The 43,721-nt window shown below is 65.4% G+C and carries 36 protein-coding genes, 2 tRNA genes and 1 pseudogene; 12 read left to right on the forward strand and 27 right to left on the reverse strand.

What is annotated here, in order from left to right:
- Window positions 1-320: 320 nt before the first annotated feature.
- From ACX80X_RS17655 to ACX80X_RS17665, 3 genes are read right to left on the reverse strand one after another with little or no spacing between them, the layout of a single operon-like run.
- Window positions 321-4,028 (reverse strand): 1,4-alpha-glucan branching enzyme, encoded by a 3,708-nt coding sequence (locus tag ACX80X_RS17655; RefSeq protein ID WP_252599703.1) that lies wholly within the window; start codon window positions 4,026-4,028, stop codon window positions 321-323.
- Between the two features lies 1 nt (window position 4,029).
- The gene (gene treS, locus ACX80X_RS17660; RefSeq protein WP_252567160.1) at window positions 4,030-5,826 is read right to left on the reverse strand and encodes a maltose alpha-D-glucosyltransferase; all 1,797 of its coding nucleotides are present in this window, start codon (window positions 5,824-5,826) and stop codon (window positions 4,030-4,032) included.
- Window positions 5,823-7,904 (reverse strand): alpha-1,4-glucan--maltose-1-phosphate maltosyltransferase, encoded by a 2,082-nt coding sequence (locus tag ACX80X_RS17665; protein WP_308293042.1) that lies wholly within the window; start codon window positions 7,902-7,904, stop codon window positions 5,823-5,825. Before ACX80X_RS17665 ends, treS begins: the two co-directional genes overlap by 4 nt.
- Window positions 7,905-8,056: 152 nt before the next feature.
- Between ACX80X_RS17665 and glgP the strand changes: the two genes are divergently transcribed.
- Complete coding sequence (glgP, locus tag ACX80X_RS17670; protein ID WP_252599704.1) at window positions 8,057-10,675, forward strand: alpha-glucan family phosphorylase; 2,619 nt, start codon at window positions 8,057-8,059, stop codon at window positions 10,673-10,675.
- 60 nt (window positions 10,676-10,735) lie between these two features.
- Here glgP and ACX80X_RS17675 read toward each other — a convergent pair whose 3' ends face one another.
- From ACX80X_RS17675 to ACX80X_RS17715, 9 genes are all read right to left on the reverse strand, one after another.
- Window positions 10,736-11,092 (reverse strand): barstar family protein, encoded by a 357-nt coding sequence (locus ACX80X_RS17675; RefSeq protein ID WP_252599705.1) that lies wholly within the window; start codon window positions 11,090-11,092, stop codon window positions 10,736-10,738.
- A gap of 8 nt (window positions 11,093-11,100) precedes the next feature.
- Window positions 11,101-11,586, reverse strand: a complete 486-nt coding sequence (locus tag ACX80X_RS17680; protein ID WP_459312888.1) for a guanyl-specific ribonuclease — start codon at window positions 11,584-11,586, stop codon at window positions 11,101-11,103.
- A gap of 18 nt (window positions 11,587-11,604) precedes the next feature.
- Window positions 11,605-13,716, reverse strand: a complete 2,112-nt coding sequence (glgX, locus tag ACX80X_RS17685) for a glycogen debranching protein GlgX (RefSeq protein ID WP_459312890.1) — start codon at window positions 13,714-13,716, stop codon at window positions 11,605-11,607.
- 254 nt (window positions 13,717-13,970) lie between these two features.
- Window positions 13,971-15,332 (reverse strand): integrase core domain-containing protein, encoded by a 1,362-nt coding sequence (locus ACX80X_RS17690; RefSeq protein ID WP_459312892.1) that lies wholly within the window; start codon window positions 15,330-15,332, stop codon window positions 13,971-13,973.
- A 334-nt stretch (window positions 15,333-15,666) separates the two neighbouring features.
- Complete coding sequence (rlmB, locus tag ACX80X_RS17695) at window positions 15,667-16,656, reverse strand: 23S rRNA (guanosine(2251)-2'-O)-methyltransferase RlmB (protein ID WP_252599708.1); 990 nt, start codon at window positions 16,654-16,656, stop codon at window positions 15,667-15,669.
- 68 nt (window positions 16,657-16,724) lie between these two features.
- A complete protein-coding gene (cysS, locus tag ACX80X_RS17700; RefSeq protein ID WP_459312894.1) occupies window positions 16,725-18,182 on the reverse strand; it encodes a cysteine--tRNA ligase in 1,458 nt (485 codons plus the stop codon).
- Window positions 18,183-18,226: 44 nt separating this feature from the next.
- Entirely contained in the window at window positions 18,227-18,751 is a 525-nt protein-coding gene (gene ispF / locus ACX80X_RS17705; protein WP_252599710.1) for a 2-C-methyl-D-erythritol 2,4-cyclodiphosphate synthase, read from the reverse strand.
- Between the two features lie 2 nt (window positions 18,752-18,753).
- A complete protein-coding gene (gene ispD / locus ACX80X_RS17710) occupies window positions 18,754-19,560 on the reverse strand; it encodes a 2-C-methyl-D-erythritol 4-phosphate cytidylyltransferase (protein ID WP_104063333.1) in 807 nt (268 codons plus the stop codon).
- A gap of 133 nt (window positions 19,561-19,693) precedes the next feature.
- A complete protein-coding gene (locus ACX80X_RS17715) occupies window positions 19,694-20,176 on the reverse strand; it encodes a CarD family transcriptional regulator (protein ID WP_026266570.1) in 483 nt (160 codons plus the stop codon).
- A gap of 269 nt (window positions 20,177-20,445) precedes the next feature.
- Here ACX80X_RS17715 and ACX80X_RS17720 point away from each other — a divergent pair, with 269 nt between their 5' ends.
- Window positions 20,446-20,991: a hypothetical protein gene (locus ACX80X_RS17720; protein ID WP_252599826.1), complete on the forward strand. Its 546-nt coding sequence runs from the start codon at window positions 20,446-20,448 to the stop codon at window positions 20,989-20,991.
- Between the two features lie 105 nt (window positions 20,992-21,096).
- Here the strand turns inward: ACX80X_RS17720 and ACX80X_RS17725 are convergent, their stop codons facing one another.
- Both ACX80X_RS17725 and ACX80X_RS17730 read right to left on the reverse strand, forming a co-directional pair.
- Window positions 21,097-21,777 carry a response regulator transcription factor gene (locus ACX80X_RS17725; RefSeq protein ID WP_056342479.1) on the reverse strand — a complete coding sequence of 227 codons (681 nt, stop codon included), beginning with the start codon at window positions 21,775-21,777 and terminating at the stop codon, window positions 21,097-21,099.
- Entirely contained in the window at window positions 21,774-22,982 is a 1,209-nt protein-coding gene (locus ACX80X_RS17730) for a sensor histidine kinase (protein WP_252599827.1), read from the reverse strand. Before ACX80X_RS17730 ends, ACX80X_RS17725 begins: the two co-directional genes overlap by 4 nt.
- Window positions 22,983-23,184: 202 nt before the next feature.
- Here ACX80X_RS17730 and phoU point away from each other — a divergent pair, with 202 nt between their 5' ends.
- Complete coding sequence (phoU, locus tag ACX80X_RS17735; protein WP_252599712.1) at window positions 23,185-23,838, forward strand: phosphate signaling complex protein PhoU; 654 nt, start codon at window positions 23,185-23,187, stop codon at window positions 23,836-23,838.
- Between the two features lie 76 nt (window positions 23,839-23,914).
- Here the strand turns inward: phoU and ACX80X_RS17740 are convergent, their stop codons facing one another.
- Complete coding sequence (locus tag ACX80X_RS17740; protein ID WP_252599713.1) at window positions 23,915-24,661, reverse strand: phosphoglyceromutase; 747 nt, start codon at window positions 24,659-24,661, stop codon at window positions 23,915-23,917.
- 78 nt (window positions 24,662-24,739) lie between these two features.
- Here ACX80X_RS17740 and ACX80X_RS17745 point away from each other — a divergent pair, with 78 nt between their 5' ends.
- Entirely contained in the window at window positions 24,740-25,564 is an 825-nt protein-coding gene (locus ACX80X_RS17745) for a class I SAM-dependent methyltransferase (RefSeq protein WP_252610855.1), read from the forward strand.
- Between the two features lie 6 nt (window positions 25,565-25,570).
- Here ACX80X_RS17745 and ACX80X_RS17750 read toward each other — a convergent pair whose 3' ends face one another.
- Window positions 25,571-25,921, reverse strand: a complete 351-nt coding sequence (locus ACX80X_RS17750; RefSeq protein ID WP_056342490.1) for a DUF2516 family protein — start codon at window positions 25,919-25,921, stop codon at window positions 25,571-25,573.
- Between the two features lie 9 nt (window positions 25,922-25,930).
- Complete coding sequence (locus ACX80X_RS17755; protein ID WP_459312897.1) at window positions 25,931-27,121, reverse strand: trans-sulfuration enzyme family protein; 1,191 nt, start codon at window positions 27,119-27,121, stop codon at window positions 25,931-25,933.
- Window positions 27,122-27,174: 53 nt separating this feature from the next.
- Here ACX80X_RS17755 and tmk point away from each other — a divergent pair, with 53 nt between their 5' ends.
- The 5 genes from tmk (at window position 27,175) to ACX80X_RS17780 (ending at window position 31,797) form a co-directional block, all read left to right on the forward strand.
- Window positions 27,175-27,831 (forward strand): dTMP kinase, encoded by a 657-nt coding sequence (gene tmk / locus ACX80X_RS17760; protein WP_141139516.1) that lies wholly within the window; start codon window positions 27,175-27,177, stop codon window positions 27,829-27,831.
- Window positions 27,828-28,970, forward strand: a complete 1,143-nt coding sequence (locus tag ACX80X_RS17765; RefSeq protein WP_459312899.1) for a DNA polymerase III subunit delta' — start codon at window positions 27,828-27,830, stop codon at window positions 28,968-28,970. The genes tmk and ACX80X_RS17765 overlap by 4 nt, the downstream gene beginning before the upstream one ends.
- A 21-nt stretch (window positions 28,971-28,991) precedes the next feature.
- Window positions 28,992-30,557, forward strand: coding sequence for an alpha/beta hydrolase (locus ACX80X_RS17770; protein WP_459312901.1), 1,566 nt, complete (start codon window positions 28,992-28,994; stop codon window positions 30,555-30,557).
- Window positions 30,558-30,665: 108 nt separating this feature from the next.
- Window positions 30,666-30,738: transfer RNA gene (locus ACX80X_RS17775), tRNA-Thr, on the forward strand.
- Window positions 30,739-30,897: 159 nt separating this feature from the next.
- On the forward strand, window positions 30,898-31,797 hold the full coding sequence (locus ACX80X_RS17780; RefSeq protein WP_459312903.1) for a DNA/RNA non-specific endonuclease: 900 nt from the start codon (window positions 30,898-30,900) through the stop codon (window positions 31,795-31,797).
- Here the strand turns inward: ACX80X_RS17780 and ACX80X_RS17785 are convergent.
- On the reverse strand, window positions 31,794-32,294 hold the full coding sequence (locus ACX80X_RS17785; RefSeq protein ID WP_459312905.1) for a hypothetical protein: 501 nt from the start codon (window positions 32,292-32,294) through the stop codon (window positions 31,794-31,796). The genes ACX80X_RS17780 and ACX80X_RS17785 overlap by 4 nt on opposite strands.
- Before the next feature lie 63 nt (window positions 32,295-32,357).
- Here ACX80X_RS17785 and ACX80X_RS17790 point away from each other — a divergent pair, with 63 nt between their 5' ends.
- Together ACX80X_RS17790 and ACX80X_RS17795 are read left to right on the forward strand one after the other, a co-directional pair.
- Window positions 32,358-33,347 carry a hypothetical protein gene (locus ACX80X_RS17790; RefSeq protein WP_459312907.1) on the forward strand — a complete coding sequence of 330 codons (990 nt, stop codon included), beginning with the start codon at window positions 32,358-32,360 and terminating at the stop codon, window positions 33,345-33,347.
- A 39-nt stretch (window positions 33,348-33,386) separates the two neighbouring features.
- Window positions 33,387-33,572, forward strand: coding sequence for a hypothetical protein (locus ACX80X_RS17795; RefSeq protein ID WP_252610841.1), 186 nt, complete (start codon window positions 33,387-33,389; stop codon window positions 33,570-33,572).
- 19 nt (window positions 33,573-33,591) lie between these two features.
- Here ACX80X_RS17795 and ACX80X_RS17800 read toward each other — a convergent pair whose 3' ends face one another.
- The 9 genes and pseudogenes from ACX80X_RS17800 to ACX80X_RS17840 all read right to left on the reverse strand — a co-directional run bounded on the left by ACX80X_RS17800 (window position 33,592) and on the right by ACX80X_RS17840 (window position 43,322).
- Window positions 33,592-34,071: a hypothetical protein gene (locus ACX80X_RS17800; protein ID WP_252614967.1), complete on the reverse strand. Its 480-nt coding sequence runs from the start codon at window positions 34,069-34,071 to the stop codon at window positions 33,592-33,594.
- An 8-nt stretch (window positions 34,072-34,079) separates the two neighbouring features.
- A complete protein-coding gene (locus ACX80X_RS17805; RefSeq protein ID WP_252599728.1) occupies window positions 34,080-34,766 on the reverse strand; it encodes a bacterial proteasome activator family protein in 687 nt (228 codons plus the stop codon).
- An 82-nt stretch (window positions 34,767-34,848) separates the two neighbouring features.
- Entirely contained in the window at window positions 34,849-35,052 is a 204-nt protein-coding gene (locus ACX80X_RS17810) for a YbdD/YjiX family protein (protein WP_252599729.1), read from the reverse strand.
- A complete protein-coding gene (locus tag ACX80X_RS17815) occupies window positions 35,049-37,352 on the reverse strand; it encodes a carbon starvation CstA family protein (RefSeq protein WP_252599731.1) in 2,304 nt (767 codons plus the stop codon). Before ACX80X_RS17815 ends, ACX80X_RS17810 begins: the two co-directional genes overlap by 4 nt.
- A 200-nt stretch (window positions 37,353-37,552) precedes the next feature.
- Complete coding sequence (locus ACX80X_RS17820; protein WP_252599732.1) at window positions 37,553-37,837, reverse strand: DUF1540 domain-containing protein; 285 nt, start codon at window positions 37,835-37,837, stop codon at window positions 37,553-37,555.
- Between the two features lie 138 nt (window positions 37,838-37,975).
- The gene (locus tag ACX80X_RS17825; RefSeq protein ID WP_459312909.1) at window positions 37,976-40,870 is read right to left on the reverse strand and encodes an FtsX-like permease family protein; all 2,895 of its coding nucleotides are present in this window, start codon (window positions 40,868-40,870) and stop codon (window positions 37,976-37,978) included.
- Between the two features lies 1 nt (window position 40,871).
- A pseudogene (locus tag ACX80X_RS17830) lies at window positions 40,872-41,609 on the reverse strand (ABC transporter ATP-binding protein).
- Window positions 41,606-42,217, reverse strand: a complete 612-nt coding sequence (locus ACX80X_RS17835) for a PadR family transcriptional regulator (protein ID WP_252599828.1) — start codon at window positions 42,215-42,217, stop codon at window positions 41,606-41,608. Before ACX80X_RS17835 ends, ACX80X_RS17830 begins: the two are co-directional and overlap by 4 nt.
- A gap of 121 nt (window positions 42,218-42,338) precedes the next feature.
- Window positions 42,339-43,322, reverse strand: coding sequence for an NAD(P)H-quinone oxidoreductase (locus ACX80X_RS17840; RefSeq protein WP_141139438.1), 984 nt, complete (start codon window positions 43,320-43,322; stop codon window positions 42,339-42,341).
- Between the two features lie 109 nt (window positions 43,323-43,431).
- Here ACX80X_RS17840 and ACX80X_RS17845 point away from each other — a divergent pair.
- A tRNA-Ser gene (locus ACX80X_RS17845) sits at window positions 43,432-43,519 on the forward strand.
- The last annotated feature ends 202 nt before the right edge of the window (window positions 43,520-43,721 follow it).

Genomic DNA, 43,721 nt, shown 5'->3' on the forward strand with positions numbered 1-43,721 from the left:
ACTTGGCACACTATTGAGTTCTCAAACAACAGACACACCCGGCACCACCACAACCAACATATCGGCCGTGGATCGCTCCGGAGCAACTTTTCAAACTTACCCGCTGGTCTCACTCTTGTCAAACCGGCATCCGCGACGTTCTCAGCCTGAGGCTTTCGTGTCGGTTTTTTCGGTCTGACTCCGTGGAGCAGCGCGGAAATAAACTCTACCACCACTTTGCCGGGATGGCCAACCAAGCCCCGAACAGCCCCCTGAACCCCCACCCTGAGGGCGGCAAAAAGCCCGGAATCTCAAGGAATTCCGGGCTCTTCGCCGCGCACTTAAGAGAGCGGGTTCACACTTTTCGGTCCGCCGGCCGCCAAGGGAACGGGTTTGAAGTACGCCGCACCCAGGGGCGGCAGCGTCACGGTCAACGATGCCGGCTGGCCATCAAGCCCTTCGTCCAGGGCAATCAGCTCGCCGCCATTCAAAACACCTGAACCGCCGTAGGCCGCAGCATCAGTGTTGAGCACTTCGGTCCAGGCCCCGGCAGCGGGAACGCCGAGGACATAGCCCACATGCGGCCCGCCGGAGAAGTTAACGGCGCACACCAACGGATTGCCGTCCTTGTCCCAGCGGACAAACGTCAGGACATTGCGGTCGGCGTCCCCACCGTTGATCCACTGGAAACCACCGGGCTCGTTGTCCCGAGCGTAGAGGGCCGGCGTCGAGCTGTAGAGCTCGTTGAGGTCCTTGGTGAGGAGCTGCAATCCGCGGTGCGCCGGAATGTCGGCCAGGTACCAGTCCAGTCCATGCTGCTCGGACCATTCAGCCTCCTGGCCGAATTCGGTGCCCATAAAAATGAGCTGCTTGCCCGGGTGCGCCCACTGGTAGGCAAAGAAGGCGCGCAGGTTGGCCAGCTGCTGCCAGCGGTCCCCCGGCATCTTCCGGAGCATGGAGCCCTTGCCGTGCACTACTTCGTCGTGGCTGATGGGGAGCAGGAAGTTCTCGGTGAACGCGTAGACCATCGAGAACGTCAACGTACCGTGGTGCCACTTCCGGTTGATCGGGTCCTCGGAGGCGTACTTAAGGGAGTCGTGCATCCAGCCCATGTTCCACTTGAGCCCGAAGCCCAGGCCGCCGTGGCTTGTGGGGGCGGTGACACCGGGGAAAGCCGTGGACTCTTCGGCGATCATCACCGCGCCCGGGTGGGTCTTGTAGACGGTGGCGTTGACTTCCTGGAGGAAGGAAATGGCTTCCAGGTTCTCGCGTCCGCCAAAGCGGTTGGGCGACCACTGCCCGTCTTCGCGCGAATAGTCCAGGTACAGCATCGAGGCCACCGCATCAACCCGGAGTCCGTCGATGTGGAACTCATCAAGCCAGTACAGCGCGTTGGACACCAGGAAGTTCCGCACCTCGGTGCGGCCGAAGTCGAAGATCAGCGTTCCCCAGTCGGGGTGCTCGCCCAGGTTCGGGTCGGCGTGCTCGTACAGGGGTTCGCCGTCGAACTGAGCCAGCGCCCAGGCATCCTTGGGGAAGTGCGCCGGAACCCAGTCCAGCAGCACGCCGATTCCGGCCTGGTGCAGGGAATCCACCAGGTACCGGAATTCGTCCGGATGGCCAAAGCGCGACGTCGGCGCAAAGTAGGACGTCACCTGGTAGCCCCAGGAGCCGCCGAAGGGATGTTCGGCCACGGGCATGAACTCAACGTGCGTGAAGCCCAGCCACTTGACGTAGTCCACCAACTCTTTGGCGAGCTCGCGGTAGCCCAGGCCAAGGCGCCAGGATCCGAGGTGGACCTCGTAGGCGCTCATCGCCGAATTGTGCGGGTCACGCTGGGCGCGTGCCGCCATCCATTCGGCGTCCTTGAAAACGTAGGACGGTTCCACCACCCGGGACGCCGTCAGCGGCGGGACTTCGGTGCCGAAGGCCAAGGGGTCCGCCTTTTCGACCCAGTGCCCGCTCTTGGACTTGATCTCGAATTTGTAGCACGCCCCTGCTAAAACGCCGGGAAGGAAGACTTCCCACACGCCCGAGGATCCCAGCGAGCGGAGCGAATTTTCGCGGCCGTCCCAGGCGTTGAAGTCACCTTTGACGCGGACCGCCTGCGCGTTCGGTGCCCAGACGGCAAAGGAGACGCCGTCAACATCGCCGAGGGAGGACTTGTAGTGCTGGACGTGCGCGCCCAGGACTTCCCAGAGCTTCTCGTGCCTGCCCTCGCCGATCAGGTGCAGGTCCACTTCACCCACGGTGGGCAGGTAACGGTACGGCTCATCCACCGTCAGGGGCGCGGCACCGGCGTAGGTGACTTCCAGCCGGTAGTCGGGGACGTGGCCGGCCTGCAGCGGTTCGAGGACTGCCACCCATACCCCGTTGTTTTCGTGGGTCATGGGCACTGAGCCCACGGCAGTCACCACGCTGACTGCCTCCGCGAGGTGCTTAAGCGTTCGGACCGTCACATGGCCGTGGTCGTCCAGGTGGGCGCCGAGCACTGAGTGCGGCGCGTGGTGTTCGCCGTTCGCCACGCGGGCCAACGTGTCCGGGTCCACGTGAAGAGGCACCCGGGGCCGGTCTGTACGTGCTGAGCCTGTCATTTTCATACCTTCCGATGCTGCTCCGGCCTGATCGCCGGAGCCTTTAACGCTGAGGAGCCGCCTGGACGCATTCGTTGGAATGGCCAGCCAGTCAGGTCTGTTCCGCAATTCATATACGACTTCATAAAGGGCCTTGTCCAGCCACAATGCCACAAAGAGCGGTGAAGTCCGGTCGATGGTGCCGGGTGTGACTGCGGCATAGCCGGCAAGGAACGCGTCCGCGCAATCATCGACCCAGGACGCCGGAACGCGCGCACCCTGATATTCGCGTTCCGCCGCGCCTGCCGCATAGTCGAAGGAACGCAGCATTCCCACCACGTCCCGGAGCGGAACATCGGGGAAGTTGCGTTCGGCGATGGGCCGCAGTGGCTCACCTTCAAAATCAAGGATGGCCCACCGGCCGGGCTGGCCGCCGTGGCCGGGGACCTGCAGGATCTGGCCGAGGTGGAGATCGCCGTGGATCCGCTGCAGCGGCCCTGCGGGCACGCCGTCGAGCTCGCCAAGCAGAGCCCCTAGCGCGTCGTCGTAAGGCCCGACGGCGGCACTGGCTTCCGCCCATGCCTGCCGGACCCGCTGGGCTACTCCTGGCGCAATGAGCTGACCCGGGGCCGGTTCAACCGCTGTGCCGAGTGCTTCCGCCAGCCGCCGGTGGACTGTGGCTGTGGCAGCGCCCAGGGCATGCGCCTCGGCGGTGAAATCAGCACCGGTGCGCGCGGCATCCACGGCAAGGCGCCAGGCATCGCGGCCGCCGGCGAGGAATTCGTGGGCTACGGCAAGCTCGCCCTGCGATGGCTCCTGTGCCGGGAGCCCCGATGACGCCGGCGCTTGCCATTCCCCGCGGACCCACCCCAGCGTGGCCGGAACCTCGAAGGTGCCCTGGGCCGTCAGTGCCGCCCCTACCTCGACCTCAGGGTTGATCCCTTCGGAGAGGACACGGAAGAATTTCACGATCGCCGCGGACTCGCCGTCGTCAACAATGACAGAGCTGTTGGACTGCTCGCCGGACAGGACTTTGACCATTCCGTGGGCGGTAGGCAGTCGGTGCTCCGACCGGGTGCGGTGGCCCGTCGCCGAGCCCGTGTTCGAGCCCGCTTCGGACCGGATCAGCTCCAGCCAGGAGGACACAAAGGATGGATCGTGAACGGCGTCGTAGATCCAGGCCATGCCGGCCTCGGGAGCCTGGCCTACCAGTGCCCGCTCCGCTCCGGCAAGCGGACTTGCCCGGTAACTCAGCGGGACCTGGACCACGTCAGTCCGGAGACCGCCGTCGGCCGTCCGGGAGGAAACAGCCAGCAGGAAGATCTCCAGCCGGGCCTGCCCGGCGGCATCTTCAAGGCTCAGGCTGCCTGCCTGTTCCAGCGAAAAATCGGCTGTCTTCACGGGGAACCACCGCTGGCGCGGAAGCCATTCGCGGAGGACGGCGCTTAGTGGGGCTGTGAGGGTGGGCTGGGCCATGTCAGTTCTCGATGGACAGGATGGGCAGTGCCTGCGTGTACGGGGAGGCTGGATTGGACGTCGCCGAGCGGACCCGTAGCCAGAAGAAATCATGGCTTCCCAGGGTCAGCGTCAGTGATCCGTCGTCGTCGATCCCGGGGAACGGCTGACCCCCGAACACATCGCGCAGCCCGCGGCCGGCAAACTGCGGAATCCGCAGTTTTGCCGCGACGGGGTGCTGCGAAAGGTTGAAGGCGCACAGAATGGTTTCGCCGGGCAGCCCTGCAGTGTTGTCATCCGACAGTTCGCGAAGATACGCCACCACGGCGTCGTGGTCGGCTTCGACATGTTTGAACGCGCCCAGCCCGAAGGCAGGGTGGTTCTTGCGGACGCTGAGGATCTGCCGGGTCCAGCGGAGCAGGGAACCGGAGTGGGCGGCCTCGGCTTCCACATTGGCCATGCCGTAGCTGTACACCAGCGACTGGATGACCGGCAGGTAGAGCTTGCCGGGATCAGCGTTGGAGAATCCTGCGTTACGGTCCGGGTTCCACTGCATGGGGGTGCGCACAGCATCGCGGTCATCGAGCCAGATATTGTCCCCCATGCCGATCTCGTCCCCGTAGTACAGGAACGGGCTGCCAGGCAGTGACAGCAGCAGGGCATTGATCAGTTCGATCTCGGCCCGGGAATTATCCAGCAACGGTGCAAGCCGGCGCCGGATCCCGATGTTGGCGCGCATCCGGGGGTCCGGGGCATACCAGCCCAGCATCGCCGCACGCTCGTCGGCCGTGACCATCTCCAGCGTCAGTTCATCGTGGTTGCGCAGGAACGTTCCCCACTGCGCCCCTTCGGGGATCTCCGGGGTGTCATGCATGGTCTCGATGATCGGAGCGGCCTTCTGGTCCCGCAGGGCGTAGTAGAGGCGCGGCATGATGGGGAAATGGAAGGCCATATGGCATTCGGGCTCTTCCGCTGTTCCGAAGTACTCCACCACCTCGTTGGGCGGCTGGTTGGCCTCGGCGATGATGACGCGGCCCGGGTAGCCTTCATCCACCATGGCCCGCAGCTTGCGCAGGAAGTCATGGGTGGCCGGCAGGTTTTCGCAGTTGGTCCCCTCTTCCTCGAAGAGGTACGGGATGGCGTCCGCCCGGAAACCGTCGATGCCCTGGTCCAGCCAGAAACGGACCACGTCAAAGAGCGCTTCGATGACCTTGGGGTTCTCAAAGTTCAGGTCAGGCTGGTGGCTGAAGAAGCGGTGCCAGAAGAACTGCCGGCGGATGGGGTCGAAGGTCCAGTTGGACTCCTCCGTGTCCACGAAGATGATGCGGGCGTCCTGGTACTTCTCGTCAGTGTCGCTCCACACGTAAAAGTCGCCAAAGGGACCGTCCGGGTCCTTGCGCGATTCCTGGAACCAGGGGTGCTGGTCCGAGGTGTGGTTCAGCGGCAGGTCAATGATGACCCGGACGCCGCGGGCATGGGACTCGGCCACGAGCCGCTTGAAGTCGCTGATGGTCCCGAACTCATCCAGGACGGAGTTGTAGTCCGAAATGTCATAGCCGCCGTCACGCAGCGGCGACTGGAAGAACGGCGGCAGCCACAGGCAGTCCACGCCAAGCCACTGTAGGTAGTCCAGCCGGTCGATCAGGCCGGAGAAGTCGCCCGAACCGTCGCCGTTCGCATCCGCGAAGGCCCGCACCAGCACCTCATAGAACACAGCTTTCCGATACCAGAGCGGATCGTGGGCCAGGCCAGGGGCGTTCAGCTCAAAGGTGCTCTTGGGGGTGAAATGCTGGCTGGAACTCTGCGGGTTAAAGCTCACTGATGCAATCTCCTCACGCTCAGGATGTGGGCGGGTTCAACGTGCGCGTCCAGGCGAACGTAGTTGTATTCGCCCCATTCCCAGGATTCACCGGAAATGAGGTCATCCACCCGGAACCCGCCGTTGGGCGACAGATCCTCGGGGTCCAGTTCCAGCGCAGCCAGATCCAGTGAAATGGTGCTCTCCCTGATGGCGTGCGGATCAACGTTGACCACCACAATGATGGTGTCCTTGGTGCCGTCCGGCAGGGTCTTGTGCTTGGAGTACACCACCGTGGCGTCGTCGGTGCTGTGGTGGACCGTGAGATTCTGCAGGTCCAGCAGCGCCGGGTGGTTGTGCCTGATTGCGTTGAGCCTGGTCAAGTACGGCGCCAGGGTCCGGCCTGAGGCAGCGGCAGCGTCCCAGTCACGGGCTTTGTATTCGAATTTCTCGTTGTCGATGTACTCTTCCGCGCCGGGGCGGGCAACATGCTCATAAAGTTCGTAGCCGGCATAAACGCCCCACAGGGGGCTGGCGGTGGCGGCCAATGCGGCGCGGATCTTGAACGCCGCCGGACCGCCGAACTGCAGGTATTCCGTGAGGATGTCCGGCGTGTTGACAAAAAAGTTGGGCCGGAAGTACGCCGGCGACTCGTGGCTGACCTCCGTGAAGTAGGTTTCGATTTCCTTTTTGGTGTTCCGCCACGTGAAGTAGGTGTAGGACTGCTGGAAGCCCGCCCGGCCCAGGGCGTGCATCATGGCAGGGCGCGTGAACGCTTCCGCGAGGAACACTACGCCAGGGGTCTTCTTGTTGACCTGGCCAATGAGCCATTCCCAGAACCACACCGGTTTGGTGTGCGGATTATCCACCCGGAAGATCTTCACGCCATGGCTGACCCACAGCAACACGACCCGCAGGATTTCCTTCGCAAGCCCTTCCGGATCATTGTCGAAATTGAGCGGGAAAATGTCCTGGTATTTCTTGGGCGGGTTTTCCGCGTACGCGATGCTCCCGTCAACCCGGGTAGTGAACCATTCCGGGTTGGACTGCACCCAGGGGTGGTCCGGCGCGGCCTGCAGCGCCAGGTCCAGGGCGACTTCCAGGCCCAGTTCGTTGGCGCGGGCAACAAAGGCGTCGAAGTCCTCGAACGTGCCCAGTTCCGGGTGGATGGCGTCGTGGCCGCCCTCCTTGGCGCCGATGGCCCAGGGCGAGCCGGGATCATGCGGGCCGGCAATCAGGGTGTTGTTGGGGCCCTTTCGGTGCTGGATACCGATGGGGTGGATCGGCGGCATATAGAGAACGTCGAAGCCCATTTCCGCCACCGCGTCCAGCCGCTTCGCCGCGGTCCTGAAATTCCCGGACGTCCATGCCCCGGTGGTGGCGTCCCTGACGGCGCCTTCGGACCGGGGGAAGAATTCGTACCAGGCTCCACGGCCTGCGAGATCGCGCTCCACCAGCAGCGGGAACTGCTCGGAAACGGTGATCAGTTCGCGGATCGGCTGGCGGTCCACCACGGCGGCGACGTCCGCGCCGAAGCCGGCTGCCAGACGCTCCTCATCGGTGAGGGACCCGTTGCCCAGAATGGAAGACGCCATGCGCAGGGTACGCCGGTCCGACGCATTGCGGGAGGCGTCGGCGGCCGCCTCCGAGAGCAGCGCCGATCCTTCGGCGAGCATCAGCTCAACGTCGATGCCTGCCGCCACCTTGACTTCGGCGTTGTGGTGCCAGGTTCCGTAGCGGTCGTGCCAGGCCTCGATGAAAAACGTCCAGTTTCCAACGGCCGACGGCGTGAGGATGCCCTCCCAGCGGTCGGTACCGAGGCCGCGTTCCCCCCTGGGCGGCGCCAGCCTGACGCGCTGGCGTTCCTTCCCGCGGGGATCCAGGAGGACCGCGCTGACACCCAGTTGGTCATGCCCCTCCCGGAAGGCCGTGGCGCCCACCACAATTCCCTCCCCCGGCAGGGCCTTGGCAGGATACTTCCCACTCTCCACCACAGGCTGCACTGCAGTGATCGGAAAACGGCCAATTCTTAGCCCGTCGGTGATTTGGCCTTTCGGCTTTTTCTTTGAGGCGGCAGGGGTTACTGAGTTAGTCGTCACAGGCTCGACGTTAGCGAGAAATGGTCCAGATTGCTAAGCCTGCGCTGCTTTTTGTCGCGGCGATTCGACTTATCCGCCACGCCAACTGTCATTTACCTAAAAGAAAGCCAAAGCAGTTCCAGACGTTGATGTTGTCGGTTAGTGTGGCGCAGGTGAAGGCAATCCGCAGATTTACCGTCAGAACAGTCCTCCCGGAACCCATCAGGCCGCTGGCCCTGTTGGCCACCAACCTCCGCTGGTCCTGGCACCGGCCCACCCGTGAACTTTTCGCTGGCCTGAACCGCCGCATCTGGGAGGAATCCGGCCAGGATCCCGTCAGTTTCCTGGGCCGGGTCAGCCGCGAAGAGTTCCAGCGCCTCGCCGCCGACCCCTCGGTAGTGAACCAGGTCCGCGCCGCCGCCGAGGACCTTGACCGGTACCTTGAGCAGCCCCGCTGGTACCAGAGCCTGGGCGAGGATGCCCCGGCCGCCATCGCGTACTTCTCCCCCGAATTTGGCATCACCGAAGTCCTGCCGCAGTACTCCGGCGGCCTGGGCATCCTGGCCGGCGACCACCTCAAGGCCGCCTCGGACCTGGGTGTGCCCCTGATCGGCGTTGGCCTGCTGTACCAGGCTGGTTACTTCAAGCAGTCACTCTCCCGCGACGCCTGGCAGCAGGAAACGTACCCGGTACTCGACCCTGACGGCCTCCCCCTCACTCTGCTTCGTGAACCGTCCGCCGACGGCAACGGCCGGCCTTTGCAGATCTCACTCCCGCTCCCCAACGGGCGCCGGCTGCTGGCACACATCTGGCGTGCCGACGTCGGACGCGTTCCCCTCTTGCTGCTGGACTCCAACGTTCCCGGCAACGACGACGCCGCGCGCGGCATCACCGACCGCCTCTACGGCGGCGGCGGAGACCACCGGCTGCAGCAGGAGCTCCTGCTGGGCATGGGCGGAGTCAAGGCGCTGCGCGCGTACCAGCAGCTCACCGGAACCGCCGCGCCCGAGGTGTTCCACACCAACGAGGGCCATGCCGGCTTCCTGGGGATTGAGCGCATCCAGGAACTGATGGCCGGCGACGCCGCCCTCAGCTTCGACGAAGCCCTCGCCGCCGGCCGGGCGTCCACGGTCTTCACCACCCACACTCCCGTTCCGGCCGGCATCGACCGTTTCGAGATTTCCCAGATCCACCACTTCTTCCAGGCCGGGCTTGCGCCCGCGGTACCCGTGGACCGGATCCTGGAACTGGGCCGGGAAAACTACGCCGACGGCAACCCGTCAGTCTTCAACATGGCGGTGATGGGACTCCGGCTGGCACAGCGGGCCAACGGCGTCGCCAAGCTCCACGGCGAGGTATCCCGCGGGATGTTCTCGGCCCTGTGGCCCGGGTTCGACCACTCCGAGGTGCCCATCACGTCCGTCACCAACGGCGTGCACGTGCCCACGTGGGTCGACGGGCGCATCTCCCAGCTCGCGAGGGAACAGTTCGGCACCGAGGCCGAAGCCCTGGGCCGCTGGGACCTTGCCTACAACGTCAGCGATGCCGACGTCTGGGCGCTGCGCCGTGAAATGCGCACAGCGTTGGTGGAGGACGTACGCCGCCGGCTCCGGGCTGCGTGGAAGAAGCGCGGCGCCGCCGACGCCGAGCTGGGCTGGACCGACAACGTCCTGGACCCCGACGTGCTGACCATCGGCTTCGCCCGGCGCGTCCCCACCTACAAGCGCCTGACGCTGATGCTTCGCGAGCCGGACCGGCTCAAGGCGCTGCTGCTGCATCCGGAACACCCGATCCAACTGGTGATCGCCGGCAAGTCCCACCCGGCAGATGATGCCGGGAAGAAGATGATCCAGGACCTGGTCCGCTTCACGGACGACCCCGAGGTCCGCCACCGCATCGCCTTCCTGCCGAACTACGACATCGCAATGGCCAGGACGCTGTTCCCGGGCTGCGACGTGTGGCTCAACAACCCGCTCCGCCCCCTGGAGGCCTGCGGTACGTCGGGCATGAAGGCCGCCATCAACGGTTCGCTGAACCTTTCTGTGATGGACGGCTGGTGGGATGAAATGTACGACGGCGAGAACGGCTGGGCGATCCCCACCGCCAACAATGACGCGTCCCCCGAAGAGCGGGACGACATCGAGGCCGCGGCACTGTATGAACTCCTGGAAACCCAGGTGGCGCCACGCTTCTACGGGAACACGGTGTCTGACAGCGCCGGTGCTGCCGGACCGTCCACCACGGGCACCGAGAAAGTCCCGACGCACTGGGTGTCAATGATCAAGCACACGTTGTCCCATCTGGGACCGGCCGTTTCCGCGGAGCGCATGCTGCACGACTACGTCAACGTGCTCTACCGGCCCGCCGCCGAGGCCGGACGCAGGGCCGTTGCCAACTCCTACGCCCAGGCCCGTGTGCTGGCGGCATGGACTGCCAAGGTACGTTCGGCGTGGCCTCTGCTGCACGTCGAACATGTGGACTCCGTGGGCGTTTCCGAGGACCCGCAGATCGGGGACACCCTGCAGGTGAACGCCTACATCGCGCTGCACACCCTCTCACCGGAGGACGTGTCCGTGGAGGTGGCTTATGGCCGTGCCGAGGAAAGCGACACCCTGGCGGACGTCACCCTGATGGAGTTGAACTCGAAAGAGGACCTGGGCGAGGGGCGCCACCTGTTCAGCGGCTCGCTGGTCATCGACCGCTCCGGTCCCTTTGGCTACACCGTCCGCGTCCTGCCACGGCACGAGGCATTGGCTTCCAAGGCGGAGCTGGGGCTGATCGTCAACGCCTGATCCGTTTCCAGATATCCGGCGTTCGTTTTGTGGCAACTGCGCGGCGGTTGTCGACGTTAGTTACAGGAGGACGGCCGTGACCGCGAGGTCACGGCCGGCGTAGCTTTCGGCATCCTGGAGGACCTCGCAGATGATCCCGAAGGACCTGTCCCCCCGGAACGCCGCGGCCACCTGCCAAAGGATTGTGACCGGCGCGCTACCGTTCTCGCCGATGCTGTCCGCGAAATCGTGCAGGGAGTCGTTCAGGGCGTCCATGTTCACGCCGTAATGTTCAGGAAAGGCAAGCACTCCGCCGAAGGTTTCCAGGACAGCCTTCTTGCTGTCGGCGGCGGGGACCACCAGGCTGCGGCGGCCGTCGTCGGCAACCTGTTCCTGAAGTTCTTCGATGGTCCAGGTGTCGGCGGAGTAAATTTTCATGAGGGTGTTCAGCCGCCTTCTGCGATGAATTTGAACGAGTCGTAGTGGTCCTGCGTGTAGTATTTCTCGCCCTCGGCGCCGGTGACGATGCGGCGGGCTCCCCGGTCGGATTCACCCGGGGTGGGCACGGTGTACTCGCGGTAATAGCCTGAGCCCTGCCGCGGGAGAATGCGCTCGAAGTTGCCGAACGTCTTGTTGTCCTGGCTGTAGCCGTAGGGGCCGCCGGCACGGATGGCAGCGAGGGTAGTCCGCGCTTCGGCCGGCAGCAGGGATTCCTTGATCGCGGGCAACCCGGACGGGTTGGCGGGGACTACCGCCGGGGCCGGAACCTCCGCAGGACCCTGGACGGGAGCGCCCGGGACCGGGGCCGCGCTGGAACTGGCTGCCGGCGTCGTACTTCCCGTTAGAGTCTCAAGGAGCCCGGGGCCGCCGAAAGCGAACGCCGCTATGGCCAGCAGCCCGGTCAGCAGCAGGGCAATGGAGCGGTTGCGCAATTTTGGTCCCCTCCGCAGTTACGTGCGGTAGATGTTAATCGAGTTCGCCTCGATGCTGTCCGTCTCGCCGGACGCCACGCGGCTGCCCTGTCGAAGCTCGTGAAGCGGCGACGTTGTCAGCCGGAGTTCGAACATCCTGCGGGGCGTTCCGTCGTCGTTCTTGAGTTCCGGAAGGGTGATGTTCACGTCGGAGCCGCTGCCGTTGACCACTACGAGGCCCGCCAGCGTGCCGTCGTCCGAGCCAAGCAGGAGCTGCATGACCCGGTGCCGGGGATCATTCCACTGATCCATGGACATGGGTTGTCCGGCGTGATCAAACCAGTAGATATAGGACTGCTCATCCCGAGAGGGAAAATCATGGGGTTGGCTTGCCAGGAACTCCTTGCGCAGCCGGACGTAGCGCTTTGTGCTGCGGAGCATCTCTGCGGATTCCGGCGTACGCGTCCAGTCGAGCCATGCCAGTGGGTTGTCCTGGCAATAGGCGTTGTTGTTTCCCTGCTGCGTGCGTGCCAGCTCGTCGCCGGCGGTGATCATGGGCACACCGAGCGAAATCAACAGGGACGCCATGAGGTTCCGTCGGGACTGCGACCGCTGCGCCAGGATGCTCTCGTCCTCGCTCCGGCCTTCGAAACCGTGGTTGTAGCTGCGGTTGTCCCCGTGCCCGTCCCGGTTCTGCTCGCCGTTCGCCTCGTTGTGTTTTCGGTCGTAGGACACAAGGTCGTTGAGCGTGAAGCCGTCGTGTGCCGTGATGAGGTTGACCGACGCCAGCCTGGAACGGCCCGACGCTTCAAAGAGCCCGGCAGACCCGGACAGGGCATCAGCCAGCCGCGCCACGGACCCGCCCTGCCCGCCGGCTTCGATGGCCGCCCGGTCGGCAAGCCAGAAGGAGCGGACGCCGTCCCTGAAGTGGTCGTTCCAGTCAACCCAGCCGCCCGGGAACCGTCCCGTCTGCCAGCCGCCATAGCCGACGTCCCAGGGCTCGGCGATCAGTTTTACGTCAGACAACACGGGATCGGCGGCCACAGCCACCAGGAACGGGTGGCGGGGATCAAACTCGTTGTCCGCGTTCCGGCAGAGCGTCACGGCCAGGTCGAAACGGAAGCCGTCGATGTGGAATTCGTCCACCCAATACCGGAGGGAATCCAGCACCAACTGGACCACCCTGGGCTGGCCGAAATTCAGGCTGTTGCCGCAGCCCGTAGTGTCGATGTACTTCCCGTGGCTATCCGTTCTGTAGTACGTGTCCTCACCGAGTCCGCGGAAGCTAATGGCCTGGCCGTCCGGGCCGCCCTCGGCAGTGTGGTTGTAGACGACGTCGAGAATCACTTCCAGCCCTGCCGCGTGGAGCAGCTTGACCATTCCCTTGAACTCGTCCTGGACGGCGTGCGGTCCGGCATCCCGCGCCGCCTGCGTCGCATAGGCTGCGTGCGGTGCGAAAAACGCGGCCGTGTTGTAGCCCCAGTAGTTGGTCAGGCCGAGGTTCTGCAGGTGCAGCTCATCGAGGTGGAAGTGCACCGGGAGCAGCTGGACAGCGGTAATGCCCAGGCTCTTGAAATGCTCGATGATGGCCGGATGAGCCATTCCGGCGTAGGTGCCACGCAGCTCCTCGGGGACATCGGGATGCAGCATGCTCTGGCCGCGGACATGAGCCTCGTAGATGATGGTGTTCCGCCACTGCGTCCGGGGACGTTCGTCGGTGCCCCAGTCAAAATCGCCGGCCATCCGGACGCTCGTCAGGAAACCCTCCCGCTGGTCCACCGCCCGGCCGTAAGGATCGAGCAAAAGAGGCTGCCCGCCGTCGTCGTCCAGGTCCACGATGGGGACCGCCAGCGGCAACGGGTCCGCCTTGGACGTGGCACGGAAACCGTACAGCGATCCGTACGGGAAATCCTCAACAATTCCATGGTGCACGCCGTGCGTGACATTGGGCAGGGTCTGCAGATGCCACTCGCTGCCCGGGGCCTTGTAGGCAATCTCAAGGTTCTCCACGGCCGGGGCGTACACGGCGACGTTGGCGCTGGACTGCACGCCGTAATCCGCTCCCGATCCCGGGCGCGGGACGCTGACACCTAGCGGATATGCCGAAGAGGCATCCCTGGTGGAAGCGGTATCGAAAAGCGGCATGACCATCACGTCCATGGTAGCGGCCAACGGCTGTTGAGCTGCACCGGCGCTTTTATGACGTCACCCGGACCCACCGCAGTCCAACGCTCTCGCAGTTTTCGCGCCTTAAACAGAAACGCTCTCTCACCAGTTTAAGTTGACCGGTGGGAGAGCGTTTCTGTTAAACCTGTGATCTCTCAGGACATCGGTGACAGTTCTGCCTCACGACTTCGGTGACATTTGGTGTCTCAGCACATCGGTGACGGTTCACCTTTCACGCGCTACCTGCGGAACCGGGTGAGGGACTTGCTGATCCCGAGGTATCCGGTGCCTTCTGATGGCCACGCGTATTCCGCGATGACCTCGCCTTCGGTGTTGGCGAACATGACACCCTCCTGGTCCCAGACAGCAACGACGGTTCGTCCGCCCATCCGCTTGGTCAAGGAGAACAGGGTCCTGCCAATATTGACGACGCCGTTGGAATAGACCCGGAGCTTCTGGCTACCGGTGGCTGCCGGGTGAGAAATGCTGCCGGTGATTTTCTCGATCGCACTGGTTTCGAGATCGGTTTCCGTTTGCAGACCGTTCGTGGTGCTGGGATCCGGCGCTTCCGTTCCGGCATCCACCACCGGTTCGACAAGGCCCGGATCCACCGGCGCGGGTGCGTTGGCTTCATGATGAACCGCGATTGGTTGCGGCCTGGGCGCATCGGCGACGGCCGTGGCGTCCCATGACTGCCGTGGAGTGATGCGCCCGGGCAGCCCCTGGTGCGGGCGTTCGGTGTTGTAGATCAGGTCAAACCGGTCAACCATCTCCTGCAACTCGTGATGTGTTGCCGCGAGGGGTTGCTTGTCCAGCCACCGGAACAGAGTCTGGTGGAACCGTTCGTTCTTCCCCTGCGTGGTTGGTTTGTATGGTTTGCCGGTGATCGCCTTGACCCCGAGCGAGGTCACGTAGGTGACCAGTTGACCTTCGACTCCACGGCGTGAGGGGTTGAGAGCAGCCCCGTTGTCGGTGAGCAATCGTTGCGGCACCCCATGGGAGGCGATGCCCTTTTTCACGACCGCCAGGGCCGCCTGGCTGGTTTCACCGGAGGCCACGTGGGAGGCGACAGCGAGGCGGGAATGATCATCCTGCAGCTGGAAGATCACGCACTTACGCCCACCGGTCAGCACGTACTCGGTCGCGTCCAGTTGCCAGCACGCGTTCGGGGCCGGGTAGACGAACCTGCGGTACGAGGCCCGGGGTTTCTTCGTCGGCTCGGACCGGGCAACGTTCTTTTCCCGGAAGATCCGAGCCAGCGAAGCAGGCGAGGGTGCGTGCATCCCCAGGGACACCATCTTGTCGTGCACGCTGATCGGCCCGTGATCCAGACCGGAGGACTCCAGGGCCGCACGCACCTTCAGCGCCTCTTGCTTCAGGTCCTCGGAGAGCCGGGTTGGAGAGATTTTTGGGCGGCGTGAGCGCGGCTCCAGCGCCGCGGCTTGACCCTCGTCACGCGCCCTGGCCCGGATCGCATAGAACGTCTTGCGGGTGATGTCGTGCTCGGCGCAGAACGTGCTGACAGCGCCGCGTGGTGCGTCATCAGGCCACTGGGCGATGGCGAGGCGGATACGGGCGTTGACAGGCTCATTCTTGTTCACCCGTCATTCTTTGCCGCCGCCACGGGCCGCTCAGTAAACCGTTAACACCCGGGAAGTGTCACCACCAAAACCCGCGGAACTGTCACCGATGTGTTGAGGCAGAACTGTCACCGATGTCTTGAGACATAACACGTTTCTGTTAAACCCACCAAAGGTGAGAGAGCGTTTGGCAGGACGACGATACAGCCGTTGCGGCCGTTTTGCCAGGGAGCGCATCGCCGACCAGAGCCGAAGAAGGCCGCCCGCGGCCGAATGAGGCAACGGGAGGTGTCTAAGCGACGGCAAAGCGGTCGCGGCGGCGACCCCGCTGCCGTGCCGCCTCCCGCACCGAGGACTACTTGACGGCGCGCTGCCTCGAGATTTCGTACAGGGAGATGCCAACGGCCATGGAGGCGTTGAGCGATTCCATGGCGGAGTTAATCGGGATGGAGACGATCTGGTCGCAGTTTTCGCGGACCAGGCGGCTCAGGCCCTTGCCCTCGGAACCGACCACAATGCAGACGGGCTCGGCGGCCAGGGTGAGGTCAGGCAACGAAACGTCGCCGTCGCCGTCGAGCCCCAGGACAAAGATGCCCATGTTCTTGAACTGCTTCAGGGCACTGTTCAGGTTCGCGGCGCGTGCCACCGGAACACGCACGGCAGCGCCGGCGCTGGTCTTCCAGGCCGAGGCTGTGACGCCCACGGAGCGGCGTTCCGGGACGACGACGCCGTGGCCGCTGAAGGCCGAGACGGAGCGGATGATGGCACCAAGGTTGCGGGGGTCCGTGATGCCGTCCAGGGCAACGAACAGCGGGGCGTTGGATACGTGGCCCTTCTTCCAGCGGTCCACGGTTTCCTCGGCCAGGTCATAAGCGTCCTGGTACTCGTACGGCGGGATCTGCAGGACCAGGCCCTGGTGGATGGCGTCATCCGTCATGCGGTCAAGTTCGGGCTTGCCGGTCTCGAGCAGCGGGATTCCGCGTTCGGCGGCGATCTTCAGCGACTCCTTGACCCGGTCATCCATTTCAATCCGGATGGCGATGTGCAGGGCCTTCGCGGGGATCCCGGCGCGGAGGGCTTCCACCACGGAGTTACGGCCGGTGACGACTTCCTCGGTGGCGCGGCCCTTAGGACCCGTGCGGGAGGCGCCGGCGCTGCGGGCACCCGTGCCGCGCTTGGCGGCCGAACGTTCGGCAAGCTGCTTGCTCTTGTGCGCCTTGTGGTACGGGCGGTCCTCCGCCTTGGGCGTGGGACCCTTGCCTTCCAGGGCCTTACGGCCATGACCACCGGTTCCGATGGTTGGCCCCTTCTTTGCTTTGACCGACCGGCGACCGTTGTTGGCCATGATTTTCCACCCTTGATTGTTTGACTGAGTCTGCTTACCAGTCTACTGAATCAAGTAAAATCGCCCGTTCAGTCCCGTTGCAGGCTCCAGGTAGCGCCGTTTGGGCCATCTTCGACGACGACGCCGGCCGCCTTCAGCGTGTCGCGGATGGCGTCAGAGGCAGCCCAGTCCTTGGCGGCCCGGGCCTGGGTGCGGGCAGCAAGCTGGGCTTCCACCAGGACGTCGAGGGCGGCCGATTCCCGGGTGTCCGACGCCGGGCCGGACGCCACCGCATTCAGGCCCAGGACCCGCAGCATGTCATGCACGCTGTGCAGCGCCTGCTGTGCGTCCTCCAGCTTCCCCTCCGTCAAGGCAGTGTTGCCGGCACGGACTGTTTCGTGGACCACGGCGAGGGCCTGCGGCACGTTGAGATCGTCATCCATGGCGTTCTCGAACGCCTCGGGAACCTTGCCATAGGTGGCGAAGGTGTAGTTCCCACCGGCAGCGAGGGCCCGAACGGCGCGGCTGATGAAGCCGTCAATGCGTTCGACGGCGGCCGCGGCCTCGTCGAGCGATGTGGGGCGGTAGTCCAGCACTGAGCGGTAGTGGGCCTGCCCGAGGTAGTAGCGGACCACCCGCGGCGACGCGATGTCCAGCATCTCCGAAGGGCTTATGGTGTTGCCGATGGACTTGGACATTTTCTCGCCCTGGTACGTGACCATGCCGTTGTGCATCCAGAAGTTGGCGAACCCGTGCCCTGCGGCCTGGGACTGCGCCATTTCGTTTTCGTGGTGCGGGAAGCGCAGGTCCAGTCCGCCGCCATGGATATCAAATTCGGTGCCGAGGTACTTGGTGACCATGGCGGAGCATTCCAGGTGCCAGCCCGGACGTCCGGCGCCCCAGGGCGAGGCCCAGCTCGCCGTCGTCGGCTCTCCTTCTTTGGAGCCCTTCCACAGCGCAAAGTCGCGGGGGTCCTTCTTGCCGCGGGGATCCGCGTCCGGGGCGCCCTGCATGTCGTCAATGTTCTGGCGCGTCAGTGACCCGTACTTGTCCCAGGACCGCACGTCGAAGTAGACGTCGCCGGAATCGTCCAGCGCCGGGTAGGCGTGGCCCCGGTCGATCAGCTGCTGGATCAGCTCATGCATTTCGGGGATATGGCCGGTTGCCCGTGGCTCATAAGTGGGCCGGGAAACGCCGAGCGTGTCGTAGGCCTGCAGGAACGCCTGCTCGTAGCGGTAGGCCAGGGCCCACCATTCCTCCGCGCGGACAGCGTCCGGTCCGGCTTCGAAGTCCGGGCTGAACGATTCGGCAGACTTGGCGAGGATCTTGTCGTCGATGTCCGTGACGTTGCGGACCGCGGTGACCCGCAGCCCCCGGTACTCGAGCCAGCGGGTGAGCTGGTCAAAGGCGATCGCCGAGCGGATGTGGCCTACGTGCGGCATGCCCTGCACGGTGGCTCCGCAGTAGTACAGGCTCGCTTTTCCGGGGACGAGGGGAACGAAGTCACTGACTTCGGCGGACGCGGTGTCATAGAAGCGGAGAGTCACCGCTCCAGATTAGCGGAAAAGGCCTGTGTGCCGGCCCCCGCGCGTTATCCGGCCTGAACAGCGCTGGGTTGAATCACCGGATAGACCAAAGCGGTGGCGACGGCGGAAATCCCCTCGCCCCTGCCGGTGAAACCGAGTCCGTCGCTGGTGGTGGCCGTGACACTGACCGGCGCCCCTGCCGCCTCGCTCAGCACGCGTTGGGACTCTTCCCGCCGCGGGCCGAATTTGGGCCGCGTAGCCACGAACTGCACTGCCACGTTGCCGATCTCAAAGCCAGCCGCACGGACAATCCTCGCCGCCTCGGTCAGGAGCGTGACGCCGGAGGCTCCAGCGAACTCCGGACGGTCGGTGCCGAAATGCGTGCCGAGGTCCCCGATGCCGGCGGCCGAGAACAGGGCGTCAGCGGCGGCGTGGGCCACCGGGTCCCCGTCCGAATGCCCGGCCAGTCCACGCTCGCCTTCCCAGAACAGCCCGCCCAGCCAGAGCGGACGGGGAAGGTCAGGGGACGCGTACGCATGGACATCCAGACCGATACCCGTGCGCGGCAGGATCATCTTGGCTTCACTCATGCCTAACCCTCCACCCAGCGGATGCCCAGCGGGCCTTCCAGCAGCCCCTCGGCAATGATCAGGTCCAGCGGCGTGGTGATTTTCAATGACTGTGTGGAGCCATGGACGGCGTGCACGGGAACTCCCAGGAGTTCCACCAGCATGGCGTCGTCGGTGACCGCGGCAGCCTGTTTCTCGTCAAAGTCCGCCGCTGCCTGATGGGCCTGGATCAGTGTGGACAGGCGGAACCCTTGGGGCGTCTGGACCGAACGGAGCTCCTCCCGCGGCGCGGTCCCGGTCACGAGTTCCGGAGCGATGCTGCTGTCGTCACCGGTCGTGGGGGTAACCATCTTCACCGTATCCACCACCGGTACGGCAGGAATCACTGCAACGGCGCCGGCAGCCAGGGAATCGACGACACGGTGGAAGACATACTCGGGCGTCAGCGCCCTGGCGGCGTCGTGGACCAGCACAGCTTCGGTGCCGTCCAGCAAGGCCGCCAACGCCGACCGGACGGAAGCGGCACGGGTGGCACCGCCGTCGACCGTTGTCAGCACGGGAAGCGGGTTCTCCTGGTTGGCATCGTGCCCCGCCCGGAGTTCCTCGGCGAAGGCCGCGCACAATTCCTGCAGGACCGTATCGCCGGGCGGCAGGGCAACACAGATCTGCCGTGCGACGCCGGCGGCAGCGACGCCCCGGAGGGCATGCGTAAGTATGGCGTCACTCCCCAGCGGCACGCGCGCCTTGGGCATGCCGTAACCCAGCCGCTCACCGGAACCTGCGGCCACAATGACGACGGCGGTGACGGGGCGGGGAAGTCCGTTGTTCATGCGGTCCAGCCTACGTGCCCGCCTGCCCGGCGTGCCTAATCCCACCTGCGCGACGCGCCTGCCGCTGAGGGCTGGACCGAAAAAGGGCAAAAAGAAACCCCGGAGGCACTTGCGTACCCCCGGGGCTCAATTCTTAGGAAGCCAGGACCTCGTCGAGAACGCTTGCAGCCTTCTCTTCATCAGTCTTTTCAGCCAGTGCAAGTTCTGAAATCAGAATCTGACGGGCCTTGGCCAGCATGCGCTTCTCACCTGCGGAAAGGCCCCGATCGTGATCGCGGCGCCAGAGGTCGCGAACAACCTCTGCTACCTTGATGACGTCACCGGAAGCAAGCTTCTCCAGATTTGCCTTGTATCTGCGCGACCAGTTGGTGGGTTCTTCAGTGAACTCAGCCCGGAGAACATCAAATACGTGCTCCAGACCTTCCTTGCCCACTACGTCACGGACCCCAACAAGGTCAACGTTCTCTGCTGGAACTTCAATGGTCAGATCACCCTGAGCCACCTTGAGCTTGAGATACATTTTCTCTTCGCCCTTGACAGTGCGCATCTTGATTTCTTCAATTTTTGCAGCACCGTGGTGAGGGTAAACTACTGTCTCGCCGACCTCAAATACCATGTGGACATTCCCCTTTCCCGCAGACCAGTTTATCACGATTCAGGCATATGACTGGCCTCGAACCGGCCCCGGAACCCCGGAAATACGCGGAAAATGGGCAGAATAGACCCCTTCGCCCCCTTGACGAATGCAGATAATAGTGCATGTGCGGCCTGCTGCCAAGGGCAATATGACCGTGCGGAATCCTCGTTTGGCCCGGTTTGCCGCTAGGCTATGGCTGAATAATGTTTCAAGACTCTCGAGGAGTACGTGACGTGCGTTTCACTGCGATGAACCGGGCCCAGGGCGGCAAACTGGCACTGGCGGCAGGTTCCCTGGCCCTCGCCCTGGCGACGATGACCGGCTGTGGCTACATCAACCCCCAGCAGACTTCTCACCAGTACGCGGCGTCGGACGGTATCCGCGCCGACCTGGGTCCGCTGCAGCTGCGAAACATGCTGGTTGTCTCCGCCGGCGCAGACAAGCCCGGCCGCCTGCTCGGCGCCGTTTACAACTCCTCTTCCCAGGACGTCAAGCTCACGGTCAACGGGGCCGAGGGTTCACAGACGCAGGTGCCGGTGAAAGCCAACTCCTACACCCTGCTCAACGACTCCACGGATGAAGCCATCCTCAGCACGAGCGGCGGCATCGCCGGCTCCCTCGTCGATGTGAAGATCACCGAAGACGGCACCAACGTGAGCAAGACTGTCCGCGTGCCTGTCCTGGATGGTTCCCTCGCGGAGTACAAGGAGTACCTGCCGGCCGGCAGCGAACCGACCGGATCCGCCACACCCAGCCCGTCGCCGTCGGCCACCGGCACTGGTGCGGCCCACTAAGCAGCAGCAAAGCACAAAAGGAGGGGCTCCCCACGGGGAGCCCCTCCTTTTGTGCACTTGAAGTCTGGTGCGCCTGATGCCCGGCGTGCCATACGGCGGAGAGGCCTACGGCTCGAACTTGTAGCCCAGGCCGCGGACGGTTACCAGGAAACGCGGTATGGACGGGTCGGGCTCGATCTTGCCGCGCAGCCGCTTGACATGCACGTCCAGGGTTTTGGTGTCCCCCACGTAGTCCGAACCCCAGACCCGGTCGATCAGCTGGCCGCGGGTGAGTACGCGGCCGGAGTTGCGCAGCAGCATTTCCAGCAGCTCGAACTCCTTCAGCGGCAAGAGGACCTGCTGGCCATCCACGCTGACCACATGCCGTTCGATGTCCATCCGGACAGGGCCGGCCTGGACTGTGGCCGAGATCAGTTCCTCAGGTTCACCTTGCCGGCGGAGTACGGCCCGGACGCGGGCCACCAGCTCGCGGGAGGAGTAGGGCTTGGTGACGTAGTCGTCAGCGCCCAGCTCCAGGCCAACCACCTTGTCAATCTCTGAGTCCTTGGCCGTCAGCATGATGACCGGAACGCTGGAGCGCTGCCGCAGCTGGCGGCAGACCTCGGTGCCCGACAGGCCGGGGAGCTGCAGGTCCAGCAGCACCAGGTCCGCCCCGTTCCGGTCGAATTCGGTGATGGCGTCGAGGCCGTTGTCCACCACTTCTACCTCGAACCCCTCCTTGCCCAGTAGATAGGACAACGGATCACTGAACGATTCTTCGTCTTCGACAATCAAAATCCTGCTCAAGCGCTAGCTCCTTGCTCATGTACACCGCGTTCTTTTCTGCGCACGGGTACGGCTGGTTCTTTGACACCTGCGGTATCCGGTGCGTCCTGGCTTTCCATCTCAGGCAGCCGCAGGGTGAAAGTGGAACCCTGGCCGGGCCGTGACCACAATGTCACTTCACCGCCGTGGTTGGAGGCAACGTGTTTGACGATGCTAAGGCCCAGGCCCGTTCCGCCAGTGTGGCGCGAACGCGCCGCATCCACCCGGTAGAAGCGCTCAAACACGCGCTCCTGGTCCTCCGGGGTCAGCCCCTCGCCCTGATCCGTGACCGACACTGCGATCAGCCCGTCCTTTGACCGGACGCCCACGCCCACCCTGGTGTTCTCCGGGGAGTAGCGGATGGCGTTGTCGATCAGGTTACGCAGGGCGGTAACCAGCAGGTCCCGGTCACCAAAGACGGTGGCCTTAACCCGCTCCCCCACCACGATCCGGATGTTCTTGCTTTCAGCGGGGAGCTGGGAACGGTCCACCGCTTCAGTGATGACCGCGTTGATGTCCACGGCCTTGCCCTCTTGGGACACGCTGGCACCTTGGAGGCGAGACAGCTCGATGATGTCCTGGACCAGGGCGGCCAGCCGGCTTGACTCCTTGTGCATGCGCTTGGCGAACCGGCGGACTGCTTGTTCGTCGTCGGCCGAGGACTCCAGTGCCTCGGCCAGCAGGGAAATTGCGCCCACCGGGGTCTTCAGCTCGTGGGACACGTTGGCCACGAAGTCGTTGCGGATCTCTTCCGTGCGGGTAATTTCGGTGCGGTCGTCGGCCAGAAGCACGATATATTCCTCGCCGAGCATGGCCGCCCGGACCTGCACGATGATGGTGCCGTGGCCCAGCGGACCCCGCTGCAGCTCAAGCCGTTTTTCCAGGATCACGCCGTCGCGCCGCACACCGGCCGTCATGTCCAGAAGTTCTTTGTGGACCACCGTGTGGCCGCGCACCAGTCCGTATGCATAGGCTGCCGGGCTGGCGCGCACCACGCCGTCCACCGCGTCAACCACCACAAAAGCCCGTCCGACGACGGCCAGCACTTCCGCGGCGCCGGCCGGCAAAGCGAGTTCGTCCACGTCGACGTCAACAAGCTTTCGCTGCTTTTCACTGATCCTGAAGGCGAGCACGCCAAAGGTGCCGAGCGACAGGCCGACCAGGCCGGCGATGACACCGATGAGCATAGGATCCACAACTCCAGCTTAGGCCGTGGTTCCTGTCGAGACGGTGCGTCATGGCCCATTACGGGGACGGTTCAGCTAACGTTCATCTACAACCGACTAATCGTTTACCGCACGCTGACAAAGTTATATGTTGGAGTGCCGAATGGCGACATGAGTTCCGTCTGCCACCCGAGGGGCGGAGTTCCAAAGAAAGGACGCCCACGTGCGTAAGGTTTTTCAGGAAGAGCTGACCCAGGTGGGTGAGCAGCTGGTGGAGATTTCGCGGTTGGTCAGCGAGGCATTGGCGAAGGCCTCGACGTCCTTCCGGGTTGCCGACGTTGATCTGGCCGAGGACGTCATCGCCGCGGACGCCCGTATCGACTTTTTGCAGACCAGCCTGGATGAGCGCGCTATCGACATCCTCGCCCTGCAGGGGCCGGTGGCCAGCGATCTGCGGATGATCGTGGGCTCCCTGCGCATGAGCGCTTCCCTGGAGCGGATGGGGGACCTGGCCCGCCACATTGCCCAGCTGGCCCGGCTGCGTTTCCCGTCCACCGTGATCCCTGCATCCATGACGGAAACGTTCAACAAAATGGCCGAGCAGGACCAACTCATCGCCGACAAACTTATTGTCCTGCTGGAATCCCGGGACCTCGAAGTGGCCCGCGACATCCACAAGGCCAACAACACCATCGACGATCTCCACCTGAGCGTGTTCAAGGCGATCGCCGCCCCGGACTGGGCCGAGTCCCCCGCCACCACCGTTGACGTGGCCCTGGCCAGCCGCTACTTCGAACGGTTCGCTGACCACGGCGTGTCCGTGGCCCGCAAGGTCACCTACCTCGTCACCGGCGAATGGCAGGGGCAGGGCTTCTAGCCGCTCCCTAAACCACATACGACGGCGGGCCGGTCACCTCAGGTGACCGGCCCGCCGTTGAACGTTAACTACTGCTTTATTTCTTGCCCTGGTTCGCCACTGCCAGGATGGCTTCCGCAGCGGCGTCCGGGTCCAGGTAGGTGCCGCCCGGCTTGATCGGCTGGAAGTCCTCGTCCAGGTCGTAGACCAGCGGGATGCCCGTGGGGATGTTCAGGCTGGCGATGGCGTCGTCGCTGATGCCGTCCAGGTGCTTGACCAGGGCGCGCAGCGAGTTGCCGTGGGCGGTGACCAGGACGGTCTTGCCGGTTTTGAGGTCTTCCTTGATGTCCGACTCCCAATAGGGAAGCAGGCGGACCAGGACATCCTTGAGGCACTCGGTGCGGGGCAGTGCGTCGCCGAGGTCCGCGTAACGGGGGTCGCGGGCCTGGGAGAACTCGGAGTCGTCGGCCAGGGGCGGCGGCGGGGTGTCGTAGGACCGGCGCCACTCCATGAACTGCTCCTCACCGTATTCGGCCAGGGTCTGTGCCTTGTCCTTGCCCTGCAGGGCACCGTAGTGGCGTTCGTTCAGGCGCCAGTCCCGCTTGACGGGGATCCAGCCGCGGTCGGCCTTGTCCAGGGAAATGTTGGCCGTGTTGATGGCCCGCTTCAGGAGCGAGGTGTAGAGGACATCCGGGAGAAGATCGTTCTCAACCAGGAGCTCGCCGCCGCGTGCTGCTTCCTCGCGGCCCTGGTCGTTGAGGTCAACGTCCACCCAGCCGGTGAACAGGTTCTTGGCGTTCCATTCGCTGTGGCCGTGGCGCAGCAGAATCAGCTTGTAAGTCATGATTTTTATCCTAGCCGAGGCACGGCGCCGCCCGCCTTGCGTTACAAGGGCCCTGCGTTACAAGGATAGGGTTGGGCAGTGGTGCAAAAAGCTGAACGCGTGAGCGCTCCCCATGGCCGGAGCGGCAGGCCGGTCGGAAACGTCACACGGGGCACCACCAATCCCAACCGGATGCGGCGGGTGGACCGCTGGCTCACCGGCCCCCAGGCCTGGCGCCTGCGCGCTGCCGAAGACCCCCTCGTGGTTGACCTAGGCTACGGCGCAACGCCGGCCACCGCCGTCGAACTCTTTGAACGTCTCCGCGCAGTGCGGCCGGATGTCCGCGTGTGCGGAATCGAAATCGAGCCGGAGCGCGTCCGGATCGCCAAGGCGCTCGAGCGGCCGGGGCTGAGCTTTCAGGTGGGCGGTTTCGAATTGCCGCTGCCCGGGCACCCCGTGCTGGTCCGCGCCTTCAACGTCCTGCGACAGTACGAAGAGGCCGATGTGGCGGGGATCTGGCGGCTGGTCCAGGGCCGGCTCGCCCCCGGCGGGCTCTTTATCGACGGTACCTGCGATGAAATCGGGCGGCGGGTGACGTGGGTTGCCCTCGACGCCGAGCGGCCGTTGTCACTGAGCATGTCCGTGCGGTTCGGCAGCTTTGACCTACCATCGGAAATTGCCGAGCGGCTGCCGAAGGCGCTGATCCACCGCAACGTTCCGGGAGAGCCTGTCCACCGGTTGATGCAGGCCATGGACCGGGCCTGGCTGGAGTCGGCGCCGCTGGCGTCATTCGGCAGCAGGCAGCGCTGGCACGCCATGTGCAGGGCACTGTCCGACGGCGGGTGGCCGGTTCAGGACGGCCCGTCGCGGTGGCGCCTGGGCGAACTAACGGTGGCCTGGGACGCTGTGGCGCCGTCGGTCTAGTGGTGGTCACCAGCCGCCATAGGGCCCCGTATTACGGCTACCGCCGCGGCCCGCGTCCTTGACCGCTGGCCGGACGTCTGCGAGGTAAATGGACGCTGCCACCACGGCGGCGAGCCCAAAGAGGCCAAGCGTGCCGAAGATTCCGCCGCTGCTGAAGAGCGAGATGGCGCCGATCAGGGTGGCGCCGCCGGTCAGTGCCAGCCAGAAGGTCTTGGTTCGTTTTCCGGTCGCTTCAAAGGCGGCGGACTTGTGCCTGACGCAGTCCAGCAGAGCCCACACTTCAAGTCCGAATGCCACCAGGGCAAGGATAAAAAACACTGCCAGCTCTACAGGCCGAATTATCAGTTCACCGTCCACCGTCCAAGCCTAGCGGCCCAGCGAGTCGAGCGCCTGCTTCAAATCGGCCCAGAGGTCCTCAATATTTTCAATGCCGACGCTCAGCCGCACCAGGTTGTCCGGGACACTCAGCGGCTCAGCGGCGTGCCGGCGGCGCCGTTCGATCAGCGATTCCACCCCGCCCAGGGAGGTGGCTGGCAGCCACAGCTGCAGCGCGCGGACCAGTTTGTCCGCGGCGTCTGCTCCGCTCAGGCCGGCAACCGGCGCGATCTGCACGCACACAATCGAACCGAAGCCCGACATCTGGGTCTTGGCCCGTTCATGGCCGGGATCCGTGGGGAGGCCGGGGAACCGGATGCTATCGATCAGGGGGTGTGTGCTCAGGCGTTCCGCCAGGACCGCGGCAGAAGCCTGCGACCGTTCCACACGCAGCGCAAGGGTCCGGAGCCCGCGCAGCGCCAGCCATGCCTCGAACGGCCCGGCAATACCGCCATGAATGATGCGGTGGTGCAGCAGCGCTGCCCGGATGTCCGGGTTGGACGTCACCAAGGCGCCGAGGACGACGTCGGAATGTCCGGCCAGGTATTTGGTCACCGAGTGAAGAACGACGTCGGAACCCAAGCTCAGTGGCTGCTGGACCAACGGCGTGGAGAACGTATTGTCCGTCACCACAATGGCGCCCACCCGGTGGGCCGCCGCGGTGAGCTCGCGGATATCGGCGATGCCCAGCATCGGATTGGTGGGGCTCTCAAGCCACAGCATCCTGGCCGCTTTCGCGTCCGGCCCCTGCGGCGCGATCTGTGCTTTGACTGCGTCAGTGTCCGTGATGTCCACAGTCCGCAGTTCCAGGAAGCCCTTCTGCGCCAACTCCGTGGCCATCACGAGCGAACCCGCATAGCTGTGCGACGGCATCACCAGGACGCCGCCGGCGGGCAGCAGGGACAGTGCCGAGCTGACGGCCGCGAGTCCGGACGCGTAGAGCAGGCCGGGCAGTTCAGATCCTTCAAGCAGGCCCAGGGCCTCCTCAAAGGGATCCCAGGTGGGGTTGGAATAGCGCCCGTAGCCCCGGTCCCCGTCGCCCAGAGCTCCCGTGCCGAAGTACGTCGAGGACAGCACGATGGGCGGGTTGACGGGCTCGTCCCGCTTACGCGCCGGCCGGCCGGCGGCAACCACCACGGTTTCGGCCGACAGGGACGCTGCATACTGTTCCGAGAGACTCATGGAGAAAGCGTACTTGGACGTGCGGCGGCTCCCGAAGTCGGTAGTCTAGACCAGTGACCACCAACAGCCCTGGACTTTTCATCGCCTTCGAGGGCGGCGACGGCGCCGGCAAGTCCACCCAGGCGGCCCGTCTTGCCGAGGCTCTGGAAACACGTGGCCTGACGGTCCTGCGGACCCGCGAACCCGGCGGGACGCCCATTGGCGAAAAACTGCGTTCCCTGGTCCTGGACCACGGCCATGGCCACATCGACGCCCACACCGAGGCACTCATCTTTGCTGCCTCCCGCGCGGCCCATGCCAGCCAGGTGATCCGCCCGGCACTGGAACGCGGCGAGGTTGTCCTGACGGACCGCTACATTGATTCGTCCGTGGCGTACCAGGGGGCCGGACGCGATCTGGGTGCCGACGCCGTGCGTACCCTCAACGAATGGGCGACGTCCGGGCTGCAGCCCGACCTCACGGTGTTGCTGGACGTGGACCCAGCTGACGGCCGCCGCCGCCGCACAGCCGGCGATGCCGCCGAAGACCGCCTTGAGTCAGAGGCCGATGAGTTCCATTCAACAATCCGCGGGGCGTTCCTCGAACTGGCCTCCAGCCGGCCGGATACGTATCTGGTCCTGCCGGCGGATCTGCCCGTCAACGAACTGGCCGCGCGGATCCTCACTCGCGTTGATGCCTTGCTCGCGTCTGCAGGCCGGGGCGCCGCATGACTGTCTGGGACGACCTTCAGGGCCAGCCCGCCGTCGTCGAACAGCTCCGCCTTGCCTCGCGGGGCGAAGGACTGACCCATGCCTGGCTGTTCACGGGCCCGCCCGGATCCGGGCGTTCCAACGCCGCGAAGGCCTTCGCGGCGGCCCTCAACTGCGATCAGGACGACGTGGCCAGGCGCGGCTGCGGGGAGTGTCCAGCCTGCCTGACCATCCTCGGCGAGACCCATTCGGACGTGACGTACGTCCGGACCGAGAAGGTCACCATCACCATCGATGAAGCCCGCGACCTGGTATCCAAGGCGGGCAACCGGCCGTCGTCCGGGCGCTGGCGGATCATTGTGGTGGAAGACGCCGACCGCATGGCCGAGCGGACCACCAATGTGCTGCTGAAGGCCATCGAGGAGCCCACGCCGCGGACCATCTGGATGCTGTGCGCACCGTCGCCCGCTGACGTCCTGGTGACCATCCGTTCGCGCTGCAGGGCCGTGGCCCTGCGGCTGCCGCCGGCCGCCGACGTCGCCGCTTTGCTCGTCAAGCGCGACGGCGTGGACCCGGCACTCGCCGACCGCGCTGCCCGCGCGGCGCAAAGCCATGTGGGGATCGCCCGCCGGCTGGCGCGGGACCCCGAGGCGAGGGAACGCCGGTTGGAAACGGTGAGGTTCCCCCTGGGTCTGCGCGGCGTGACCGCAGCGGTGATGATGGCGGACAAGCTGGTGAAGATCGCCACCGCCGAAGCCAACAGTTCCAATGAAGAGCGCGACGCCGCCGAGAAGGCTGCGCTGCTGGCCACCCTGGGTGCCCCGGAGTCAGGGACGCTCCCGCCGACCATGCGCAGCCAGGTCAGGCAGCTTGAAGACGACCAGAAACGACGGGCCAAGCGATCCATCACGGACTCGCTGGACCGGACGCTGACTGACCTCCTGTCGTTCTACCGGGATGTGCTGATCATCCAGCTCGGGAACGCCGTGGAGCTGGTAAACGTTGAGCTCAGGGGTGAGCTGGAGGAATTCGCCGCCCGGTCTGCGCCGGAGACCACCCTCGCCCGCATGGACGCCATCAACAAAGCCCGCCAACGCATCACCACCACCAACGTTGCACCGCTGTTGACCATTGAGTCCATGGCAGCCAGCCTGATCTAGCAACTACTAGGAGACCGCTCGATGACTGCACGCCCCCTGCCCGCACGCTCCCGATCCCTGGTGATTGGGCTGCAGGCTGCCGGCGCCCTGATCCTGGCCCTGACGCTGGCCTCGTGCGGCCTCTTTGGCGGGGACACCCCGGACGCGGCCCCCGCTACGGCGAAGGCAGACCCTGCTATCGTGGCGTCCGCGCCCGCTGGCTTGGACACCTTCTACGCCCAGGAGGTTGTGTGGGAGCCCTGCGAAAACGGCTTCCAGTGCGCCAAGGTCACCGTGCCGATGGACTACGCGAAGCCGGACGGCGACACGATCCAGATAGCTGGGCTGAGGGCTCCCAGCACGGGCAAGAAAACCGGCAGCCTGCTGGTCAACCCGGGCGGTCCGGGCGGGTCCGGCTACGACTTCGTCAAGGATGCGGCCGGAACGCACTTCTCGCAGTCTGTCCGGGCCAACTATGACCTGGTGGGCTTTGATCCGCGCGGCGTCAAACGCTCCGCCCCTGTTACGTGCCTGACGGACGCCGAACGGGACGCGTCCCGGGCAAAGGTCTACGCGTTGGAGACCGACGCCGGGCTTGCCGCCGCGTTGGCCGATAACAAGGCCATCGCCGCGCAGTGCGCCGCCAAGACGGGTCCGGTACTGGGCCACGTCGACACGGTCAGCGCGGCCAAGGACTTGGACATCCTGCGCGCCGTGGTCAATGACTCGAAGCTCAATTACCTCGGGTACTCCTACGGCACGTTCCTTGGTTCAACCTACGCCTCGCTGTTCCCGGACAACGTGGGCCGCATGGTCCTGGATGGCGCCCTGGATCCGTCCATCAGCAACGAGGAGCTGACCAGCGGCCAGGCCGTGGCGTTCGAAAAAGCCATCAGGGCCTACGTGGCCAGCTGCCAGCAGGAATCCTCGTGCCCGCTCAGCGGGAACGTGGACAGCGGGGTCCAGCAGATCCGCGACCTCATCACCGCCGTCCAGAACACCCCCTGGCAGGCTAAGGACGGCCGCCTGGTGAACGCCACGATGTTCGTCAGCGGCCTCATCACTCCGCTGTACAACGACCAGAGCTGGCCCGCCCTGACCCAGGCCCTCGAAGCTGCACTGAACGGTGACGCCAGCCTGATGCTCCGTCTGGCGGACCTCGGCGCTGACCGCGGCGCCGACGGGAAGTACACGTCCAACTCCACCTTCGCCTTCGGCGCCATCAACTGCCTGGACTACCCCATGGTGTCCGACACTGCCGCCATGCGCGCGGAACAGCAACGGCTTATGCAGGCCTCCCCCACCCTGGGCTACTTCTTCGCCTACGGCGGCACCAACTGCGTGGACTGGCCGTACAAGCACCTGCGGACCCCCGCCCCGGTGGAATACACCGGCGAAGCCCCGATCGTGGTTGTCGGAACCACCGGCGACCCTGCCACCCCCGTGGAGTGGGCCGCATCCCTGCGCAAACAGCTGGGCAACGCCTCCCTGCTGACCTGGCAGGGAGAGGGCCACACCGCCTACGGCCGGGCCAACAGCTGCCTCGAAGACGCCGTGGACAAGTACCTTGTGGACGGAGCGGTTCCCGCCGACAACACCGTCTGCTGAGGACTTCTGCTGAGGTGTTTCGGGCCCCCATTTTGACCCGGGCGCAGGGACTCTATTACAGTTGACTCTTGCATGAACCGCCCGGTTACGCCGGGCGAATTGTGCGGTGCTTCCTTAGCTCAGTCGGTAGAGCGTTTCACTCGTAATGAAAAGGTCATCAGTTCGATTCTGATAGGAAGCTCGGGACAAACCCCGTATTGTCGTTGATTTCGACGATGATACGGGGTTTTTCGCTGGTTAAGCCCTTCGACAGCCCGCCGCATTGAGCTGGGCCGCCGACGGCAACCTGTGGTCCACCGAAATTCATCCCGCCGTCATCTTCCACTGCTAATGTCCGGCCATGGACGAACTATTGCTGGTACCGGGTTCTGCTGCTGCACGTGATCTGTCGAACCGGTCGGGGTACGACGTCGCCTTCCTGGGTGTACAGGTTCCTGTGCCGATTCTGGCCGACACGAAAACGATCCTGCTGCCCTACACCCATTTCTCGGTGCTCATGCGGCTGGACAAGCGTCTGGCCGCCGTCACGGCCCTCGGCATCGACGGGGAGAAGCTGATGGATCTGGACCGATCCGGGATCCAATGGCAGCTGGATCCAAGGTTGGCCGAGGACCAGCAGACCGGTGAGCAGCTCTACGCCCGGAACGACCTTGATAGGGGACACCTGGTCCGGCGCGCCTCAGCCGTCTGGGGTGATACCCGGCAGGAGGCCGCCCAAGCGAATGAGGACACGTTCCACTACACGAACGCCGTGCCCCAGGCTGCGAAGTTCAACCAGAGCCTGGACCTGTGGCTCGGGTTGGAGTCCTACCTGCTGGAGCATGCCGCCGACCACGGCCGGCGGCTGATCGTGTTCACCGGACCCATTTTCGGGGACAATGACCCGGTGTACCGCGGCGTGGACATTCCGCTGCTGTTCTTCAAAGTCGCCGCATTCCTCCAGGACGGGGAGCTTGCGGCCACCGGCTACATCGTGGACCAGACACCACAGCTGGCCGACCTGCCCGATGTGCCCCGCCCGGGCGCCGTGGACGAGGCCCCGCCCCTGGGCCCGTTCCGGACCTTTCAGGTCCCCGTCCGCGATATCGCCGCCGTCACCGGCCTGGATCTGGACCAGCTCGTAGCCGTTGACCGGATGCCCATCGCCGCAGAACTACCCACCGCACGGGTGAAGTCGACGTGGCGGACGCTCGTGTCTCCGGAGGACCTGGACCTGGACTTCGATCTGAACGGAGACTAGTGCCGCGGCCCGACCGTGAGTTCGACCGGCGAAGCTTCCACGGGACCGCCGCACTGGGCCGAGCCGCCAACCCGCTTCCAGTCCAGGTCGGCTTCCTTCTCGGCGAGGACCTCGCCCGTGGCAGACAGCGCTTTAGCGGTCACGTGGTCAGGGGAGCTCATGCTGACGGTGAACCGCCAGGTATCGGCGTCGATCCTTTCAGCGTAGAACGGGGCCATGGTCGGCTGGGCTTCCGGGGTGTGCGGAGCCCTGGCATCCAGCGGTGTTGTCACGACAATACGCGGTGCTGCCGTCCCCGGCTCCGGTCGCAACTCCGTACAAGCGCCATCGGCGCACAGCTGCACGGTATCCACACGCGAGACGTCACCCGCCAGTTCAACCGTGATGGAGTTGACCCACCCGATGGCCGGACAGACGTTCGAGCAGCCGGCAACCGGGATGCAGACTGCCGACATCAGAACGGCCGGCCGGACAAGGAGCCCCCACACTCTTCTCATGCGGCCAGTCTAGGCGGCACACATACCCTTCGGCTCCGGAGCCCGCCCCCTATGATGGCGAGCATGGATGACAAGGCGCTGACGGCTATCGCGTTCGAACTTTACGCCCTGCCTATCGAGGAATTTGTGGCTGCCCGGACCGCCGCGGCCAAGGCAGCCGCCGGTTCCGGGAAGGAGCTCCTGGCTGCCGTCAAGGCCTTGCCAAAACCGTCAGCGGCGGCTTGGGCCGTCAACATGCTGGCCATCCATGAGTCAGGAGTGCTCGCGCAGCTTTCCGAGCTCGGCCAACGGATGCGGTCGGCCCAGGCATCCCTCGACGCCGCCGCCCTCCGGGAACTGGCGCGGGAGCGCCGCACCCTGCTGGCGACCGCCGTCGAGACCGCCCGCGCTGTTGCTGAACGCCAGGGGCGCAGCATCAGCGCCACCATCGCCGCCGACGTCGAGCGGACCCTGCAGGCGATGACCGCCGACGAAGGTGCCACTGCCGCCGTCCAAAGCGGACTGCTGGTCCAGGCGCTGTCCGCCGACGGCGTGGACACGGTTGATCTCGATGGGGCCGTAGCGGTGCCCGGGGCCGTGCCGGCGCCGCTGTCCACCACTACGCAGGGCCGTCCCAAACAGCCACCGGCCACTGTGCCGGAAGAAGAAGAGGAAGAACGGACGATGGCGGAACCTGGCACCAGCAAACCCGCGGACCAGCCGCGCCTCAAGGCTGTCCGGGAGACTCCGCGGCCGGCGTCCCCCTCGGCGCTGGAGAAAGCCAACGCTGCCTTGGGCGAGGCCATGGCAGCCGAAGAGGAGTCCGCCCGGCTGGCCGCGGACCGGCAAAGTCAGCTGGCGGGCACGGAGGCCGAAGTCGCGGGCCTGACCCGCGAAACACGTGAGCTCCGCGACCGGCTCAAAGCCGCGGAGGAGCAGCTGGACAGCGCCAGGAAAAACCTGGGCACGGCGGCCGCCGAGGCCAAGCAGGCGGCCCGGGCAGCCGATAAGGCCAAACGTTCGGCCATGCTCGCGCAGGAGCGGGTGCTACGCCTGGGCAACACGCGGGACTGATGAACGGTTAATGTCAAGCCCCGGTTGCAGACTGGACTTATGGAGAACCAACTTGCACAGGAATTTCTTGTCACGTACTTCGACGCCGATTGCGGCCGGATCAGCAGTGAAAGCTTCGATTCCCTGAAGGACGCCGAGCGTTTCGCCAGCCGGAACTGCGGCACCGAGGAATCGTGGGCCGTTATCGACGCTGTTGCCATAGAGCAGGCCAGGATCGCCGCCTGAGGTCATCCGGAAATACCGCTCAGCCGGAAAGGCTTTCGGGCTGGCCACCCGCGGCGGCATCCTCGGCGAGGCGTCGTTCGGCGTCGGCCACCTGCTCAAACACCGATTCCGCGCGGCGGCGCACCGAAGCCGCCCCCACCGGGATGGGACCGACGGCAAGCCGCAGCATGGCGGCAGCCTCGGCGGTGGTGGCCAGCGAATTGCCTGCCTTCGACAACGACCGGTGTACACCTGCCAAGTCCCCGGGAATGTCCAGACCTTCGCTGGGCGACCGCCGCTGGGCTTCGACGCAAACAACACGGACGCGCTCCATGAGCCCCGCCAGCTCGTTGGCTACTTCCACCAGTTCGGCATAAAGCTGCTCGTCTTCGACACCTTCGAGGACCTGGTGATAGCGGTCCAGGCCCCGGTGGAAGCGATCGTGGGCGCGGCGCCAAAGGCCCTTCCCCAGCTCAGCATCGTCTTTGCGCCCTTGGCGGGCGGCAGTTAAGAATCCCACGCAGGAACCTAGAGGTACTGGCCGGGACCGTGGTCCGGGTCCTCCGGCCGGCCTGACTGCACCGGACCGGAATGCTGGCTGGCGGCGGCCCTCTGCGGCTCGCCGTTCTCCCCGATAACCACGCCAGGGGCGATCATGGTGCCCGGCGGAAGCTGCTTCAGGTGCAGCTGCGCGGCGGCCTGCTCCCGTGCGGCGTGCTGGGCGGCGATGGCCGTCTGGATGCCGTGGAAGAGGCCTTCCAGCCACCCCACCAGCTGCGCCTGGGCGATCCGAAGCTCGGCGTCGGACGGTGTGGTGTTCTCCGGAAAGGGCAGGCTGATCCGTTCCAGTTCTTCAACGAGCTCCGGCGCCAGCCCGTCCTCCAGCTCCTTGATGGAACGTTCGTGGATCTCGGCCAGGCGTTCGCGCGCGGCGTCGTCCAGCGGTGCCGACTTAACCTCTGCCAGGAGCTGCCGGATCATAGTGCCGATCCGCATGACTTTCGCGGGCTCGTCCACGAGGTCCTGCAGGTTGCTGCCCTTGGCCTTGCTCCCGAGTGACGTGCTCGACGCCGCCGGGCCTGTAGTTGCCGGACCTGCAGCGCCTGGGCCGGCTCCAGCCGGGATGGGCACAGCCGGCATGGCCGGTTCGCCGTTGTCGAGGGTCCTGCCCTCAACGGGTACGTCATCAGGCTGAGTGTCTGTCGGATCGCTCATGCGTTCATACTCTCACGAGCCGAGGACGGGCAGTCCAGTTGATGAAGCCGGCCAGCCGGTGAAGGCTGGCCGGCCGTCAGCGTCAGCAGCACCGGCCCTGCGGGTTGGAGTCCTGGCGGTCCGTCCGGTCCCGCCAGAACTCGCGTTCCGTCAGAGGTGGCTCCCCGTGTCCGGCCGCGTGGTGGTGCTCCAGGTACTTGGCGTACGCATCAGCACCGAGCACGCCGCCGAGGAACCGGGCGAAACCCCGGAACCCTGTTGCGACCGCGGCCAGACCGGGGCTCATTTGTGGTGACCTGCCCTTTCGAACCGCAGCTCGGCCGGCAGCTTGTTCCACTCGGCCTGCAGCTCACGTTCCGCGGGTGTGGGGATCAGCCCGGCGGGTGCGAAGACCTTCGACGGCCGGGCCTCGTCCTCGTTGTCAACGTTCGGCAACCCAGCCGAATGGTTGCGGAAGGCCTTGATGGTGGCCACCAAGGCCATGGCGATGACGATGATGCTCAACACCACAAAGATGACGGACAGCCAGCCCTGGATGGCGGTGTTGCGCACCACGGCTTCCATGGCCGCGACGCTCTTGGCTGTGCCGAACTCGGTCTTGCCGTCCGCGAGTGCCTTGCTGAAGGCTGCGTTGTTGGCGAAGTAGCCGACGGCAGGCGTTGACGAGAAGATCTTCTGGTAGCTCGCGGTGATAGTCACCACGGCGGCGAACGCCAGCGGTACGGCCACGATCCAGAGGTACTTGAAACTCCCCCGCTTGGCGACGATGGCCAGGCACACAGACAGCGCGATCGCGGCCAGCAGCTGGTTGGCGATGCCGAACAGCGGGAACAGCGTGTTGATGCCACCCAGCGGATCGGTCACGCCCATGAGCAGCACGGCACCCCAGGCGGCCACCATAACGGCGGTGCACAGCCAGGCTCCCGGCCGCCACGAGTGCTCCTTGAACTTCGGGATGAAGTTGCCGATGGAGTCCTGCAGCATAAAGCGCGCAACGCGTGTACCGGCGTCGACCGCGGTGAGGATAAACAGCGCCTCGAACATAATGGCGAAGTGGTACCAGAACGCCATCAGGGCCGTGCCGCCGATGAACTGCTGCATGATGTGGGCGAGTCCGACGGCGAGCGTGGGCGCGCCGCCGGTCCGGGACACAATGCTTTGCTCCCCGACGTTGGCTGCCGTCTCCGCGAGCATGGCCGGGCTGACGTTGACCCCGGACAGGCCAAGGCCGTTGACCCATGCGGCCGCGGTTTCCACCGTGCCGCCGGTCAGGGCGGCCGGGGCGTTCATGGCAAAGTACAGCCCGCGGTCAATGGAGATGGCCGCGACCAGCGCCATGATGGCCACAAACGACTCCATCAGCATGCCGCCGTAGCCGATGAAGCGGGTCTGGCGTTCCTTCTCGATGAGTTTCGGGGTAGTGCCCGAGGAGATCAGGGCGTGGAAGCCGGATAGGGCCCCGCAGGCAATGGTGACAAACAGGAACGGGAACAGGGCACCGGGGAAGACAGGTCCATTGTCCCTGCTGGCGAACTCGCTGAAGGCCGGGACAGTGATCTCCGGTCGGACCACGATGATGGCCAGTGCCAGCATCACGATCACGCCGATCTTCATAAACGTGGAGAGGTAATCGCGGGGGGCCAGGAGCAGCCAGACCGGAAGGATGGCGGCAATGAAGCCATAGACAATGAGGCCCCAGGCAATGGTCACCTTGTCCAGGGTGAAGAACGCGGAGCCCCATTCGGTCTCCGCCACCAGGCCGCCGCCGATGATCGCGGCCATCAGGAGCACAAAGCCGATCAGGGAGACTTCCATGATCTTGCCCGGCCGGATGTAGCGCAGGTAGACGCCCATAAACAGCGCAATCGGGATGGTCATGCCCACCGAGAACACGCCCCACGGGCTTTCGCCCAGGGCGTTGACGACGACGAGCGCGAGGATCGCCACGATGATCACCATGATGAGCAGCGTGGCGATCAGTGCTGCCGTGCCGCCGATGACGCCCAGTTCTTCGCGGGCCATCTGGCCGAGGGAACGGCCGCCGCGGCGCATGGAGAAGAACATCACCAGGTAGTCCTGGACAGCACCTGCGAGCACAACGCCGATGATGATCCAGATGGTGCCGGGGAGGTAGCCCATCTGGGCCGCGATGATGGGTCCGACCAGCGGGCCGGCACCCGCGATGGCGGCGAAGTGGTGGCCGAACAGCACGTTGCGGTCCGTGCGGACATAGTCCTTGCCGTCAGCCTTGTATTCCGCCGGCGTGGCGCGGCGGTCATCCGGCTTGGTGATGAGGCGTTCGATCACCTTGGAGTAGAAGCGGTAACCGATCAGGTAGGTACAGACCGAGGCAAAAACGAACCAGATCGCATTGACGGTTTCGCCCCGGACGATGGCCAGCATGAACCAGGCGACGCCGCCGAGCAGTGCGATGGCTGCCCACAGGGCGATCTTGGCCGGGGTCCATTTCTTGTCCTCAGCCTCGCGGACGGCCTCATCCACTGCCGTTGGCGGAAGCTTCGGATCGGCGGTCAATGGGCCGCTTCCTTTCGCTGCACGTACCGGTTCGTCAGGCCTGCTGGCCATGTCTCCTCCTTGAGAATTGGTGCTTCAGTGAGTTGCTCAAAGGCACCCTACCAACGCCTCACCAACGAGGACGCGGCATTGTCCCCGCGCCGCGTGTCATTGCGGTGAACGGCAGGCGGGAGTCGCCGAGCGCACAAAAGCCCCCGTTCAAGGTTTCCTGGACGGAGGCCTTCGTGACTAATCCCGAGCGGGAGCCGTTGCTACGCGTGTGCGTAAGTAAGGCAGTCCGCGTTGTCAGCGCCCGGGCCAACATGGACTTCGGGGGCGTTGCACATCAGGTGGTCGTTGTGGATGCACTCGGAGCGCTGGCATGCTCCGACATCTGCCAAGACCTTGGGCAGCCCGCCATGGATGCCCGTGTCGATGAACGTGGCGCAGCTGGCGTGGTCTTTGCTTCCGCCCACCGTGATGGCGTGGGCCGTACAGCCTTCGTGGTCATTAAACGAGCAACGGGTAACACTGCAATCGGCAACATGCGTTGTCATAAGAGGTCCCTCCGTATTTCGGCCGTCCGGGACGGACAGCGTCCTAGGCCCCACGGTAGGCCTGTTGGGCCCAATCAAAAAGACCCAACTGTGTGACCTAATTACGGCGCTCCCCTGCTCAGCTCCCCCCCGTACCGCTCAGGTCCCCACCTCCCGGCGGGACACCGGAAGCCCCGCCCGCGTAAACAGCCAAGCCAAGGCCGCACCGGTGAGCGGCACCGCGATCAGCAGCGCCACGAGCTGGAGCCAGGGAACGACGGCGGTCCGCGCCATCCCGGTTGCGGTCACCAGCAGCACGGCCGGCACTATCCCGGCAACACTTCCCAACACAGTTCCGAGCCCCGCCGTCATCAGCGCCTGCGAACCCGCGAGCGCCTTCCGCAAGCGCGGGGCCGCACCCACCCCGGCAAGGGTGACATGGTCTTTCCGCGAGTCCGCCATGGACAGGCCCGTGGTGATGCCTGCCGCGCTGAGTGTGATCACCGCGCCTAGGCCCACGATGGCCCAGAGGATCAGCGAGGCGTCCCGCTCGGCTCCGGGCTCCACGTACATTGACCCGTAGCGGCCCGCATAGACGCCGGCGAGGGCGGCAGACACCTTGTCCATCTGGGCGGCATCCGGGTAGGCGGTGAGCTGGACCAGCAGCGCGCTGTCATCCAGGCGCATCCCTGCGGCCGCGGCACCCTCCGGGGACACAACGCCGTAATACTGCACGTCGACTTCCGGCTCCAGCACTACCGCAGCCACATCCGTCCGCCCCGTCTCCTGGTACCCCAGGACGGCGCCAGTGGCGGGGTCGCCGGGCGCCGGTTTGCGAACGTCCTCCGCCACCAGGGACGCATGCCCGTCGCGGACGAACACCGGGCTGGTCACCACCATGCCTCCGGCCGCCAGCACGTCGCGGGCTTCCGCCGTGGGAGCCGTTCCGAAGAGCCTTTCCACGTCATCGGCACTTCCGACGATGACGGAGTTGATACGTCCCTGCGTCTCGTAGGGACGCATCGCTCCCCGGCAACGCCAATCCTCCGGATCAAGGACGCGCTGGCCGGCGGTCACAGGGCACGCGTTACCCTCCGGCGTGGCCAGCGAATATTGCAGGCAGCTCGACGTCGGCGTCTGTGCCGGCGACGCGTCGGCCAGTTCGGGCCGCATTTCGCAGTTCCGGGTAGCGGAAGTTCGCACTACCGCGGTCCATTCGACGATGTCCACCGCCCCATCCAATGCGGACGCCACCGCAGCAGGGTCAATCCGCGCCGGATCCGGCATTGTTCCGTCAGCCAGTGGGGGTTGCCACACGGACAGCGGCAGGACAGCCTGGTTCTTCAACGCGGACCAGTAGTGGTTTTGCTGCTCGTTCGCCTGCTGGCTGGCGGCCAGCACCATGCCGGCACTGGCCAGGGTGGCGGCCGCGAGGACTGCGGCAACCGCCGGAACTGTCCTGCTGCGGTTGCGGGACGAGTCACGGGCGGCCATTCGCGCAGCCAGGGGGAGCCGTCCGGCACGCTTGGCCAGGAGGGCCACCAGCTTGCCGGTCAGCAGCACCAGCGATGTGACGCCCAGTACCGCGCCTCCCAGCAGGAACCAGGCAATGACCGGAGTCCTGGAAATGAACACGTCGGGGTCTTCGCTGCTGGCGGCAAACCACGTGCCGGCGGCGAGGGCCGCGGCGGCAACGCCCAGCAGGGCAGCACCCACCACGGTGGACGCCTTGCCGGCCGACGCCGGGGCCCGCCCCGATTTGAGCGCGCCCAGAACGGCCTGGCGCGCCACCTGCCGCGCAGGGGCCAAGGCAGCCAGCAGGCACGCCACGTAGCCCATGACCATCACCAGGACCGTCAACAAAGCGTCCGGATGGAAGCCCGGAAAACGGACCGATCCGTTCAGGCGTGCCACGATCACCACCACGGCGGCGGCTACGAGTCCCACAGCAGCGCCGACCGCCACGCCAAGGCCGCCGAGCCACAGGCCAGCCGCCATCACCACCGAGCGGATAGTGGGGCTTTCGGCCCCCGTCGCGGCGAGCAGGGCCAACTCCCGGACCTGCCCCTTGGCGCCCACGGCGAACGCGGCTCCCGCCAGCAGGCCCACCTCCAGCAATGCGAGGGCGCCCAGGAGCGCCCCGGCCGCGTAGGTGGTGAGGGGCAGCGACGCGCTCGATGAGGTCCCTGCGCCCTCCGGCCCGCGTTCCTCTTGGGACGGCGGATTCAGCACCACAGACCTTGACAGCACCGTGACACCCACGGCGTTGGCCGCCAGGACCCGGCTCCAGGTCACCGGCTCGGAACCCACCAGGTAATACATGGTGGCCTTGATGGCCGACGCGGTCGGCGGCGGACCGGCGGAGGCAGGCGCCGGGGCGCCAACGCTGCCCTGGCCGGACCTGAGGTAGACGATGGAGTTGCTGTCCGAATAGCCCGCATCGCGGAGCGTTCCGACCGCGACAAACGTCCCGGCCGACGTCGCCAGTTCCTCCCCCAGTTCCAGCCCGAACCGCTCCAGCAGCCCCGGCGATACGAGCATCTCGGCATCGGTCCCGGGGGCCCTGCCGTCCAGTAGCGTGTATTTTCCGGCAAATGCCGGGGCCATGGCGTCCACTGCCCGGCCCACCAAACGCACGTGCGCCGCACCCGACTCGGCGGTGAGGTCCAGCGTGGATTCTGTGAGCACGTCGTAGCCGGCTGGAATCGCATCCTGCGGATCAGTAGGCGTGAAGTCGGGGTTAGTGTCCCAGTTGTTCGTGGTGATGTACAGCTCTTCGACCGGGTCCTGGACCATGATCCCGTTGGCCATGGGCATGGGCCGGAACCGCGCCTGGGTGGTACCGAGCTGGTACTGCACGCGTTCGGCCGCGGTCTCCTGCATGCTCTGGACCAACGTGGCCGCCCCGGTCATTCCCGCCACGGGGAGCATGATGAGCAGGATGATCAGAAGGGAACGCCCCTTGTGGCGGCGGATATCGCGCCGCGCCATCCGCACGGCGACGCGGAAAGCCTGCCGGCGCCCGCCAGGCGCCGGTGCGAGGGTGAGTGCCACGTCAGTGGCCGGCCTGCGTCAGGAGCATGGCGGGATCGTGCATGGCAGCTGCCTGGTCCACGATCCGGCCGTCCCGGAGGAACACCACCCGGTCAGCCCACGCGGCATGCCGGGCCTCATGGGTCACCAGCATCACGGCCGCACCGGCATCGGCACGTCCGCGGAGCACCTCCATGACGCCATGGCCGGTGGTGGAATCGAGGGCTCCCGTTGGTTCGTCGGCCAGGATCAGCCTGCGGTTGCCCACGATGGCCCGTGCGATGGCCACCCGCTGCTGCTGTCCGCCGGACATCTGGTCCATAAAGCGGTCCGCGAGTTCCGGGATGCCCACCTGCCGCAGCGCATCGATGGCCTGGCGTTGCGCCTTCCTGGCGGCCGTCCCGTCCAGCTCCAGCGGCAGCGCCACGTTCTCGGCAGCCGTCAGCGTGGGGACAAGGTTGAAGTCCTGGAAGACATAGCCGACGGCGCGGCGGCGCTACCGGGCGAGTTCGTTCAGTCCCAGCCCGCCCAGTGGTGTCGATTCCACAAAGACACCGCCCGACGTCGGCCGGTCAAGTCCCCCGGCCAGTGCCAGGAGGGAGGATTTCCCGGAACCTGACGGACCCATCACCGCGACGAACTCTCCGGCTCTGATACTGAGGTCCACCTCGCGCAACGCGGCGACCGCCGTCGCGCCTTCACCGAACGTCCTGCTGACCTTGGCGAGTTCCAGGACCTGATGCGGCCCCTGGACGCTCACCGGCGGCTATCCGCGATGAGCGGGGCTGCCTCTTCCACAGTGACCCCGTTGGACGATTTGCGTGGTGTTGCCTGGCCCGCGGTCTGCGCCTGCTGCAGCATCCGCGCCTCGCAAAGGTCCAGCCAGCGGACCTCCGCTTCCGTCTGGAAGATCAGCGAATCCAGCACCAGCAGCCAGGCGGTATCCGCCGCCCGCTGGTTGGCGGCCGTGTCGCGGCGGGCCTTGGTGTAGTCCTGCAGCGCACGGATGGACGCCACCCGCTGGGCCTGGATGATGGCCTGCACATCCACGCCTGGCAGCGTGACCGCGAGCGCCAGTTTGATGGCAAGCTCGTTCCGGGGCGGGTTGTTACGCTCCACGGGGGCGGCAAACCAGTTCCGCACTTCCGCCTTGCCGGCGGCGGTGATGCTGTAGATCACGTGGCCTTCGCCGTCACTGCCGTCATTGCTGACCAGGCCGTCGCGTTCGAGCCTGTCCAGCGTGGTGTACACCTGCCCGATGTTCAGGGACCAGGTGGACCCGGTGCGGTTTTCGAACTCAACCCTGAGCTGGTAGCCGTAACGCGGCTGGTCTTGCAGCAGGGCAAGGAGGCTGTGGCGGATGGACATGGTGCTCCTAGCGGTGGCGTCAGCGTCGGTATGCACGGACCCCCCAAGACCCGTGCATACCGCGTATAGAGTGACGCTAACCCAGTCCGCGGCGCAAAGCAATACTCAGTATCTACCGTGGCTACATGACCAGCAGGATCTTGCCCACATGGTCGCCGCTGTCGAAGTACCGGTGGGCGGCCGCAACCTGGTCCAGCGGGAAGGTCTTGGCCACCAGCGGGCGGATCCGGCCGTCCGTGATGAGGGGCCACACGGATTCGCGCACGGCGTTCATGATGGCGCCCTTTTCCGCCACCGGGCGCGGCCTCAGTGCCGTGGCAACCACTGCCGCGCGCTTCCGCAGGAGCTGGCCAAGATCCAGCTCACCCTTGGCTCCGCCCTGCAGGCCGATGACAACGAGCCGGCCGTAGTCCGCGAGCGCATCAACGTTCTGCGCCAAGTACTTGGCACCCACAACGTCGAGGATCACGTCGGCGCCCTTGCCGCCGTTCTGCCGCCGGAGGCTTTCGGGGAAGTCCTCTTCGGTGTAGTTGATGGCGATGTCCGCGCCCAGGAAAGCCTTCGCGGTCCCCACCTTTTCCGCGCTTCCCGCGGTGGTGGCGACCCTGGCGCCGAAGGCCTTGGCCAGCTGGATGGCCATGGTGCCGATCCCGCCGGTGGCGCCGTGGATCAGGACAGTCTCGCCCGCCTGCAGCTGAGCCGTCATGATCAGGTTGGAGTAGACCGTGGCTGCGACTTCCGGCAGCGACGCAGCGGTGACCACATCAACGCCGTCGGGAATCCGCAACACCTGCTCCGCCGGCACCGCTACCTGCTCCGCGTAGCCTCCGCCGGCCAGCAGCGCCACCACCTTGTCCCCCACGGAGAATGCCTTGGTGACGCCGGGACCGAAACCGGCGATCCGCCCCGAGACTTCCAGCCCCGGGATCTCGGACGCGCCGGGCGGGGGCGGGTAGAAGCCCCTGCGCTGCTGCACGTCCGCCCGGTTCAGGCCGGCGGCGACAACGTCGATCAACACCTCGCCCTGCCCGGGCACCGGCGCGTCCACTTCGCGGACTTCCAGAACCTCCGGACCACCGGGTTCTGCAATGTAGACGGCTTTCATGGAGAACTCCCGTTTTCTAGCTGATTCGTGCCCCAGAACCAGTGTGCACCGGACGCACGGCAGACTCTGTTTTGTTGCAGCCAACTGCCTATGAAACACTACTCGTTAGGGAAGGTTGTCCGAGCGGCCGAAGGAGCTAGTCTTGAAAACTAGTGTGCGGTAACCCCGTACCAAGAGTTCGAATCTCTTACCTTCCGCGAATGGAACCCCGGTACGCCACATGGTGGCGGACCGGGGCTTCTTCGTTTAACCGGCACAGGGTCCGCCGGAGCTAAACCATTGAAACTGTCCGAGCCCGTGTGATGTCTCGAAACATCGGTGACAGTTCTGCCTCAGGACAATGGTGACACTCCATGTCTCCGGACATCGGTGACGGTCCCCTGTCTGCGGCTATTTTCG

This window comes from Pseudarthrobacter sp. MDT3-1 (assembly GCF_054510755.1).

Coding starts and splice junctions, on each gene's coding strand:
- ACX80X_RS17820 (WP_252599732.1), bottom strand. CDS start 37,837: ATGACAACGCATGTTGCCGATTGCAGTGTTACCCGTTGCTCGTTTAAT.
- glgX (WP_459312890.1), bottom strand. CDS start 13,716: ATGGTCATGCCGCTTTTCGATACCGCTTCCACCAGGGATGCCTCTTCG.
- ispD (WP_104063333.1), bottom strand. CDS start 19,560: ATGAACAACGGACTTCCCCGCCCCGTCACCGCCGTCGTCATTGTGGCC.
- ACX80X_RS17675 (WP_252599705.1), bottom strand. CDS start 11,092: ATGAAAATTTACTCCGCCGACACCTGGACCATCGAAGAACTTCAGGAA.
- ispF (WP_252599710.1), bottom strand. CDS start 18,751: ATGAGTGAAGCCAAGATGATCCTGCCGCGCACGGGTATCGGTCTGGAT.
- ACX80X_RS17770 (WP_459312901.1), top strand. CDS start 28,992: ATGACTGCACGCCCCCTGCCCGCACGCTCCCGATCCCTGGTGATTGGG.
- rlmB (WP_252599708.1), bottom strand. CDS start 16,656: ATGGCCAACAACGGTCGCCGGTCGGTCAAAGCAAAGAAGGGGCCAACC.
- ACX80X_RS17730 (WP_252599827.1), bottom strand. CDS start 22,982: ATGCTCATCGGTGTCATCGCCGGCCTGGTCGGCCTGTCGCTCGGCACC.
- ACX80X_RS17740 (WP_252599713.1), bottom strand. CDS start 24,661: ATGACTTACAAGCTGATTCTGCTGCGCCACGGCCACAGCGAATGGAAC.
- ACX80X_RS17840 (WP_141139438.1), bottom strand. CDS start 43,322: ATGAAAGCCGTCTACATTGCAGAACCCGGTGGTCCGGAGGTTCTGGAA.
- ACX80X_RS17835 (WP_252599828.1), bottom strand. CDS start 42,217: ATGTCCATCCGCCACAGCCTCCTTGCCCTGCTGCAAGACCAGCCGCGT.
- ACX80X_RS17815 (WP_252599731.1), bottom strand. CDS start 37,352: ATGGCCAGCAGGCCTGACGAACCGGTACGTGCAGCGAAAGGAAGCGGC.
- ACX80X_RS17755 (WP_459312897.1), bottom strand. CDS start 27,121: ATGAGTCTCTCGGAACAGTATGCAGCGTCCCTGTCGGCCGAAACCGTG.
- ACX80X_RS17655 (WP_252599703.1), bottom strand. CDS start 4,028: ATGGCCCAGCCCACCCTCACAGCCCCACTAAGCGCCGTCCTCCGCGAA.
- ACX80X_RS17785 (WP_459312905.1), bottom strand. CDS start 32,294: ATGAGAAGAGTGTGGGGGCTCCTTGTCCGGCCGGCCGTTCTGATGTCG.
- ACX80X_RS17715 (WP_026266570.1), bottom strand. CDS start 20,176: ATGGTATTTGAGGTCGGCGAGACAGTAGTTTACCCTCACCACGGTGCT.
- ACX80X_RS17780 (WP_459312903.1), top strand. CDS start 30,898: ATGGACGAACTATTGCTGGTACCGGGTTCTGCTGCTGCACGTGATCTG.
- ACX80X_RS17810 (WP_252599729.1), bottom strand. CDS start 35,052: ATGAGCCCCGGTCTGGCCGCGGTCGCAACAGGGTTCCGGGGTTTCGCC.
- ACX80X_RS17805 (WP_252599728.1), bottom strand. CDS start 34,766: ATGAGCGATCCGACAGACACTCAGCCTGATGACGTACCCGTTGAGGGC.
- ACX80X_RS17795 (WP_252610841.1), top strand. CDS start 33,387: ATGGAGAACCAACTTGCACAGGAATTTCTTGTCACGTACTTCGACGCC.
- ACX80X_RS17720 (WP_252599826.1), top strand. CDS start 20,446: ATGAACCGGGCCCAGGGCGGCAAACTGGCACTGGCGGCAGGTTCCCTG.
- ACX80X_RS17790 (WP_459312907.1), top strand. CDS start 32,358: ATGGATGACAAGGCGCTGACGGCTATCGCGTTCGAACTTTACGCCCTG.
- ACX80X_RS17765 (WP_459312899.1), top strand. CDS start 27,828: ATGACTGTCTGGGACGACCTTCAGGGCCAGCCCGCCGTCGTCGAACAG.